Raw genomic sequence first — 57,671 nt, 5'->3', positions numbered from 1 at the left:
GAGGCCCTGCAGGCTATTTCGCTGTATGAACATTATTCCAAGTCTGCGGTGCTGGGCATGTGGCTGTCACTGGCTCCTGAGGGTGGCAACATTCAGGGTATCGAGGCGGCTGCGCATGCCTGGTTCAATCAGTCTCCACGTACCTTGGGTCCGGCACAAGCGGCTTTTCTGGTCATGATGGTGCGCAATCCCAATCGGCTGAATCCATTGACCCACCCTCGCGCGGCTCTTGCCACCCGCAATCAGATTCTGCGCGAAGCACAACGCCGGGGCATTATTTCGAAGGCAGCACTGGAGCGTGCTCTGGCAACTGCGCTGCCGCAACGGCTCTATCCCATGCCTCTGCTTTCTCCCCAGGTAGCCTCGACACTACCCAGCGGGACGCATAGCACAATTGATGCGCCCATGGATCGCGCGGTGGCCGACATCGCCCAACATGCCCTGCAGCAGATGGCCCCCTCGGAGAGCATCGCTATAGTGGTTGTCAGCCTCAAGACAAAAGGCATCCGTGCGATTTATAGTGGTGATTGGGGTAATGTCCAGCGCGATGGTTTTGTCGATATGACCCGCGCTATTCGGTCTCCGGGCTCCGCCCTCAAGCCTTTTTTATATGGCCTCGGCTTTGCAGCCGGAATCATCCGCCCAAGCACCAATGTAGCTGATTTTCCCAGCAATTTCGGCGCTTATGAACCTAATGATTATAATGACCGCTATATGGGGGTCGTCACCGCAACTACCGCATTACGACGCTCCCTGAATGTGCCGGCCGTAGATCTTATCGAAGCCTACGGCCCCCTGCGCTTTGCGGCACATCTGCGGGCTGCCGGTACGCCGTTGTTGCTCCCCTATGGCGCGGATCCCGCCCTGCCTCTGGCCCTGGGTGGTGCCGGGATTTCCATGCGCCGCTTACTGGCACTATACACAGGACTGGCTAACGATGGTGTCGTCGAACGCTTGCACCTGATTGCCGGTCAACATCGCCGCGCACGCCGTCTGTTATCTCCTTATGCAGCGGAAGATGTTACCGCCATCCTCAATCGTCCCTTCCCTTTTGGTGGTCCTGGTGGCATTGCCTGGAAAACCGGTACCAGCGCCGGAAATCGCGACGACTGGGCCATTGGATATAATCACCGCTACGCCGCAGCAGTCTGGATTGGCCAACCCAATGGCGCCGCCCTGCCCGGTGAAACAGCGCTCGCCGCCATCCCCATCCTCGCCAAGGTTTTCAGCATTCTGCCGGGGCAGCCGATTGATATCCATCCGACGACCCGTTCCCTGACCTTGCAACGCCAGCCCATGGGTACGCTTTTGGAAATTGCCTCCCCCGCACCGGGAAGCCATCTGACAGTTGGTGAACCGGTCAGCATTCGCATCATTGGCGGAAATCGGCCCTTTCATTTTCTGCTGGACGGACGTCCGCTCGCATCCAACCCGGCGTTACGCAGCGTGGACTGGACACCAGCGGTGGCCGGTTTTTATCAGCTCAGCGTTCTCGATGCCAGTGGTCAACTGGTCAAACGCGCCTTACGCGCAGTGCCACCCATAAGCGCGGCAAATGTGGAATGGGGTAATAACGTCCACTGAACGGATGTAGGTGAGTATGAGATGTTGCCTTACCCGCGTGCCGGCGGCTGGATTTACCCGTTTCTGGAAGGGGTATCAAAACCGGCAGGAGGTATCCAGTATCCCGCTGGCGGAACGGTCTGGTGCGGTAATTCACCCGCTTCTGGTTCGCACTGCAAAAGCAAGGCACCTCTCGACTCCCATAGCCCAATTCGTCGAGGATGACGGGGACTAGCAGCCTGTCGGACTTTCGGTTTTGAAGTAGCGTAACACATTGATTAATATGCGTTTAAAAAATTCCCAGAAAATGGCAGGTGCAATAGAATCAGTGGGTTACGTGAATAATCCGACAGGCTGCTAGGCTCTGCCCCGGCGGTCAGGCGGTGGCGAGCGTCAGATGTCCGACTGGCTCAGCCGCCGGCCGCACCTTGATTTCGATGTCGTAGCCAAGGCGATTCAGGTAGTCCATTGTGCCATTGCCTCGGCCACCTTCAACCGAGTGCGGATGATGTCCATGTCCACCTTTGGCCATGCCTTATAGCAAATTCATGCCGCCATCGACCATCATCACTTCACCCGTTAGATAAGTCGATTCGGTCAGCATCAACGCCACATCGGCAATATCTTTCGGACTCGCGCTGCGGCGCATAGGCGCTTCACGTATCCACCGCGCACGAATATCGCCCCAATTCTCGGTCAGCGGCGTATCCACCAATCCTGGAGCAATAGCGTTCACCCGAATATCGGGTCCCAGGGTTTTAGCCAGTAAACGGGTAACATGATTCAGTGCGGCTTTGCTGGCAGCGTAAGGAATAGAAGCACCCTTGGGCCGCACTCCGGCATGCGAGCTGATGTTTAACACGGATGCCGGTTGTTCATCTGTCGATGCGGCGCGCAGGTAAGGCTCGCCAAGGGCAATAAGCTGCCAGGGTGCGACCACATGGAGCTCGTAGAGGCGATGCCAGATGTCCGGGGTTGCGGCCAATAAATTACCATGCGGAATCACGCTGGACGCACCCGCATTATTGACCAACACATCCAGCCGACCATAGTGCGCAATCACTTGATGGATCAGTTCACGGCGTGCGGCCTCGTCCAGAAGATCCGCCTGAAAATAATGGGCGCCCGCCAGTGTCGCTGCTGCTTGAAGGCCTGCAGCTGAGGAAGCGCGGGAATGTAGGGCCACCCGATATCCGGCCTGAGTCAAACGCTGTGCAATGGCGAGACCAATGCCGGAACTCGCACCGGTGACCAGTGCGACACGCGCCCGATCAGTCATTATCGTTTAATTCCCGAGTCATAAATGGACACCTCCAGCAGATTCCCATCGGGATCCCGAAAATAGACCGAAGTAATCGGACCTGCGGCCCCAGTGCGGGGCACGGGACCCGCTTCAAGGGCAACACCACAGTTCTGGAGATGGGCGAGCAACTCGAGAACTTCCCCCTGAGCGATGAAGCACAAATCAGCGGATCCAGGAACAGGATGGGCCGCATGCGGGGCAATGGGACATTCTGCCGGATGCAGATTAATTTTCTGCTGCCCAAAAACCAGGGCGTTGCGCCCCTCGCCAAAAGTGACAGACTGCATGCCTAACACTCGCGAGTAAAAGGCAATGGTTGCAGACATATCCTGCACAGTCAGGACCAGATGATCCAGTCGATCGATTTGCATGGGGGAGTCTCGGGCAACAAAAAGGAGGGCCCAATTTAACACAAAAGAGCTACGTGAGAACCCTGGCGATAACAAGGCTATGCAGGCAACCGCTGACGGTAATTAGGCAAGTGGCCTGACCGTCATTATCCAGTCTGTCGTGTAGGATAAAAATAAAGTTGGTAACTGGTACACACCCAGCAGAGTCTTCCTCGATCTCGCGGATAACCCCTTCGCAATCCTTCTGACCACAGCATGCCGATCCAGAGGCGTTTTGGGTTCTGCGGCTTTCGCGGTGCAATATCGAATCTTGAATATAGCAAATGCGGCAATAATAATGCGCTAACCGGCGCAATACAGTCATAATGCGCAAGAATCTGCCGGGAATTGTCGCGTATAGTTCTCCCATCGTCTCGAACAGACAGGAGAATCCTCATGGGCAGCTTAAATCATCGTCGTTATCAGGTCTTCTCGGCAGGATATCATCGCTTACCTGGACTAGCGTGGTATTTGTGCGATGGCAAACAGCCCTCTGGATGAGCACCTCTCGCAAAATCATTACAATAACTTACTGAATTTTTTTTATTATATATCCAGATGGTTGTGAGATTAAAGTACTATGCAAGCCCATTCTTTGCTTATCGGCCTCTTTCATATTCCGCTATGGATTCCTGTCACGATCTTCGCTGCGCTCATGCAGACATGGCGAACAGGGTTGCAGGCCAAATTAAAAGGTCAACTGAGTGTCGATGCTGCCAGTTTTGCTCGCTTCCTGTATGCCATACCCCTGGAGTTTCTAGCCTTCCTGGTCCTCCTTGGTCAATTGGGTCCGGCACTTTTCCGGTACAGTCATCCAGAATTTTGGCTGTTCTGTCTAGCTGGAGGGTTGGCTCAGATATGGGGAACACTGTTCCTTGTCCGTTCGTTTCATAGTCATGGACTGGTGACCGGCACAGCCTATGCCAAAACCGAGTCTGCCCAGTTGGTTATTCTGACGACCATATTCCTGGGTGCGCAACTACAACCGCTGGCTCTTGTTGGTATTTTTCTGGCTCTAGCTGGTGTTCTAGCGCTCGGGACCAAGGGTTGGGGCATCATTAGCTCTGGTTTCTGGCGAGGGCTGGGACAACCGGCAGCGCGATATGGCTTGGCAGCCGCCTTAGGGTTTGCCTTGAGTGCCATCGCTCTGCGTGCAGCAAGCCGCGAACTGGACCCCGGACTTTCCCCGCTAATCATGGGTTTGTGGATTCTCTTAGTGACCAATTTCATGCAAACCATACTGCAAGGGGGCTATCTTTTCTGGCGAAAACAGGACCAGTTGTGGGAATGTCTGGGCGGGTGGCGCGTAGCTTGGTCCGTTGGCATATTGTCGGCCCTGGGTTCCTGGGCTTGGTTCAGCGCTTTTGCTCTAACCCAAGTGGCCCTGGTTCGGGGGCTGGGACAGATTGACACGCTGTTGGTGTTTCTCTTCGGTCATCATGTCCTCAAGGAGCGCTTGGGTCGTGTCGAAATCATTGCAACATTGCTCATTGTCATCGGTGCTCTCTGCATTATCGCTCCAGATATTCACTGGGTGTCATAGGGGTCAAGTTTCGCCCCTTTTTGCCAGACTGCCTTGCGTCTGAAGTTCCGAAAATTTTGCCAGGAGAGTATATGTCCTCAATGCACTTCATCACATTGCTTCCTACTGTTGAATATTTTTCTGCCGGGTTTCTGGGGGGCTTGATCGGCTCTATGGTTGGATTGGGTGGCGGCTTTGTTATTGTTCCCTTCTTGCTGCTCGGCATGGCTTTTCTCCCTGCAAAGGTGGCTGGAACCTCCATAGTCGTGGTTTTTGTGACAGCCATCATCAGTGCCAGCCAATATGCGCGGCATCATTTAATCGACTGGAAACTGGGTGGCGTTCTCGCGGGCTTTTCTGTTCCTGGGGCGATAATCGGGGCGATGCTGGCAGGAGATATTTCCACCGGACTGTTTATGGAAATCTTTGCCGTTGATCTTTTATTGGTCGCAAGCTATATGTTTTTCAGGCCCAACCGGCCTTTGCGAATAACTTTTTCAAAACATTACAAAGGGAAAATCAGAGTCAAAGAATCTATCGACAATCCGGGAGGGATAGTCGCTTATGCGATTAATCTGCCACTGGCAGCGATGGTTTTTTTCCCTGCGGGTATCCTTGCCGGTTTGGTTGGGGTTGGCGGTGGATCCATCATGGTACCCGGTATGTTGCTCATTCTGGGAATGCCTGCGGCTATGGTGGCCGCGACCTCCATGATGGTGATGATTTTTAACGCGGGCGTTGCAGGCGTTGTGCAGGCCATTATTGGTCATGTAGATTGGATTGCTGCCGCCCTATTAAGTGTAGGGGCGATTGCTGGATCACGAATAGGCCCACATCTGTCTGTCCGCTTGAGGAAGGAGCATCTGACGCGATTGATGAGTGTAGTCCTGTTGGTTACGGCACTCACGGTGCTTTTTTTAGCTTAAAGATTGATGCCACAGTTAACAGAATAGTGAATTATTTTTATACTGGGAAAGCACAATATTGGGTGTAATTTTCCAATATTGCGACCAGATGGCTGCTGGCAGAGAGCGTTCTTGTAGAAAACTGTGGCGAAATAAATGGTGGCCGTGGTTGGTTAAGCCAGAGTCATAGAAGACTCAGCATAGAGGCTTGGATGTCAAACTGTACCTGGGATTGGTTAGCTTTCAGCGGAAGTCGGCGTCAAGAGGACTCGCCCAAGACCCGATTCATATTCCCGGTAATGCTTTCAATCTCTCGGTGAACTGAGGATCCCTTTCCAAGAAAGGGTGTGGCGCCGTGTGTTTGACAGTTGTCATTGGCTAAAATAACGCAGAATAACCGGCTAGGGTGTGGCCGTATCTTCCCCCATTTTTTGTTCCCCACCAATCCTGCTTCGGTCGCCTCTAAAATACGTCTGACCCCATTGTTGCATTGCCAGAATGATGGGTTTCAGTGTGCATCCGTATTCACTGAGGGTATATTCAACTTTAGGCGGGATCTGCGCATAGACTTTACGAATGATCAATCCATCTGCCTCCAGTCCCCTTAGCTGCTGAGTCAGCATCCGCTGTGTGATACTGGGCAGCAAGCGCCTGATTTCGTTAAAACGCATGGTGCGCTCCAAGAGATGGAAAAGAATCACTCCCTTCCATTTACCATCGAGAACGCTGAGCGTGGCCTCCACGGAACAACCGGGAGCACAACGAAAGTTGTCATTCAGCTTACGTGCCATTCCAGTACCTATAATCACACTAAGTATCTATTTAGTCACTATATATCAATAAGGTGCGTACTTGTCAATATAAATCATAGGGATAAACTCTAAAAACATTCACAATGCAGGAGAATCCATATGAAAGCGTTAGCCTATGATGCCAACCTGTCACAATCCTCTTCCACTTTGCTGCACACAGTGGAATTGCCAACACCTGAACCAACCGGCCACGATTTACTGGTAGAAGTGCGAGCCGTTTCTGTTAATCCCGCTGATCTGAAAATACGCGCAGGAGTTTGTCCATCTCCAGGAGAACAACGGGTTCTCGGCTTTGACGCTGCCGGTGTCGTCGTTGCCATAGGTGAAGCCTGTACCCTGTTCCAGCCCGGCGATGCCGTTTATTACGCAGGTGCAATTCATCGCCCAGGGAGTAATGCTGAGTTTCAGTTGGTGGATGAGCGTATTGTTGCACTCAAGCCCCAAAGTCTGGATTTTGCGGAAGCTGCTGCAATACCACTCACAGCATTGACCGCCTATGAAATGCTTTTCGATCGACTGCAGGTTAAACACCTTCCAGAAAGCACCCATCACCTTCTCATCATCGGTGGCGCGGGTGGCGTGGGGTCCATGGCGATTCAGTTGGCAGCCCAACTAACGACTTTGCAGATAGTGGCCACTGCTTCCCGACCAGAAAGCCGTCAGTGGTGCCTGGATATGGGGGCACATGTCGTTATCGATCACCATCAGCCCTTGGCCGAAACGTGGCAAGCGCAATCATTGCCTGCACCAGATTTGGTGTTTTGTACGACCCATGCAGAGACATATGGCCCGCAACTCCCTGATTTGATGGCACCGCAAGGGCATCTGGGACTCATTGATGATCCTCAGCAATTCGATATCGTACCTTTTAAACGCAAAAGCATCGGGGTGCATTGGGAATTTATGTTCACCCGATCATTATTTACCACACCAGACCTGCAGCAACAGCACAATATATTAAAAAAAGTGGCCACCCTCGTGGATACAGGAAAGATCCGTCAAACATCCACAATGGTATTTGATGGGTTAAATGAAACCTCATTTTCTAAGGCATATTCTCTGCTCGCGAACGGGAATCATACCGGGAAAGTGGTTATTTTCTACTGAGGATAAAATAACCCGTTTTAAATATCAGAGAATATAATGGCTATAATTTTTAGCCTCTTCATCATATTGAGTGGGCAAGGCTGACCGAAAAGTGTCTAGGGAAACACCCACTCAATGGAAGCCAGTGATACTGACTCAACACGATGATTTACTGAACACGCACAAAAACATCTTTAGTAAATACAATTTTCAAAGTCGGGTACATCAACTGGAATTCGCAAAAAACAAGAAAATTTCATAGAGCTCATGGAATGAGATGACATCGTAATTCTAAAATGGGACCAGTGTTTTTAGATATTCATCGCAACTAAGACATTTGTTTATCATTTTGTATGCAAAATAATTTCTCAAAAAGGTTGCACAGAGACGAATATGCTACATATACATATCGACATACAAAAAAATGTTACTTTATTAGGGGTTGCCCTAGCGCTATCGTCGGCATCATTTGTTAGCGTTTCTGTCCAAAGTGTGTTTCCATACATAGCCGGTTCATTAGCAATCAGCCAAAGTAATGCAGTGTGGACACTCACTTTTTTGGTGGTCCACTGGGCTTTGGGGATATTGGTTATGCCCCATATTGCGGACCGTATTGGGTTGTCGAAAACATTCAAAACTGCCATTGCTATTTTGGTTGTCGGTTCGTTAGTTAGCGGAGCGACGAACTCCCTCTTTATTATGCTGATATCCCGTGGTCTGGAGGGCTTTGGGGCCGGGCTTCTTGTACCACTTTCTCAGATCTACTTCATGAGCAACAGTTCTAATCATCATAGAACTATTTTGCTCTGGAGTTTGGCAATGCTCATACCATTTTTTTTTGGTCCTGTGATTGCCGGTTATTTCGCTGAAACCCTGAATTATCGCATGATATTTTACGTTTCCACTCTAGTATTCGCCTTGAGTTATTTCATGGTCGGTGACCGACTACCATCCACTCAGAAAATATTTAATGCTCAATTTGATTGGTCTGGACTAGGTGCTATATACATTTTTTTATTATCATCAACTATCTTCATGAGTCAGGGTGAACGTAATGGCTGGCTCTCTTCACGGTTTATATTAATCTGTTTATTGGTTTCATTAGTTTCTTTGATCTTGTTTATATTCATTGAAAAGAAATCAAAAAATCCTTTAATTCCTCTCGACCTGTTCACACTCCAATCATTTACTGTTGGGTTGATGAGCCTTTCTGTCCTTTGGTCCTTGTATATGGCATGGTCTACATTGGTTCCTTTATTTTCCGCCACCGTTTTGGGTTACAACGGGTTTTATAGTGGTTTAATTCTTGTTCCTTGTGGTGTTGGCTATATTTTTGGTGTGGTGATTTACCATAACACATCAAAATATTTTCATCATACCTACTTGGCTTTTGGCAGCCTTCTATTTATGTTTCTTTTTCTTCTCATTATCCACGCTTCCCCCATGGATAGTGTGGGCGCGTTCCTGTCTCCTATGTTTTTCTTGGGATTATCCGTGTCTTTTATGTTTGTCCCTTTCAATTTGCTAATTTTTTCTGATGTTCATGTTGAAAATCGCTCAATCGCGTCCGCTGCTAGCAACTTCATTCGAGTTTATCTATCGAGCGTGGGGGTAGAGTTGCTTCATATCACATGGCAGAGATATTCGTCGGTGTTCTACGCAAGTCAGAACGAGGTCAACTACCATGCGTTATCCCGCTCAGAACTACTGAGTCAGTTTTCAATCAATAGGCTTACCTCTATGTCTTGGTCTGTCAATGTTTGCGCTGCGATTTCCTTATTCGTCTGTTTTTTGGTTCTGGTTTTACTTTTAATAAACCATCTTATCAAAATTCCTAAGAACATCAATTGATGGCGCGCTCTTGAATGAAGTGCAACGCCTCGTCTGTTAATCAGCTTCATTCGTTAGCCATCTATCGTCTCAGATTTTCACCACCTCATATCGCTGAATATGAATTATTAAACAATTTAAATAATTTGTGTATTAGCAAAATTCTGATGTTTTCAAGGGTGAACCATCCAGACGCTGATTCCTGATGAAAACTGCCCAATCACCAGCGCTGGCTGCTATTGAGGCAACGCATCGGACTGCGGAGAGCTTTCATTTTGGACATCAATTCCCAGTTGTCGTCTGACGATACACCAGATAAAGTTACATGTAACATTTGCCATTTAAATCCTGGTTTGTCGATAAGAGACAGATCAAAAATTTTTTCCCAGCTAATGCGGCATTCGCTTTCTGTGTAGCCACTTGTACAGTTATTTTTACCCTTGACATAATTCTGATCATCGTTGTGTGCCACGACGTATGGCGTACCCAAGAATGAAGTGGGCCATTTCCCACCATTTCTCTCGATCATTGCAAAGCATTGCAGGATGGTTTCCCACGGATCATAGAAATGAACTAATAAACGATTACGTGGAATTTCGGCTTTTATAAGAATGTCATCAGGAGCAGTGGGCGTCAACCGTTCGATCGAAGCCCACAAAGGAAGTTCATTGTTATAGCCTTCAAGTCGCTTAGTCATTTGACCTTGCATCCAACGATAAGCGCTTTTCTTGCCGACACTGCAGCCTTGGGGGAAGGAACATTCCGACTTTGCATGCAGCTTACCATTGTCTTGCAATCCTTTGGCCGCATTTCGATGCTGCAAGGTCCAGATGGTTATCTTTTCATCGCGGGCGCAATTTTCAAGAAACTTTACCGCGCAGATTAAATCCATTCTATCTCCTCAGACTCCATATTTCTGCCAACAAAACATAACCGTCTTGATCTTCCCGCTCACTCGAAACGCCATCACTCTTAGCAGGGGGCAGCCCGCTGTGTCGCAATCTGGATCTTTGAAGCCTTATCCTGTTCCGTCATTCACCCCATGCTTCAAGTTTTTATCGTCCTAGCAGCCCGTCGGTTTTAACCTCAGGCTACTGCCAGATTTCGCCCCGATTTTTTTGAAATCGCTCATTTTGCGCTGATTTCGGTCATTATTACCTTGTTTTTGGTGGTTTATCTGCATTTTCCTGCCCTACAGGCGCAATACGGCCATGCGTTTTATGTTCCACGCCAGGCAGACCAGACTCCATTCTCCCTGAACCTGACGCAGGCCGCGCAAGGAGAACTGCCGGAATCCCATCACCGATTTGATAATCCCGAAGACCGGTTCTACCGTTTGTTTGCGCAGACGGTAAACGCTTCGGCCTGCATGCGGGTTGCATTTTCCGGGAGGGCTTCCGGTTCTGTATGCCGTTGCCGCCAGTCGGGATGGTGTTCTTCTCTGACCACGGCAATGAATGGGGTAATCCCCAGCGCTTCGCAGGCCTCCACATTCTTTTCGCTTTTCGCTGCAGTAACCCGTATCGGCCACCAGCGCTTCTATCGGCCCCGTTTGCGCCTGGAGAATTTCCAGCATGGGAATGACCTGTTCGCCGAACCGCCGCCCACTATCCGACAGATTCGGTGCCGACCCTCGTCCGTAACTCCCCGCCAATGATGGGCCAAAATACGCAGATTTATACAGGATTGTCACAAGTATTATCCAATCATGAACCTTTTTAAGATAGCGCACAAAGCGCATTCTGTCGGCAAAATTAGCGCGCCGCCTGATCTCAAAAGCCTTGCAGCTATCTGATCATTTGAACAAAGGATGGTCCATGCCACCTATCATCTATATCTTCTCTCTTTGTGCCTTTGCTTTCGGCTTCAGTGAGTTCATCCCCATGGGTCTCAGCTCCGTCATGGCGGTATATTTCAAGGTCAATATCAGCGAAATTGGCCTAGTAGTTACCACCTATGCCGCCGGTGTTGTCATCGGTGCACCAATCTTGACAGCTTTCGCCTCAAAATGGTCACGCAAGCACCTGATCCTTGTCGCCATGTTGGCATTCAGTGCCGGTAATCTACTTGCTGGTTTTTCCGAAAGTTTGACTTTGCTGCTGTGCGCCCGCTTTCTATCGGGGCTAGCCCACGGTGTATTCTTCGCGGTGGCTTCGAGGGTCGCCACCCATCTTGTTGCACCTCCGCGCGCCGGTATGGCACTGGCGTTGGTCTTCGGCGGCTTAACAGTCGCGATGTCACTTGGGGTGCCAGTTGGAACTTGGCTGGGCAGCACCCTACATTGGCAAATAATCTTCATCGTTATTGCTGCCTGCGGACTGATCGGCAGTTTAGGCATCGCTACACTGATGCCCGCCGGTTCAGGCGAGACCACCACGAGGGGGGCAGGTTGGCGTGATCTCGGTGTTTTGTTTGACCGTAAGCTTCTGGCAGGTGCAAGCATCCCAATGCTTTCCTATACAGGCTCCTTTGCTCTCTACGTCTTCATCTCACCGATCTTGCTTCAGATAACTGGCGTGAGCGTAGAGATCGTCAGTTTGACTTTACTTGCCTACGGTTTTGGCGCAGCGCTCGGTAACGTGATGGGTGGACGGCTTACCGACAGTCAGGGGATGGATCGCGCATCGGCCATTCTACTTTTTGGCATAATGCTATCGCTCGGGTTAATCGCCTTTTCGCTGCATCAGTATGTCGCTATGATCTGGCTGGTGGCGTTGCTCGGTTTCACTACCTATGGAGCCATTCCGCCGCTTCAGTCTCGTCTACTCATGTTGGCCGAGCGCCACCGGCCGCAGACTATGGATGTCGCTTCAGGCATGAACATCGCGGCCTTCAATGTCGGCGTCTTGGCGGGCTCTAGTATCGGCGGCGTGGCAATTTATGCCTGGGGACTGCAATCACTGGCACCGATCGGGGCGGGCATCGCTGCGATCTCGGTCCTTACGCTTATTTGGCAGGTCACCATACCCTCCATGAAGGCACCGGCACGAATCACAAAAGCAGCGCATGCAGATGAGAAGAACTGAAAACAGCCCATTGTATCTGCAGCACTATGGATTTTCTTAGTATTCCCATGGGGGAATACGCCATAAATCAGCAAGGAATTCACTGAATGCACTTATGCGCTTGGGTGTTGGATGCCGCCTCGGACGAATGAAGTTGATTGGCTTTGCTTGCTCCTCCCAGTCCGGAAGGACATGGATCAATCTACCCGTCCGAATCTCGTCTGCGATATCCCACCTTTCTCTCAGCGATATACCCAACCCTTCAACACACCACGTTCGGAGTGTGTCTCCGCTATCGGTCACGAGATTGCTGTTCACAGAGATCACTTCTTCTGCGGCAACGATGGTCGAGTGCAAGTTCCAATTATTTTGTAACAAACCCGGATAAGAGAAGAGAAGGCAGGTATGCTTAGTCAAGTCCTTCGGATGCCCGGGCATGCCACTACGTTTCAGATACTCGGGTGATGCAGCCAAAATGCGTCGGTTATTGCCGAAACGGCGAACGATTAGTTGTGAGTCGTTGAGATGAGCAACCCGGAACGCCACATCAACATCGCCTGCGTATAAATTGATGATTCGGTCCGTCAAATACAACTCGAAGCCGACCTTGGGATGAAGCTTTCGAAATGCAGCCGTTGCGGCTGCTACGTAGCGGCTACCGAATGGAATCGGAGCGGTAATGCGAATGATACCGCTGAGCTCGGCCGACCCCACTCGGGCGATTTCAGCAGCCTCATCCAAAAGAGCCAATGCTGGCCGTACGCGCTCAGCGATAGCTCGCCCTTCATCCGTTATTTTTATTTGGCGGGTACTTCTCTCAAACAAACCGATATTAAGCTGTTTTTCTAGTCGCGCTATCTGTTTGCTGACCGTCGTTGGCGTTAAATTGAGGGATCGTGCGGCGGCTGAAAAGCTAGCGCAATCTACAACACGGATAAAAACGATAAGATCATCGAGGTTACGCAAGGCTTGTCACCATGGTTTGTTGAAGATAGTGATTCCCAAAGCCGCCCGCAGAAGGATCTTGGGATCTATGGTTTCGCTCAAACGATCCAATAAGCTCTGCCATCTCAGCCGACGTATGGCAAACAAATGACGCTGATAAACACAGGGAACGAGGATCAAGGGGTAAGTAGGTCAATATCCGTCTCCAGCATTGGACATAAGTATAAGGAACCAAGTTACCGACTTTATTTGTATCCTACATCTGTCCAGATTTTTTTCTTCAACTTTTCTGCCCAAACAAAATTTTTATATTGTTCATCGCTTCCCGAATCAGGCCTCATTACCTTCCTTAGTCGCTCATAGGTGGCCACCTGATTCCCATCATCTTCTGTGCCATGCCAATGCCCGCCGTGGAAATCCAACTGACAAAGGACATTTTGAATATGATTTTCAATATCTTGAAGACAAAAATTTCGTTTGAATCGCACAAGGAGAGTAGACAGGGCCATTTGCTGAGTATGCTCTACATCTAACAAAACAATCGGGAAATACTTTTCCTGAAAAAAAACAGATACCAGACATAATCTCTGGCGATTCCCGACCTTAGAAAAGGCCCTACCAGGTTCAAATCGGCATATCGCCGTTAAAATATGAACGTCTATTAGCCCATTTGCCATGGTTCGGATCACTTGTGTCAATCGCAATAAGTCTTCCGTAGCCCTCCCTTTGTCAACCGTAAGCACCTGAAATTCGACAGGCAGGAGATCATCGTGCAATGATTCTGGAGAAACGCTTACCATCCCCGGTGGCACTTTCCCGCAGCCTCGAATCCTTCGGGTTTTTCCATCTGCCTCAACGGAACCAACAATTCTCGGGCTTCTCCCTTTTATAATCCGCGTCCGCTCTTTTGTATTCAGTTGATAAACTTCGATTTCTCGATCAAAAATACTGGTTCTAGTCAAAATCGGCACGGTGGGTTGGTGAACATTTGTCCTGCTGCCCGAACTTCCTGTATCAATTACTGGCTCGCCTCCCGTTGCCGAACCCTCAACTGAATTCCGACCTTTGCTCTTTATTTTTGGCATCCGTACCGTAATTATTTTTTTCAAGGATGGGTGAGAAAAGTACAAAACATCACAGGGTATCCGCTTCCCAGTCAACGCGGAGATTTCCATGACAAGCCATTGATTTCCCCTTCGTACCCCACGGAACTGAATTTTACAGTCCTGCAAATTGGGTGGATTAAAAGTCATGTACTTTTGCCCAACTGAGCGTTCGTAAACGCTATCCCAGGCGCGTTGCCCTTCAGGGTTCACCGCCAGCCAGGCAAACTCCAGGACAAACAATCTATTGAGGGATCTCACCGGCATTTGCTGGGTATAATCAAGTTGCAGACGGGGATGAAACCCCGGTTCGACTGGCCTGAAGAGTGTCATAATCCCTCCAGGCTGCATAAGATGATTGGCAAGGGTTTTATTATGCAGGAACAGGCTACGAATAAGTTCCATAGCCGGTATCAAATACTCCATCTGATCGACCCGATAACGAAAGAGTCTTTGTACCCCCGGTGATTTGCCGCCAAACGAGTATAATTTGGGGGGAATTTCAGACGAGTCGATTTCTTCTCCAGCCCCGAGGCTGGGAATAATCACTTCCGAATATTCTCCGTAGGTTATTGGAAGTAATTTCCCATCGCTAAAGCGATAACCGAGTGCAAGGACTGGAAGTAGCCCAATAGGTACACGCCACACGTCAAATTCCTTTGACGACGCGCCACGTGTGACCATGCGGACCAGCCATTCCCTCTTATTATTCTGCTCAACTCCGGCCAACCAGTGCAGATTCAGTTCTTCAGATTTTCTGCGCAACGCGTTTATTTTGATCAATAGCTCCCTCCCTTCAATGATCTGTCGGCGATTTCTAGAGCAGCCAATGCAGCCTCTACTCTCGGGGAAGCTTTTGGAGGTAACCCCGCTAAACGGCGCACACGCCATGACCGCGTCGGTAATGTCTGGCGATCCAATTCCGAAACTGCCCAGGCAATTCGGCGTAGGCGAAACCCATCAATGGTCTCTGCTACATCAACCAGCACGTTGATGCTTTTAGGCAATTTTGCTCTACGTTTCGATAACCATCGCGGCAGACCCAACTTACGCTCTAAGGCTGCCTGGGTAACACGTTGTGGCAGAATCTCCCGAACAATTTCCTGAGCAGCCTTACGCAGTTGCGTCGCAATGCTACAATCCAGACTCTCCCAATCCACGCGTTGATCAGACCATTTCTTGCGGAGGGCTGTTGGGGAGTGCTGATCCAACCACTCCCTGTCATGGCGGTACAACCACGCTCGTTCTTTAGGTAATCGTTGCGCCAGTTGCGAGCGTGACAGACCTCTATGAATTTGTTGAATCTCTAACCACCGTGCCCTTATGCTATTTTGATCACGAGCGATCGTTTTGACAGTCCGCTCGGACAACTTCTTCCAGGGTACTTTCAACCCCACCCGGTATGCATGCAGCCTCACCGTCCCAGGATCAATGACAAGGCACCTGGCGATCGCCCTGAGTCCCAGGCCCTCCGCCACTTTCTGACGGATTTGATCATCCAGTAGGGGGCCAAAGTCCAAAATACGTGGCGAATCTTTTGATCCCATTTCTCGACTGTACACAAATCCGCAATCACAGGAAAATCGACCAACCACTCGATTCTGTTCACGGCGAACGGCGATTTCGCGGACCACATCCTGACCGTAGTGGTCTGCCATCCGATTGAAACAAGGCCACGGCCCCTTACCGAATGGAGGCGCTACACGCCGAAGTGGCGCATGGCTTTCCAGAAAAAGCTGGAATAGAACATGCCGCAACGGATGAAATGCCTTTCTGTGTTTCCGGACCATGGCTATAGGCCACGTGTCTCCTATCCCACCGGGGATAAGGTCGCTTAAAGGTTCAAATAGGTTTGATACGGCTTCTTTGAGCCCGCTCTGATCTAGACTTTCCTTGCCTTTACCGAATCCGCGATCTATTACAGCACTTCGATAATAGGCACTCCACTCACCAAAACTGGAAGGTAACTGTGAATGCTCAAGCAACGCTACACTACGTTTGGCAATTTCATTCAACAGCGTCACATGGCGCAGACTGCTCGCCCAGAATGGGAGCATGGTCACTGGCGGACAGTTCTTTTGATCTGCGGCGATGAAAAGGTGCTGGTTACTGGAACGCTGAGAAATTGCACTGTCCGCGAGGGCCGTACCATGTTCTGGACAAACCAACACGCCAGGAAGTTGATGGCTGCGTCTCCAATATACCTCCCCATAGCGGAGCAACATGTCGTTTAAACAGGTGGGGCAATACCGTAAATGTGTTGGGGCCGAAATCGCGCTCGCAGAAATACCCAGACGCGCATGCACTGCATCCGCCGGGCCGTCCATCAAAGATGTCAGTACGCATTCACCCACTGACTTGGGCTCAAAAGCTGTGTAATAAAAATAAAGGGTAAAATCATGAGCCAGTTTTTTCGGGCTGAGCCCGCGATCAGCTGGTATCTTTTGGCTCAATGCCGCCAAATGACTTTGCAAGCTCACCGATGCTCGTACCCCGATTTCACCAAAGAGATCGTACAGCGTGTGTTTCGGGCTTCTAGAACAAACGTGGAGATGATAACGCGCAAGCACACTGTACAAAAGTTCATCGGGATAAATTTCCGGAAAATAGGCCAGCACAAGAGGATCTTTTCAGCCCGCAAGGTCGGCTAACGGTGGCTTGACAGTACCCGCCGCACGCAATGCATCATACGCGGATACCCCCTCTTCTTTGGACGAAATGATCGCCCGGAGATCCTGCGCATCCGCAGGAATGGGCGTTTTCACGGTTTTAGTGGCACTTACAGTAGATTTGCGCGGTTTCTTAGGGGGGGTGGCGGGTGCGCGATCATGTAATTTAGCCCTAATAATGCCCACGAGATCCAAAGCCGACAGCCCCGGATGCTCTGCTTCGGCTTCCGCCACCAGAATTTTCGCGATGTCCGCAGCTACCCCAAGCTGCACCAGGACAGAAAGAAGGGTGTCCCGCAAATCCAGATTCGCGCTATCCGTCTTTTCATTCGTGGCCGAAGCCACTGGGGCGTAGGTGGCAGAGACAGGTTTTTCCGGCATACGACGCAGCGCATCGCTGAACACCTGTATAACTTGGTCCTGCATGGGGCGGATATCATCATATTGCGCGATCGCCTCGCGATCCCCTCGTTTCAACGCATTGATCATGGGTGCAATAAGCCGCATGTGCTCATTAGCCACCTGCCGTAGCAGACCAGCGTCGATACGTTCAGGACGACGGTTCAGAACCCCGAGCTGAATGGCACGCAGTTGTGCCATCATGAAGAGATTGATTAGCACGTCCACAATCCCCTGACTCTCTTCATATAACACCTGACGGACCTCGGTGGTAAGCGGAGAGGTCTCCCGCGTCCATTGGTAACACCACATGCGGTCAACAAAGTAATTCCAGGTCGGGCCATTTTCCATGCGCTCCCAAACCAGACTCCCCAGCCCGCTCGCACGACGTGCCTGCCGGAAGTCACCCTGCAACAGGGGCAGGGCCCCCATCGTACCGATGAGGATCACCGGGATACCAATGGTATTCACCAGTGTCACGAGAAAGTTCAACAACGCTTCGGCCCCGGTCCCTGGCGCTTCGCGAATGTGCTGGATTTCATCAACAATCAGCACACCTAATGCGTGCAGGTTCGCGACATGCGCCATATGCACCATCATCTCATCGACAGATCGCCGGCTACTTCCAAATTGCGCGCTATAATGCGTGCCCAACAAAACATCCATATTACGAAAAAAGCTGATACAAAGCTGCTTGGGCGACCCTTTATGGGGACTATCCAGCTTGAGCCAAACCACTTGGTCGAGACTGCGAGGCTCGGCATGATGAATTTTTTGCGGATACAACTCCAGTATTCTGGCCATACCGTAACTTTTGCCAATGCCGGAACAGCCAATCAGCGCAAAGCTGCTCGCGGTTGACCGGACTGAACGTCCGCCTGCCATGAGATCCTTTTCAAAAACCCGGGTAGCGCCTTCCCGGACGCGGCGGGTATAGTCCGCCGTGTTGGGGTTACGACACAGATAACCTTGACGGATCAAGAGACTGAATTTTGCTTCCAGGCTGAGATGGGTTTCCAGTGGCTCAAAATACCCTTTAAGTCGCGAGATGCAATGGGTGCGCATACTCGCGGAATAATCCCGCTCCGCCTCGTTGAAGGCGGGTGGATCCGCCATAGCCAGCAAGGCATCACGCGTGGACATGGGTGGTGGTAATTTCGCGATAAAGGGGTTATCCCGATATTCGGGCAACATGAAATACTCATCCGCCATGGTCGTCATCACCCTGATCCTCCCGCTGTCCACGCATAATATCCGCTATCCCGGGCAGTCGATAATCGTCAACCTCATTGGTTTTGGGAAAAGGCAGCACTGCCGCAGTTCCCGGGGCTGCCTCACCAGAAGGCAGCATTCTGAAAGCCTCCCGTTTTCTGTTTTCATGACTCTCCTTGCTCCGATTTTCGCGAATGTTTCCTGTCCGCTGACGAGCGCTTCCAGAGGGTGGAGAAACTTCTGACTGCATGGCTTCCGCTTCGTTGACGATACTCTTGATTTTTTCATTCAAATTTATACGACTCCGAAGTGCCTGCGGCTCATGGTTCCTTTGCCTCCGCCTCTCATCGCTATTTACCTGAAGGATTTCCCATAGCATTCGACCCTTATGATGGCGGCTTTTCTCAGTAAGCGTACAGGGGATAAATTTTCCGCCTTTAGCATCCTCATGCAAATAAATCTCATCCATATGGCGTGGATCATAGGAAATCCTGACTTTCCAGCGCCCCTTTTGACGTGCGCGTTCGAACCAGTGTTCTTCCATTGCTTTTTCACAAGTGTAGAAGCAGGTTGCATAGCGGATTCCTGAAGCGGTAACAGTCGCATCATCGCTCGGCATCAAGCTCAACTGGACCTTTTCCGGCGCGTAACTGCGTAATCTACCACTACGATGAGCAACACCCCATTCCCACAAATCACAAGGGATTGCTGGCACTTGGTCGGCGATCATATCCGGCGACTTTTCATACTCATTGAGCAGGTGCTGATTGTTGTAATACAGGATGCTGTAGAGAATGATGCGGGTAAATTGGTCTATATTAAGAATCGCGTCGAGCCGGTAATCCCTGGCTCCACGTTCTTGGTAGTCCGGGGCAATAAAACCCGGTGTAAAGGCCTTAAACCGTGCAGGAATCAAACGAAACCGCTGTTCTACGATGCCCTTCCAATCTGCACGATATGGCGCAGCATTCTCGACGTGCACATGATAATTCTTGACAAGGGTCTCTATGGTCTTGCCTGCAATTTCTCCTTTATCACCCAGTAACACATCCGGCATAGCCTGGCACGGCCAATCCGCTTCCTGGATTTCTACTCCAAACTTTCGGCAATAGGCCACTTTCGACATTACCGCATTCGACAGCGCCATCATCGCGCTGACCCAGGATGGGCCTTCCAAACCCACATAAACGCCTGTAATTATTCTACTGAAAACGTCTATTACGATGTAAAGTACGGGTCGCCCTACAATCATCGTGGGGTCATATCTGGAAACCAGATATACGTCCGCGATGGTAGCATCGATCTGGTAACGCGACGCCGGGCCAATAGTTTCGGCCGTGGAGGATCCCAATATTGCCCGCATATCCTTGTCATAAACTCTGGGAGTGCGGCGTATGCGATCCAGATGGAAAACATCGTTATCCTTCTGATACCAGTAGCGGAATTGCCGCAGGCTGGGGATATCTTTTTGTGGAACCAGTTCCTGCTGGCCGGTGTGCTCGTTGAGGACCCGCTCACAAAAATTATCGGCAATCAGTTCATCGTATGCCGCCCGAAAATCCAACTGACTATTGGTAATGAACTTCTTTGTGGCGATAGTACGAAATAGTTGCCGCATCTCTGACGTCACATTGACGCCCAAATCGTCTCGATCAGGAATCCGACCGCGTTTTTTCTCAGAAGCGGATTTGTCCTTGCCTCGTCCACCACACCTTGCATAATCAGGCAGTAAAGCATTGGGTGTCATACCGCGTTGCCAATACCGGCGCAGAAATCGGTAAATCGTTTGCTTGGTTACTCCGGATTCTTCCATGCTCCTTTTAATCGCTTCGCTACGAGCGATGGCATCAAAAATAGCTGGTTGATCAAAAATCAACGGACGAATCATCTCCCAAGCAGCATCACGTTTTTGCCGGTAAAACTCCGCTATATTTTCTTCCGACAACGCAATCTGCCATGGGTCAGTCTCCAGCACATGCCATTCGCCAGCATCACGCATCTTTTCCAACTCTTCCGCCGGATAAAACTCTGGCAGGGCTTTGGGATCGTGAATATCCATGAGATATAGACCCTGCATTCCAGGATCAATCCAGAGGACACGTTCAACTCGGTGCTCATCAGAAAACTCCAGCAATAGATTTACAGATAAATCTTTCATCCAATTGCGCTCCTGGATTCACCCGAAGGCACCTGAAAAAGATGTAATGGCCAGGTTTCTGTAATAACGGTATCCATGGGACAGGAAATCACCTTCTGTACCAAAAGGTGGCGGATAAGCAGGAGACTGTCACCTACATGCATAGCAAGTTGCTCGTCCATAGCCAGGCAGAATTGCCTCAAAGTCGTTGCGGGATGAGACGGAAGTGCCCGCAACAGCAGGCGTGCCTTTTCTTGGTAGTAACCGTCGTAAGGCGCGGTCAATTGGTCAAGGGTAATATAGGGATGCAGCCATGCAATGTTGGTGACCATAGCTTCGGGGATATCTCGCTCCGTAATGATTCCCCAGTCCACACCCTGCTGTACCCAATAGCGCCGTTCTATTTCGAGCTTTTCTATGACACGCGGTTTTTCAAGTTCACTGACGGGCTTGACGGCACGGGCCAACTGTCTCAGCTTGCCTTCCAAGCTGATATCGACCAAAAAATCCGTGGTCATAACTATTTCTGTAGCAGCGTCTCGCGGATGCTTTATATCGAGATCTGCAGAAATATGACGGGAGCGTTCACGGTCAAGAGGATACTGTTCGCGAATATCCGTAACAGCGTCCGCCCAATCAAACAAATAAAAAACATCCCGCTCAATGTCGGAGAGGAAATGATGTACGCGGCTGGTTTTAATCCCAGCTATTCGATGTGAGCGACCATGGGAAGCCACGTCCCGTATGGTCAGCCAAGGTTTGTAGCTTGCACCTCTGCCTTGCCCTCTGCCTTCTTTCTGGAATCGCGTGATTTTGTCTTCATCAAATCCGTAACGCCGACTGGCCATAGCGGGTATCCCCAACCTGCTGATCTATGGATCAGCATACACCCCCACTCCAGAGCTGAAAACCCAGGATGATACTTTTTTGTCGGGGATGATACTTTTTTGTTCAGGATGAAACTATTTTGTCTGGGATGATACTTTTTTGTCCGTTAACAAACATCCGTAACAGCACCTACCCGATCATTCCACCGTAACCGCCTTGGCCAGATTGCGGGGACGGTCCACATCGGTGCCTTTTACCAGCGCGGCATGATAGGCCAGGAGCTGTACCGGAATGACGTGTACCACCGGTGAAAGCAGACCGGTGTGGCGGGGCAGACGCATGACGTGAATACCCGCGCTGGCGCTGAAGTGACTGTCTGCATCAGCGAACACATACAACTCTCCGCCTCGGGCATGCACTTCCTGCATGTTTGCGGCCACTTTTTCCAGCAAACGGTCATTGGGGGCAATGACCACGACGGGCATATTGCTGTCCACCAAAGCCAGTGGGCCATGTTTGAGCTCCCCTGCGGGATAGGCTTCGGCGTGAATGTAGGAGATTTCCTTGAGCTTGAGGGCGCCTTCCAGGGCGATGGGATAATGCAGTCCACGTCCCAGAAAAAGCGCATGTTCCTTGCCCGCAAAACGTGCTGCCCAACCCTGGATTTGTGGTTCCAGATTCAGGGCATGCTGGACGCTGCCGGGAAGCTGGCGGAGAGCCTCCATATGGATGGCCTGGGCATCCGCATCCAGTTTGCCCTGCGCCTTGGCCAGAGAAATCGCCAGCAAATACAAAGCGACCAGTTGGGTCGTAAAGGCTTTGGTGGAAGCCACCCCGATTTCCGGGCCGGCACGGGTCAGAAAACGCAGCGCCGAGGCTCTGGGGATGGCACTTTCCGCGACATTGCAAATGGACAGGGTATAGTCGTGTCCCAGCTCCTTGGCCCGTTTCAGGGCCTCAAACGTATCCAGCGTTTCGCCCGACTGGGAGAGGGTCACAATGAGCTGGCGTGGGTTGGGAATGGAGTCGCGGTAGCGGTATTCATGACCGAGCTCTGCCTGAGCGGGAATCCCGGCAATGCTCTCCAGCCATTGCCGTCCCACCAGGGTCGCGTAATGACTGGTGCCGGAAGCCAGAAACAGCACGCTGTTCACATCCTTGAAAATGGCTTCCGCCTGCGCTCCCCACAAATCGCCCAGATTCAACTGGCTGTTCAACGCCCCTTCCAGGGTATCCGCCAAGGCCCGGGGCTGCTCGTGGATTTCCTTTTGCATAAAGTGCCGGTACGGTCCCAAATCGACAGCGGCAGCACTGAGTTCACTCCAATGTTCTTCACGTTTCTGGGGCTGCCCCGCCTGATCGGTAATGGACAGCTTGTCCCGCTCCAACAAGGCTACGTCGCCATCCTCCAGATACAGCACCCGGCGGGTTACGGGCAACAGGGCGGCCACGTCCGAGGCGAAATAATGGCCTTCATCCGCAATCCCCAGCAACAGAGGGCAACCCATCCGCGCCACACAAAGCCGTTCCGGGTCTGCAAGCGACAAAACGGCAATGGCATAAGCGCCGCGCAATTCCGCCACGGTTTGCCGTACCGCTGTAAACAAATCAGGCGCTGTCTGTCGATAAAAATGGACCAGATGGGCAATGACTTCCGTATCTGTTTCGGAAGTGAATACATAACCTGCCTGTTCCAGACGGGCACGCAGGGCATGAAAATTTTCGATAATACCGTTGTGCACCACCGCAATTTGTTCATGAGACAACATGGGATGAGCATTACATTCTGCCACCCCCCCATGCGTCGCCCAACGGGTGTGACCAATGCCCAGCATGCCTTGCAAAGCCCGCTTGCTGCTTGCCGCCGTCAATTCTGCCACCCGGCCCACGCTCCGCACGCGCTCCAGGCTTGGCTGCTGTCCTGGAACCTGCTGGAGCATCGCCAAACCCGCCGAATCGTAGCCGCGATATTCCAGGCGCCGCAAACCTTCCAGAATCATGGGCACCAAATCCGTCTTACTGACACCACCGACAATACCGCACATAAGCTCTGTCTCCCGAAGACGAGGGGCATCCTGCCCGCACTGAATTTATCCTGACATCAGCCCACCGGCTGGATGGTTTCCTCTTGGACCCGTAGTGCTGCCTTAGGCTACGCGCCGACTTAGCCCTTTCGTCAGGAACAGGCACACCTGCTGCCGTCAGGTTTCCTTGATTTTCCGTTGCGGGCGCTGCCAATCCGGAATGGAACGCTGGGGGCTGCGGCTGAGGGTCAAGCCACCGGCGGGCACATCCTTGGTAATAGTGCTTCCGGCACCAATAGTCGCGCCGTCACCCACACGGATTGGCGCAATCAACTGCGTCGCAGAACCGACAAACACATCATTACCGATCACGGTCTTGTGCTTGTTCACCCCATCATAATTGCAGGTGATGCTGCCTGCGCCCACATTTACCCCGGAACCGATTTCCGAATCACCAATATAGGTCAGATGATTAGCCTTGGAACCATTGCCAATGGTCGAGGCTTTCACTTCCACATAATTACCGATATGTGCCGCCACGCCAATATCACTACCCGGACGAACTCTGGCGAATGGGCCGATCCGTGCACTAGCGCCTATACGGGCGCCTTCGAGCACACTGTAGGGCAGAATTTCTGCATCATCGCCAATTTCCACATCCTGCAGAACCACGCCCATACCGATGCGCACCCGATCTCCCAGACGCACCTTGCCGATACACAGAACATTGGGGTCCATCCAGCAATCCTGACCGCATTCAAGAATTCCGCGAATATCCACACGTTCCGGATCCGCCAGGCGCAGCCCCTGAACCTGCAAATGACGCACCTGCCGGCGCTGGTAAATTCTCTCCAGCGTCGCAAGCTGAACCGGGTCATTGACGCCCAGGGCTTCGCTGGCATCGCTAAAAGTAAAAGGCCAGACCTCTTGATGACTGCTCCGGGCGATGGCGACCACATCCGTCAGATATAACTCACCCTGGGCATTATTGGCTGACAAGTCCGATAACCAGCCCTGCAGTGAAGCGACTGGCAATATCATCATGCCCAGATTCACTTCCCGGATAGCATGCTCTGTGCTGCTGCAGTCTTTCTGTTCACGAATGGCCTGTACCTGGCCTTTGGCGTCGCGGACAATACGACCGTAACCCTGGGCCTGTTCAAGAATGGCGGTACTCAGTCCCAGAGCGTTTTGCGGAGTTTTTGCCAGAAATGCGCGCAAGGTGTCAGCGGTGAGCAAGGGAACATCCCCATACAGCACCAGTACCCGGTCAGCACCCCGCAGACCGGGTAAAGCCGCTTTCAGGGCATCGCCGGTGCCACGTTGCTCCTGCTGATGCCACCACTGCAGCGGCCAGTTGCTGAAATGCTTTTGCACCAGCTCAGATCCATTGCCAATCACCACATGCAAGTGTCGCGGCTGCAAGCTCTGCGCCGTCTCCAGAACATGCTCCAGTAAAGGCTTGCCTCCCAAAGCCTGCAACACTTTGGGCCGGGCAGAACGCATGCGGGTACCCTGACCGGCCGCCAACACGACAATATCGGTAATCACCTGATCCATGATCTCTTCCTCAAAACGCACAAACCCCGGTCACAATGAGCGACCGGGGTTTATGAAACCTGCCCAAAGACAGGAGCATCGCTGCTTTTGAAACTAGCGCAGCAGGCCTTGCTCGCGCAAGCGCTGAACCGCTTTCAAACGGGCAATCTGAGCCAGCAGTTCACCCTGTGCCGCAGCATAATCCATCTGATCCAGATTACTGGTCAGACGTGCCTCTGCAGCCTGTTTGGCAGCAAGCGCCTTGGCTTCGTCAATATCCGTAGCCCGTTCCGCTGAATCTGCCAGGACCGTGACCACGTCCGGCTGGATTTCGAGCATGCCGCCGTTTACGAACAAATATTCGGTGTTTTCACCGTTGATAATCCGTAACTCGCCGGGACGTAATCCGGTCAGCAAGGGAGCGTGGCGAGGCAAAATACCCAACTCACCCATTTCACCGGGGGCTACCACCATGGTGGCAACGCCTTCGTAAATACTCCCTTCAGCACTGACGACCCGCACATCAATGGTCATGGCCATACCTTATCCCTGCTGCAGCTTTTGCGCCTTGGCAATCGCTTCATCAATAGTACCTACCATGTAAAAAGCCTGTTCCGGCAGATGATCATATTCACCGGCAACAATGGCCTTGAACCCGCGAATGGTATCTTTCAGCGAAGCATAGGTACCGGGGCTACCCGTGAATACTTCCGCCACGAAGAAGGGCTGGGACAGGAAGCGCTGAATTTTACGGGCTCGCGAGACCAGCAACTTGTCATCTTCGGAAAGTTCATCCATACCCAGAATGGCGATGATGTCCTGCAATTCCTTGTAGCGCTGCAGGGTCTTCTGACAGGCACGTGCCACGTCATAGTGTTCCTGACCGACAATAGCCGGATCCAGCTGACGACTGAAGGAATCCAAAGGATCCAGAGCGGGATAAATACCCAGCTCGGCAATCTGACGGGACAACACGACCGTTGCGTCCAGATGGGCAAAGGTCGTGGCCGGTGACGGATCGGTGAGATCGTCGGCAGGCACATAAACCGCCTGTACCGAGGTGATGGAACCCACCTTGGTAGAGGTAATGCGTTCCTGCAACTTGCCCATTTCTTCAGCCAGTGTCGGCTGATAACCCACTGCCGAGGGCATACGTCCGAGCAGTGCCGACACTTCGGTACCCGCCAGGGTGTAACGGAAGATGTTATCAATGAACATCAGAATATCGCGTCCTTCATCACGGAAATGTTCCGCCATGGTCAAACCGGTCAGACCGACGCGCAGACGGTTGCCGGGTGGCTCATTCATCTGTCCATAGCACAGCGCCACCTTGTCGAGCACGCCAGAGTCGGTCATTTCGTGATAGAAGTCATTACCTTCGCGGGTTCTTTCACCCACACCGGCAAACACGGAGTAACCGGTATGCTCAATGGCGATATTCCGGATCAGTTCCATCATGAGCACGGTTTTACCGACGCCGGCACCACCGAAGAGACCGACCTTGCCGCCCTTGGCGAAAGGACAGACCAGATCGATAACCTTAATGCCGGTTTCCAGCACTTCGGTGCTGGCCGCCAGTTCATCAAAGCTGGGGGCGGGGCGGTGAATGGCCTTGCGCTCTTCCGTCTGTACCGGACCCTTGCCATCGACAGGATCACCCAGGACGTCCATGATCCGTCCCAAAGTACCGTGACCAACGGGGACGCTGATGGGGGCACCCGTACGGGCAACCGCCAGACCACGCTTCAGACCTTCGCTGGGGCCCATGGCAATACCGCGCGCCACGCCGTCACCCAACTGCGCCTGAATTTCAATGGTGAGATTTTTTTCCGTGATGACCACGGCTTCCATGATCTCCGGGACCTGCCCGCGAGGAAAGGCGACATCGATCACCGGTCCGATCACCTGGACAATGTGGCCGACGGCATTATCTTTAGCTACCGCTTCGCTCATGATTTAACCCTCAAAAAATCCAAAAATGCTGTGCTTAATCGTCAAACCGCCGCCGCACCGGCGCTGATTTCGGCGATTTCCTGTGTAATGGCTGCCTGACGGGCCTTGTTGTAAGCCAACTGCAGATCGCCCACCATCCGTTTGGCGTTGTCCGAGGCATTTTTCATGGCCACCATGCGCGCACTTTGCTCGCAGGCCAGATGCTCAATGACCGCCTGATAAACGACAGACTCCACATAGCGATGCATCAGCTTGTCGAGAACCGGGCGAGCCTCCGGCTCATAAATGTAATCCCACATCTCCGCCGGTTTTTCGGCAGGCACTTCCGGCTTGGCCACGGGCAATAACTGCTCCAGAGTGGCGCGTTGCAGCATGGTATTGACGAAACGGGAAGAGACCATATAAACCACATCGACCTCACCCTTGGCGTAAGCATCGGCCATGGCCTTGATCGGTCCGATCATGTCCGCCAGATTGGGCTTGTCGCCCAGTCCATTCAGTTCAGCGACCAGATGCGCGCCATGCCGACGCAAAAAAACCAGCCCCTTGTTTCCCATGACCGCGAGGTCCGAACTGACGCCCTGTTCGTGCAGATCGTGCATTTTATGGACAACCTGCCGAAGCACATTGACATTCAAAGCGCCACAGAGCCCACGATCCGTGGTAATAACCAGAAATCCGGCCCTCTTGATAGGCCGAACCTGCATCAAAGGATGTTCATACTCCGGGTGTGCCAGCGCCAGATGACCCAGTACTTCGCGAATTTTCTCCGCATAGGGCCGGGCAGCGCGCATCCGTTCCTGCGCGCGCCGCATCTTGCTTGCAGCCACCATTTCCATGGCGCGGGTGATCTTGCGCGTATTTTTTACGCTCTTGATCTGACCGCGAATTTCCTTGGCATTGGCCATGCTGCTCTCCTAGTACGTCGAACTGGACTTGAACTGCTTGACTGCTGCGTCGAGCTGCTTTTTGAAGTCATCGGTGAGCTCTTTTTTGTCTTCGAGCCCAGTCATCAGGTCCTTGTTATTGCTGTGCAGATAAGCCAGCAAGGCCTTCTCAAAAGGCCGCACCTTGGCCACTTCCACGTCATCCAGGGCACCGCTGCTGGCGGCGAACAGGGCAACAGCCTGTTCTGCGACCGACATGGGTGAGAACTGATCCTGTTTCAGCAGTTCAGTAACCCGTTTGCCCCGTTCAATTTGTTTGCGGGTTATTTCATCCAGATCAGAAGCAAACTGGGCGAAAGCCGCCAGTTCACGATATTGCGCCAGATCCAGACGAATACCCCCACCCAACTTCTTGATGATCTTGGTCTGGGCAGCGCCACCGACGCGCGATACGGACAAGCCGGCGTTAATGGCGGGGCGGATACCGGAGTTGAACAAATCGGTTTCGAGATATATCTGGCCGTCGGTAATGGAAATCACGTTGGTAGGCACGAAGGCGGAAACGTCGCCGGCCTGAGTTTCAATGATGGGCAGCGCGGTCAATGAACCGGTCTTACCCTTCACTTCGCCATGGGTGAATTTTTCTACAAAATCAGCGTTGACGCGCGCAGCGCGCTCCAGCAAACGGGAGTGCAGGTAGAACACATCGCCCGGATAAGCTTCGCGACCCGGAGGACGCCGCAGCAACAGGGAAATCTGTCGGTAGGCCCAGGCCTGCTTGGTCAGATCGTCATACACAATCAATGCGTCCATGCCGCGATCGCGGAAGAATTCACCCATTGTGCAGCCGGAATAAGGCGCCAGATACTGCATGGCCGCTGATTCGGAAGCGTTGGCGGCGATGACCGTGGTGTATTCCATGGCGCCGTATTCTTCCAGCTTGCGGACCACTCCAGCCACGGTTGAAGCCTTCTGGCCCACCGCAACGTAAATGCAGTAAACACCCTTGCCTTTCTGGTTGATGATGGCATCCACTGCCACAGCAGTCTTGCCGGTCTGGCGGTCACCAATGATCAGTTCGCGCTGTCCGCGTCCCACCGGTACCATGGCATCAATCGATTTGACGCCGGTCTGCATGGGCTCGTCCACACTTTGACGATCCACCACGCCGGGCGCGATTTTTTCGAGAACGTCAAATTCCTTGGCATCTACCGGGCCTTTGCCATCAATGGGCTGTCCCAGGGCATTGACCACACGACCCAGCAATTCCTTGCCGATAGGAACCTGCATGACCTTGCCGGTGCATTTAACAATGCCACCTTCTTCAAGACCAGAGAATTCTCCCAGCACCACCGCGCCGACATTGTCCTGCTCCAGATTCATGGCCAGCGCAAAGCGCCCGCCGGGAAGTTCAAGCATCTCGCCATACATGACGTCTTCCAGACCGTGAATACGCAGGATACCGTCGCTCAGGCTGATGATAGTGCCCTGGGAGCGCGTCTCGACACGGCCTTCAAAGCCAGCGATGCGTGCGCGGATCAGGTCACTGATTTCCGATGGATTCAGTTGTTGCATACTTTGTTCCTCAAGACTTTAGCTGCGAAGGGTTCGGGCAAGTTGCTGCACTTGTCCACGCACGGAAGCATCTATGGTGAGATCACCCGTATGAATTACGAGACCGCCAATCAGCGAGGCATCTACCGACTCACGAAAAGCGACTTTGCGACCGCTGAAACGCTGTTCCAGCGCAGCCTGAACCGAGCTTTTCTGCTGCGCGTCCATAGCCACCGCACTGGTCACCAGAACGTCGACAATGCCTTCGTCATGGCGCAGAGCCTCAGCGAAGAGAACGGTAATTTCTGCTGCCGCTGCCCAGCGATCGTTGTGCACCAGAAGAGTCAGAAAGGCTTGCCAGCCCGACTGCTCCAGCGTGACAGGAGCGGCCGCGAGTAAAGCCACCTTGTCCGCTTCCGGGCGTTCGGGGTCACTCAAAAATGCCTGGGCCTGATCGTCTGCAACCATGGCGGTGAGCACCTGCAAAGCGTCTCCCCAAGCCTGTTGCTGACCAGACTCTTTGGCCAGCCCGTAAAGCGCCTCGGCGTAGGGTCGCGCCACCGTGATCTGATCTGCCATTTCAGACCCTCACAGTTGGCCGACCATACGGTCGATGATGTCGCGATGGGCGTTCTGATCAATTTCACGATGCAGAATACGCTGGGTGCCGTCGACCACCAGCTCCACCACCTGACCACGCAGAACTTCACGGGCCCGGTTGGTTTCCACATCAATTTCCGCACGGGCTCCGGCAATAATCCGGTCGGCTTCCTCACGGGCCTTGACCTGAGCTTCTTCACGCAGTTCCACACCACGACGCTCGGCGTTGGCAATAATCTCTGCCGCCTTGTCCTTGGCCTCCCGCAGCATTTCTGCAGCGCGTTTCTGGGCCAGGGCCATTTCTTCCTTACCACGTTCAGCAGCGGCTAAACCATCAGCGATTTTCGCGCGGCGGGCGTCCATTACTTTACGCAGGGGACCATACATATACTTGTACAACAACGCCACCAAAATGACGAAGGTGATCAGCTGTATGATCAGTGTTCCATTGATACCTACTGGATTCATGACTACCTCACTTGCAAGAGGGCCGGATCAACCGGGCCCGCATCAGCCCAGGAACGGGTTGGCGAAGAGGAACCAGAAACCGAAGGCCAGAATGATGAAGGGGAAAGATTCCATCAAGCCGGCAAAAATGAAGGTATTCACCAACAACTGGGGACGCATTTCGGGTTGACGGGTAATGCCTTCAATGGTCTTGGAGGTAATCAGACCCCAGCCAATGGCGGAACCCAGACCAGCGGCGCCAAAAATAATACCCACAGCAATGGCTGTAGCAGCTACGATAATGGTGTGTGCGTCCATGATGACTCCTTACAAGTGTCGCAAAAGTGAAATATAAAAACTGTATTAATGATCCTGCATATTCGCCATGCCGAGGTAAACCACGGTCAACACGGTGAAAATAAACGCCTGCAGGACAATGATCAAACTTTCAAACAGAGACCAGACCGTACCCATTACCAGCTCGCCCCACCAGGGCAACATGGCCAGCAGCAAAAATACCAGCTCGCCTGCAAACATGTTGCCGAAAAGTCGCAGGCCCAGGCTTAACGGCTTGGTGATTTCTTCGATCAGGGACATGATGATGTTCATCGGAAACAGCCAGATACCGAAGGGATGGGTCAGGTAGGTCTTGAAGTAGCCGAAACCCTTCACCCGCAAATTGGTGGCTATCATCACCAGAAACACTGTGATGGAAACGCCGAGGGTAGTGTTGAGATTGACGGTCGGGGTTATCCGAAATTCTGGAATACCAAACCAGTGCGCAATAATGCCGGGCAAATAGGCAGGGATGACGTCCAGGCTGTTCATCAGCAGTATCCACAAAAATACCGTGATGGCCATGGGTGCAATCAAGGGATCCTTGACCGGGAAACTGCCTTGGACCAGATCATCAATAAAATCGACGACGCCTTCCAGCCAGTTTTGCATGCCGCTGGGGGTACTGGTCTGCAATTTTGCGCCGACTACCATGCCGGTAATGACCAGAATGGCCGCCATGATCCAGCCCATGACAATGGTGTCCAGATCAAACGTCCAGAAACCGGAACCGATAGTCCAGTTGACGAGATGATGGGCGATATCGCCTGAAGCCACACTTAACTCCTTTGCCTGATACGTTCCCGCATCAGAAATGCCAAAAATACGAAATGGGCCAGCAAAAACCCGGCAACCAGCCCGATAACAGGCAGATGCAGCCAGAAAATTGCCAAGATGAGACCCAGAATGGTGATGATCCAGCGCTGCAACACCGCCCCACCCAGCCGCCGTGCGGCAAGATGCGTAGAAGCGGGGAGCGCGATCAGGCGACCACCCAGGATGAGCATGTTGATTACGCTCAAAAATGCCGCAAAAAGCAGTGCGTAGGCTTCTTGTCGTCCCCAGCGCCATGCCAGCAAGGCAGCCAGAAACAGGGCCAACGTCAACACCGTCGCAGTGACTCGCCCTACATAGGACGAGAAGTTCACCATGCCCATCTGTTTTTCTTGCTCTTTCAATGGGCAAAACTCAAATACAGGCGGAGTCTAAACACGCAGGTGCCCAGCGTCAAGAGTGATCCATCAGCTTTCGTCATCATTGAGCGATACGCCCAGACGTTTCAGGAGCATGGCCTCCTGCTCCGGACTTTCCCAGCGAATACGCAGTTCCCCCCCCTGGCCACGGGCGCGCAAATCCACACCAAGTCCCAGGCTCGATTGAATCAGTGCTATCAGAGCGGCCGCGTTGGGGTCCGGTTCCGGCAGGGGGGCTGGCGGATTCAGGTCTTTTTGAGCCAGCTTTTCGGTAGCGCGGACACTCAGGTTTTCATGGACCACCTTTTCTGCCAGAACCTGTTGCCGCTCGTCACTGAGGGTCAACAGGGCGCGGGCATGTCCGGCACTGAGGGCACCACTTTCCACGTGCGGATGCAACGCGGGACAAAGGCGCAAGAGCCGGAGCTGGTTACTGATTGCCGCTCGCGAACGGCCCAGCGTTCCGGCAAGGGCTTCGTGGCTGAGGCCAAACTCATCCAGCAAGCGCTGCAAGGCCTGGGCTTCTTCCAGCGGATTCAGATCCTGACGTTGTATATTTTCGATGATGCCGATGGCCAGGGCCTGCTCATCACCACAATCGCGGACTACCGCAGGTATTTGGGTCAAACCCGCCAGTTGTGCGGCACGCCAGCGGCGCTCGCCGGCAATGATTTCATAGCGACCGCCGCCCACGGCGCGCACCACGATGGGTTGCACCACCCCCTGATGGCGTATGGACTCCGCCAATTCCTGCAGGGAAGATTCCGCAATGATTCCGCGCGGTTGATAACGACCGCGCTGGAGCAGATCGACCGGGATTTCCCGCATGGATCCGTTACCCGAATCTTCATTGGCAAACAGTGCATCAAGCCCCCGACCCAAACCCACTCGCTTCATTTTATCCCCTCCCGTTGCAGGAATTCTTTGGCCAAACCCTGATAGGCCAGGGAACCCGCACAGGAAGGATCGTATTCCAGGGCAGCACGGCCAAAGCTGGGGGCTTCGGCAAGGCGAATATTGCGGGGGATAACCGTTTGATAGAGCTTATCCGGAAAATGCCGTTCCAACTCCTGACCGACCTCCGAGGAAAGACGGTTGCGGTTATCGAACATGGTGCGCAACAGGCCATCCACTTCCAGACGAGGATTCAGTTGGGCACGCACCCGCCGGACGGTATTCAGCAACTGCGTGAGGCCTTCCAGGGCATAATATTCACATTGCATGGGAATCAGCACACGGTTTGCCGCGACCAGGGCATTGATGGTCAGCATATTCAGAGCTGGCGGGCAATCAATGAGGATATAATCGAAGTCCGCCGCTTCGGCCAAAGCTCGTTTCAGATGCTGTTCTCGATCAGCACGCGGGTAGATTTCCACTTCGGCCCCGGCCAGATCGGGGCTGGAGGGGGCGAGAAAAAGTCCAGCAGGGGAGACTGCATGCAGCACCGCGCCGAGGGGCAATTCCCCCAGCAACACGTGATAAATGCTGCTAGCCGTATTACCCACCTTGCCCAACCCGGTGCTGGCATTGGCTTGCGGATCCAGATCAACCAGCAGCACCCGTTTGCCCGTCTGGACAAGTCCGGCAGCCAGATTGACGGCAGTCGTGGTTTTTCCCACACCACCTTTCTGATTGGCAACAGCAACAATGCGCATGTTTTGAGGTGATCTTCCGATGAAGTCTACAATCGCGCAAGAATACCCTGTCAGCTCGCGGGGGGCTAGGGCATCTGCAGCGGATTCGTCCAAATCAAGAGCTTGCGCAGCGGCGAACCCGGCACCTGCAAGTCGTGACAACGCAGCTCCAGCGCAGCCGCGCGGGGCCATTCGGCCAGTTCTTCTTCGACACCGGGCCCCTTCATAGCCAGCACCCTGCTCTGCGGACCCTGCAGATGGATGGTCATTGCATCCAGACGCGCGAGGGGAGCCGTGGCGCGACTGATGAGAATATCTGGCAAGTTTTCGGGCTGGTATTTTTCGCTGGTCGTGGGGACCACCTGCACATGGCTCAGGCCGAGCTCGGCCAGCACACTGCGTAAAAAAGCCACGCGCTTGCTGGAGGGCTCCACCAGCGTAAAGGCCTGATCCGGTCGGCAAATGGCCAAAGGAATTCCCGGCAAACCCGCACCACTGCCGATATCCGCCACCCGCCCGGCATCCAGAAAAGGCAGCACAGCAAGACTGTCCAGCAGATGCCGGGAGATCATTTCGAGCGGGTCGCGCACGGCGGTCAGATTGTGGGTACTGTTCCAACGCTGAAGGAGTAGCACATACTGAATCAGCAACTGGCGCTGATCGGGATGAACGGAATCCAGTTGCATGACCGCAAGCCCGCTGTCCAGGGCCTGGGCCAGTTGTTCTGGCAGGGCAGAAGCGGACGGCATCAGCCTGCCTGCGGCAAGCTGCGGCGTTTCACGTGAATCAACAACAGCGACACGGCTGCCGGAGTGACGCCCGGAATGCGGCTGGCCAGACCAATGGTTTGCGGACGCTGGCGACTCAGGCGTTGCCTGACTTCCGTGGACAACCCGCGCACCGAGGCATAATCCATGTCCTCAGGAATGGCCATGCCCTCCCAGCGGACGGCGCGCTCAATTTCATCCTGCTGTCTGGCAATGTAACCCGAATATTTGCACTCAATTTCCAACTGTTCGCTGACGCGTGGGTCCTTACAAACCGGGATGTCCAGAGCCGTCGTCAGGCTGGCGTAATCCCAATCCGGACGACGCAACAACTCCAGCGCGGTCACGTCCCGGTTCAGGGCCTGGCCCACATGCGCGGCAACCCGCTGCGCTGCTGCGTCTTCGGGGCGAATGCGCACACTCTGGAAACGCGCGCGCTCGGCTTCCAGATCATCCTGTTTGCAGCTGAAGGCCGCCCAGCGCGCATCATCCACCAAGCCCAGTTCGCGACCCTGCGGAGTCAGGCGCATATCGGCATTATCTTCACGCAATTGCAGGCGATATTCGGCCCGGCTGGTAAACATCCGATAGGGTTCATCCAGCCCCCGGGTGACCAGATCGTCCACCATTACGCCCAGATACGCCTCATGACGCCCCGGCACCCAGGCAGACTGTGACCGCGCCCGCCGTGCCGCATTGAGACCCGCCAGCAGGCCCTGTGCGGCGGCTTCTTCATAGCCGGTGGTGCCGTTGATCTGGCCGGCACAAAAAAGTCCGGGCAGGCGCTGGCTTTCCAGACTGGCGTGCAAATCACGCGGATCGAGAAAATCGTATTCAATGGCGTAACCGGGACGCAGCAAAACGGCATGTTCCAGACCGCGCATGCTCCGCACCAAATCCACCTGCACGGGAAAAGGCAGACTGGTGGAAATGCCGTTGGGATAGACTTCGTGGGTATCCAGTCCTTCAGGTTCGAGAAATATCTGGTGCGAGGTTTTTTCGGCAAAGCGCACCACCTTGTCCTCAATGGAAGGACAATAGCGCGGCCCTACGGACTGAATATACCCGCCATACATGGCCGACTGGTGCAAGTTGGCGGCAATGATTTCATGGGTGCGCGCATTGGTGTGGGTGATATGGCAAGCGCGCTGGGGGATATCCACCTGCCGGGTCATGAACGAAAAGGCGGGGAGTGGATCATCACCGGGCTGGGCTTCGAGCACGCTATAGTCGATGCTGCGTCCATCAATGCGGGGCGGCGTGCCGGTTTTCAGACGGGCAACCGGAAAACCCATTTCCCGCAGGCGCAGGGACAGGGCATTGGATGGCGGATCGCCTGCCCGTCCGGCCGCATAATTCTGGTCTCCCATGTGCACGCGCCCGCCGAGAAAAGTCCCGGTGGTCAAAATCACCTGACCCGCACGCAGCTCCAGGCCGGTTTCCGTGCGCACACCCGCCAGCCGATCATTTTCCATTAACAAATCGCCGGCCATGCCCTGAAACAATTGCAAATTGGGAAGGTTTTCGAGAAGACGACGCACTGCGCGTTTATACAAACTCCGGTCGGCTTGAGCGCGGGTCGCCCGCACCGCCGGCCCTTTGCTGGCGTTCAGGGTCCGAAACTGGATGCCCGCCTGATCAATGGCCAGGGCCATGATGCCCCCCAAAGCGTCGATTTCCTTGACCAGATGCCCTTTGCCAATACCGCCAATGGCCGGATTACAGGACATCTGCCCAATGGTATCGAGATTCTGGGTCAGGAGCAGGGTGCGCACACCCAAACGGGCTGCGGCAGCGGCAGCCTCGGTGCCAGCATGACCTCCACCGACAACAATGACATCAAATTCGTTTTGCATCCGCTGATTATCCGCGCCCGGGGGTGGTTTTTGCAATATCCAAAAAAGTGTTAAACCTGTCCGCCCACGCCTTTGAACTTCTCGACAAAGGCTGCGATTTTCTGGAACACACTCTGCTTTTTACTCAGGTACTGAGGATTCAGTGGGCTCATTTTGGGGAGCAGGGCATTGAGCTCGGTGCCATTATCGCTGGCAAACTCCCGTTTCAGGGAAACGCTGATATAGCGGCGCGCGGCTTCGACATTCAGGTTTTCGTCAGCGATAAGCGCATCGGCTTCGCGCCGCTGTTCGCCCTGGGCAAAGGTAAAAAAGGCCTCAATCAGGCTGGTTTTGTCACCAAGCTGATCCAGATCGGTTTGATTGATGAAATCCACCAGGAGCGTTTCTTTGGCACGATTCCCGAGGCTGGCACGGATCACCCGGCGCACATCTTCCACCAGGGCCACCTTGTCTTTGATTTTTTTGTTGTTCTCAAAAATCAGCTCGAGAATGTAATCCAGATTGATTTCCTGAGATTTGAGCAAATCTACCTCAAACACCACGTCATCCCAATCGATGCTGGACTCTGCTTTTTCCGAAGCGGATTTTTCCCGCCGCAACCAATCGCGCACATCATTGTAGGTAGAACGGTAGTCCTGGGTTTTGCGTTCGGATGGGATTTGAACAGCCTGCAACGCAGGCAACTCCTCATCCGTCACATAATACTTGGCCTTGAAGGCTTCTAAGGCTGCGGGGTCATCCATATCGACATTTTGCAAAGCTTTCAGGCTGGCGAATTCATCAAAGTTTTGCAGCACATTTTCCACGCGCAAAAATTCGCCAAACAACTTCACAAAGGCTTTTTTATCCGATTCTTTTTCAATGGCAGCAGGATCAGGAAAACGCTGCTCCAGTTCTTTCACCACATCCACAAAGCCGCGCCGCGCTTCGCCAGTGACCACATCGGTAAAGCCTTCCATGTACTCCCTGAAGCTTTTTTCGAGCACGACATTTTTGGTGTTTTTGTCCCCAAACAGGGTGATGGCGTCGATAGTCGCCTGTTCGAGATTGCGGAACGTGATGATATTGCCAAAGGTTTTGGTCGCATCATAAATGCGGTTGGTGCGTGAGTAAGCCTGAATCAAGCCGTGATAACGCAGGTTTTTGTCGACAAACAAGGTGTTGAGCGTCGGCGCATCAAAACCGGTCAGAAACATGCCCACCACAATCAGCAGATCAACTTCCCCGGCCTTCATTTGCTTGGCCAAATCGCGGTAGTAGTTCTGAAAACCGTCGCTATCCAATCTGAAGCTGGTTTTGAACAGTGCGTTATAGTCGGCAATTGCTGCCGCCAAAAACTCCTTGGCACTGCTGTTCATGGCCGAAACATCAAAGCTTTCATCAATAATATCGCCCACGGCATCTTGTTCTTCGTTGGCTGCAAAGGAGAAAATGGTGGCGACCTTCAAGGGCTTTTCGCGGTCTTTTTGCACGGTTTTGAAGGACTCATAATACCACTTGGCGGCTTCTACGCTGCTGACGGCCAGCATGGCATTAAAGCCTTTACCACCGGCCTGCAAACGATGGGTTTTTTGCCGGAAGTTATTCAAAATGTACTGGGTAATTTCGCGGATACGGTCGGGATGCAACAAGGCCTGGCGATTTTCGGCGGCACTGAGTTTTTTCGCATCCTGCTCGGCTTCCAGCGCCTTGAACTGAGGACGGACATCGTTGTAGTCCACCTTGAACTTCAGCACTTTTTCGTCGCGGATAGCATCGGTAATCACATAGGCATGCAGTTCGCGGCCAAATACGCTGGCCGTGGTATCGGCTCCCAGGGCGTTTTGCGGAAAAATGGGGGTGCCGGTAAAACCGAACTGATAGAACTTTCTGAAGCGTTTTTTCAGGTTTTTCTGGGCTTCGCCAAACTGGCTGCGATGGCATTCATCAAAAATAAACACCACCTGCTGGTTATACACCGGCAGGTCATTTTCGCTTTTGATCAGCCGGTTGAGCTTCTGGATGGTGGTGACGATGATTTTGTTATCATTTTTATCCAGATTGCGTTTGAGTCCGGCGGTGCTATCCGAGCCATTGACGCTATCGGGCGAAAAACGCTGATATTCCTTCATGGTCTGATAATCCAGATCCTTGCGGTCCACCACAAAAAATACCTTGTCGATAAAATCCAGCCCGGTGGCCAGACGCGCCGCCTTGAAACTGGTCAGGGTTTTGCCGGAACCGGTGGTATGCCAGACATAACCGCCACTTTCCGTGCTGCGCCAGTTTTTCGCCTGATACGCGCTGTTGATTTTCCACATGATGCGTTCGGTGGCGGCAATCTGGTAAGGGCGCATCACCAGCAGGGTATTGTTTACATCAAATACCGAATAATACAGGAGCACATGCAGCAGGGTGTTTTTCTGAAAGAAGGTAGCCGTAAAGTCCTTCAGATCTTTGATCAGACTGTTATCCGCCTTGGCCCAGTTCATGGTGAAATCGAAGCTGTTTTTATTGCGCTGGGTGGTGTTGGCAAAGTAGCGGGTGTCCGTACCATTGGAAATCACAAAGAGTTGCAGATACTTGAACAGGGAATGTTCACTGTTGAAACTCTCCTTGCTGTAGCGATGCACCTGATTAAAGGCCTCGCGGATGGCCACTCCGCGCTTTTTCAGCTCTACCTGTACCAACGGCAGGCCGTTGACCAGAATGGTCACATCGTAGCGGTTAGCGTGGCTGCCGGATTGCTCAAACTGATTGATGACCTGCACCTTGTTGCGGGCGATATTCTTTTTATCCAACAGGTAAATATTCTGAATATGGCCATCATCAAACACAAAATCGTGAATATAGTCATCGTGAATTTTGCGGGTTTTGTCCACGATGCTGTCGCTGGGTTTATCCAGCCAGATTTCCACAAAACGCAACCATTCACCTTCCAGAAACTCCAGGTTATTCAGTGCCTGCAACTGCACACGCAGGTTGGCGAGCATTGCCTCGGGATGATTCAGGCCGGGCAGGTATTCATAGCCCTGATTCGTCAAATCCTGAATCAGTTCGCGTTCCAGGTCCCCTTCGCTCTGGTAGCTATCGGCCACCTTCCAGTCCCGGTTGTATTGATCCAGAACAATGAAGTTGTTGGATTCGGCAATAGTTTTGTAGTCTGTCACGGCTGTACCTCCCAATGGCCGGTTTTATCGTAACCGACGCGTTTAATTTTTCCCGCCTGCTGCAATTTGGCTAAAGCCCGGCCAATGGTGCGTAGGTCTTTGCCCATCAGTTCGGCGAGCTGCTGGCGTGTCCGCTGCAGGTTATACTCCAGTAACACCAGAATCGCTTCGGGGGTTTTGAGTCCACGTACATCACGCTCCGGATTTACAGGGGCGTTTGCAGGGGCACTTATAGAGGCGTTTTGGGTTAGCGTCCGGGCAATTATCAACAACATGAAGCGAATAAACGGCGTACTATCGGCTTGCTCGTCACCCTGTTCAAGTGCCTGGTAATACGTCTGTTGATGATCTTTAATCACGCTTTCCAAGGGTAACAACAAAAACAGCGGGTGCCACCGAGACAAAATTAAGGTTTGCCACAAGCGCCCCATACGACCATTGGCATTTAACGCGCTGGCGTCCAGCCGCCCTACCTGCTGGCTGATCTCTGCTACCAGATTCAGGATTTCGCTGGTAATGGTAAAGGGCGGTTTATAAGGCATTGCCGTCCTCTTTCAGCAAAATAAAATGCTCGATCAGGCGAATCATCAGCGATTTATGCGCTGGCTCGCTTTCCGCGACCAGCAAGGCCAGGGCGACCAGCGTGTTGTCGTTAATCAATCGCTCCACGGGCCTGGCCAATAAATGCTGATTGCGGCGCAAGTACCATAAAAACAAAAATGAACCGCTGCGCTTATTACCATCAGCCAACGGGTGATTTTTAATCACAAAATACAGCAGGTGCGCGGCGCGACTTGCGACATTCGGATAAAAAAGTTCGTCACCATAACCCTGCTCGATGGTGGCAATCGCCGATTCGAGGCCATTGCCGCGCAACTGACCAAATAATTCCGTGGCTTCACCCTTGGTGATCAGTGCTTGTTTTAATTCATGGATGGCGTTTAGCGCCTCGTCCAGATTCAGCGCCAGCATGGCCGACTGTTTACTGTTCAGCTCCCCCAGACTTTGTTCATCATAGCCCTGCAACAGACTCCAGCTCCGGGCATAGTCGCTGATCACCGAAAGCACCGCTGCGCCTTCAGCGTTCACCAACTGCTGGTTGCTGAGGGTCTGGGATAAAAGCGCCATCGCTTGCTCAAATTCGATGCCGCGCTCTTGCAAGCGGCGTTGATTAAGGGTGTACCCCTGCACCAAATGTTGTTTGAGGGTGCGAGTGGCCCAGATACGAAATTGAGTGGCGCGACTGGAGTTAACGCGATATCCCACCGAAATAATGGCATCAAGATTGTACTGTTTGGTTTTGTAGCTTTGGCCATGGTCAGCCATATGTTCCAAAATGGAACAGGTGCTATCTTCGGACAACTCACCCGATTTATAAATATTGCTCAAATGTTTGGTAATGGCTGGTCGCTTGGTGCCGAACAAATCAGCCATTTGTGATTGCGACAACCAAACGGTGTCTTGGTCAAAGGCCACCTTCAGCTCAAGCTGACCATCGTCGGACTGATAGATTTGAATCTGCGTGTTTTCATGATTCATGGGCATTCTCCTGCTTGAGTTGGCTTGGGAAAGCGGAGCAGCAGATCGCGGTAATAATCGTATTGCTTTTGGCGCAGTTCGATTTCGCAGGGTAGGCCTTCGGTGAGGGAGGTGGTCAGTGCGTCGAACTTGTCGAGGATGGCGACGATGCGGGCTTGTTCGGCCAATGAGGGGAAAGGTAATTTTAGATTTTCAAATGTGCCTAGATTTATATTGCTTTGGGCACTGCCCTGGCCTTTTTCTTCTAGCTTTGTTTTTAATGAAGACAGTAGGTATTCAACATAACCTGAACTGGTCTTTTCAGGATTAGCTATAAAACCGATGACGCTATCAGGAAAACATGCATCAAATCCTAAAATGGATGTTTCAGCAATATTAGCAGCAATAGTTACGCACAATGTCCCTTTAGGCCACAATTTGCTTTGTATTAGCCCAAGCTCGCTATAGGTCTGGCTATATTGTGTAATGACATGCGCCGCATTTCTAATATCTCCGGTCTGGATGAAAGGTATATCACCGCCATACAATTTTTCATCATTTCTAGGACGATGTTTAGATTTGCCTCTACCAAAATCTAAGGCCACTTCTCCCAACGTCTTCCACTCCACTTCGCCGTTTTCAAAACTCAACAATTGGTCGCGGTAGTGGTTGTATTGTTTTTTGCGTAGATTAAGCTCGGTGGTCAGCTCGGTGGTCAGCTCGGTGAAGGTGTCTAGTATGCGCACGATTTCGGCCTGGATTTCTAACGATTTTTTGGGGTTTTCTGGGCAGGGGATGGGGATTTTGAATTCTTTTACCTTTGCGTCTGAAATTGCGGGATATGCTGAACCGCTTTGATTTTCCTCAACATATGTCTTGAAGTCAGTTGAAGCAATCCAGTACAGAATCCATTTTGGCAATACCTCATCGCTTTTTGCGCGCAAAACACAATAACCAGTACTTGCAACTTCACCTGCATATTCATCATCAATTAAGCAATAGCGCTGTTGGGTCGGACGGGTTGTTGCGAAAATTACATCATTCTTTTCAACGAGCTTTTGCGCGCGGCTTGGTGCATTGCTGAAAGTGATCTCGGGGGTATCGGCAATTTTTTTTGTTTCAATGCTTACAGATGTGAGATCAATGTAGCGATAGGCGCGGTCCGCATCGCGCCATCTGATATTGGTCGTGGGCAAAGTAACTTCCCCAAGCGCCTTCCACTCCACCGCCTCGCCATCCAGCAGCTTGTCCAAAAAATTCCCGCTGCTCATGCCTCATCTCCCTGCAATTCCCGCTCTATCTGTTCAATGCTGGGCAGGTTGGTTTTAAGGTTTTCGGGGAGGGCTTCCACGAGTTTATATTCAGCTATGCCCATGGGCTGGGTTTTATCGCCCAAGGCATATTCAGCCACCACTTTGTTTTTGCTTTTGCACAGCAGCAGGCCGATGGTGGCGTTATCGAGTTCATGCTTGATTTGCTTGTCCACCGCCGTCATGTAAAAACCCAATTGCCCTAGATGCTCGGGCTTGAATTTACCGGTCTTGAGTTCAATCACGACATAGCAGCGCAATTTGAGGTGATAAAACAGCAGGTCAATAAAGAATTCGTCACCGCCTACATCCAGCAACACCTGCCGCCCCACAAAGGCAAAGCCTGCGCCTAATTCCAGCAAAAAGTGGGTAATGTGCTCGACTAGCGCCGATTCAATTTCGCGTTCGTCGGCTTCTTTGCCCACATCGAGAAAATCGAACAGATAGGGGTCTTTGAGCGATTCCCGCGCTAAATCACTACCCGGCGGGGGCAGGCGTTCGGCAAAGTTGGTAACCGCTTTGCCGGTACGTTCAAGAAGTCGGGTTTCAATGTGGATATTCAGCACATTGCGCGACCAACCCTGTTCGATGGCGGCCTGGGCATAGGCCAGACGCTGTTCCGGTTGCTTCAGTCGGGTCAGCAAGACCAGATTGTGTCCCCAAGGCAATTGTCCAACAGCCTGTTGGACAATTTGCTCGTCTGGCCAGGCCTCGGCAAAGGCACGCATATACATGAGGTTGGCGCGGGAGAAGCCCTTCATCTCGGGAAAAGCGTTGCGCAAATCATGCGCCAGCCGCTCGATCACTTTCGCGCCCCAGCCTTGTGCGGCCTGCCGTGTCAGGATGTCTTGGCCAATTTGCCAGTACAGCAAAACCAGTTCGCGGTTGACGGCGAGCGTGGCGCGTTGTTGGGCGCGGTGAATGCGCGCTTTTAATTCGGCCAGCCAGTCGGCATAGCCTGCGGGCGGTTGTGTGAGTGCGATGGGGTGATCGTTCATGCCTCAATCTCGGCCACAATGGCATCTATCTCTTTGCGTAGCTGGTCGATTCTTGCCACGGTGGTTTTCAAATCGCTATTGAGCTCTGCAATATCCACCACCTCGCGGGTGTCGCGGGCTTCGACATAGCTGCTCACCGAGAGGTTGTAATCATTGGCGGCAACCTGCTCAAACGGTACGGAACGGGCAAAGTGCTCGACATTCGCCTTGCTGTCGAACACGGCCATGATCTCGTCGATGTGGGTATCCAGCAGCAGGTTGTTGTTGGTTTCTTTTTTGAACAGGCCACTGGCATCAATGAACTGGGTGGTGGTGTCTGTCTTGTGTTTGGAGAGCACCAAAATGGTCACGGCGATGGTGGTGCCATAAAACAGGTTGGGCGCGAGTGAGATGACGGTTTCGACGAAATTGTTATCCACCAGATATTGACGGATTTTCTGCTCGGCACCGCCCCGGTAAAAAATACCAGGAAAACAGACGATGGCAGCGCGGCCACGGCTTGAAAGGTAACTGAGGGCGTGCAGTACAAAGGCAAAGTCGGCTTTGGATTTGGGGGCCAGTACGCCCGCCGGGGCAAAGCGGTCGTCGTTGATGAGGATGGGGTCGTCACTGCCGATCCATTTTACGGAATAGGGCGGATTGGAGACGATGGCATCAAAAGGCTTGTCGCCGTCAAAATGGGGGGCTATGAGAGTGTCCCCCAACTGGATGTTGAATTTGTCGTAATTGATGTTGTGCAGGAACATATTCATCCGCGCCAGGTTGTAGGTGGTGTGGTTGAGTTCCTGCCCGTAAAACCCGTCTTCAATAATGTGCGCGTCAAAATGCTTTTTGGCTTGCAGTAGTAGGGAGCCGGAGCCGCAGGCGGGGTCGTAAATCTTGTTGACGCGGGTTTGCTTGTGCATGGCCAGTTGGGCGATGAGTTTGGAAACATGTTGTGGTGTAAAAAACTCACCGCCCGATTTACCGGCATTGGCGGCGTAGTTGGAAATGAGAAATTCGTAGGCATCGCCAAACAAGTCAATGTGATTACTTTCAAAGTCACCGCTATGCGCATCACCAAAATCCAGACCGGCAACACCTTTGAGCACGGCAGCGAGGCGGGTGTTTTTATCTTTGACGGTGTTGCCCAGACGATTGCTGGTGGTGTCGAAGTCGGCAAACAGACCTTTGATGTCGCGCTCGGAGGGATAACCGCTGGCAGAATTTTCGATAGCGGCAAAAATATCGGCCAAATCCGTATTCAGGCTTTCGTTGCTGTTGGCGCGGGTGGCCACATTGGCAAACAACTGGCTGGGGTAAATAAAATAGCCCTTGGTTTTAATGGCATCGTCTTTGATGTCCGGGGTGATGATGTTGTCCGGCAACTCGGCGTAGTGGATGCTGTCGTCATCGGCTTCGATATAAATAGCGAAGTTTTCGCTGATGAAGCGGTAAAACAGGGTGCCTAGCACGTATTGCTTGAAGTCCCAGCCATCGACTGCGCCGCGTACATCATTGGCAATCGCCCATATTTGCCGTTGCAGGGCGGCGCGTTGCTGGATGCTGGTCATTGGGTTTTTCCTGTTTGCGTTTTCTTCAACACCATTTTTGCCGCCATTGGTCCGGTAATGGGCTGGCCATCCATTCCCAACTGAATAAGCTGGTTTTCTCCTACCCGAAAGTACATGGGTTGTTGCATGCCTTCCAGCCGGATAGTTTGACCATTGATCCAGGTGAAGCTGTTACTGCGCGAAAAGGCCGAACCCGGACGGTCCATATAGTGGGTGCTCAGGGCATAGGTTTGGTCTTTGTGCAGCACCAGGGTTTCGCGCACTCCGGGACAATCGGCGCAGGGCAGGGTACCCACGTAGGTCCCGGCCCAGTCGAGGGCCGTCTGGCTGCTGTGCATGTCCGGCGCGGCGGCCTTGGTATCTGTTTTGGCTGCTGGCGCAGCGGGTTCAGCCACCTTGACGGGCAGCTTGGCGCAGGCACTCAGGGAAATGATGGCGAAGACAATAATGCTCAAACGGCCATTCCGGGTCATTGCTGGTCTTCCTCTTTGTAGATCAGTAAATTACGTCAGTGTAACAGGGCCGGCAGGCGCTCTCCAGACGCCAGCGCTGCGGTCGGCGTCTTCCTCCAGCATCAGCAACTGCAACGCGGGGAAGGCATGCTTCAATTCACCCGGACGCAGACGAAAATCCGGATTTCGTGGTCCGCGCCCGGCATAAAGCCCGGCCCAGGTTTCGTAGAACAGCAAACCGTGGGCTTTTAAGGCCTGCGCCAATATCGGGAAAAGCGGGCGGTGTAAAAAATGGGCAACCACGATCACGTCGAAGCTGTCCGGCTCCGGTGGCTGCGCCAGCACATCCCGGCATTGGGCATGGAGGGGCAGCCCCGCCGCTGCCTGCTGGACGACGGCAATGGCCGGGTCGGCGTAATCCCAGGCCCAGGTTTCCAAACCCCGTCTGGCGAGGAACAAGGCATTAGCCCCCCGACCACAGGCAAGATCCAGCGCCTTGCCCTGTGCGGGTAGCAAAGCTGCCTGCGCCTTGAGCAGGGGCAGAGGCGTTGCCGCCTGGGCGTCGCTCCCGGCGTAGCAGTTATTCCAGCGCGCCTGCCGATCTGCTGCGTCTTCAGACATGAAAAAGATCAGTGTTCATGACGAATACGCGGTAACAACTCACTGAGATTGCAGGGGCGATGCCGGTTATCCAGTTGCGGAATGATGATGGCTTCCATACCCAACCGGACGCCTCCAGTAGAACCGGGCAGCAAAAAAACGATGGTGCCCGTACAAATGGCGGCTTCGGCCCGGGACTGAATGGTGCTGGTGCCAATTTCTTCATAGGACAACATGCGGAATAATTCACCAAAGCCCGGAATGGGTTTGCTGATCAGGGGTGCGAGGGCCTCCGGGGTTACGTCCCGCCCGGTGACCCCGGTGCCGCCGGTGGCGATGATGACGTCAATGGTCGGATCGCTTATCCAGCTTTGCATCTGCTGGCGAAGGGTTTCCGCCGTATCGGGCAGGATGCAGCGCGCCGCTATCTGGTGCCCAGCGGCCAGGGCCAGCTCCGCAATTTTGTCGCCGGATTTGTCGGTTTCCGGGGTGCGGGTATCGGAAACAGTGAGGATGGCAATGGCGAGAGGATTAAAGACTTTACTATCAGTTGCAGAATGCACATTACTCACAGCTGAATTTCCTTTACAGGCGACACGGAAGTCCAGTATAAAAGGCCTCGTCCCGTGCTCCAAATGTGCCGGCTGAGTACCCCTGACCGGGAACAGGCCAGACACTGGTGCCCTAACGCCCGCCTCTGATCTGGAGAACATCCATGGATGTATTTCCCCCAGCAGATCATCCCGTAACCGCCCATTCGGAAGAGCAAATTATTCCGGATCAGGTGAAGGGCTGGCAACATCTGACGGCGCCGAAACCCGCCGACTGGGTACAGGCCGGGCAGCTTGCTGATGACTGGGATTTTGCCCAGGACATTCTCGACCCCGATGAACGCTCCTGGTTGCGGCGAGAAGAAAATCGGGTGTTTCTCACTTTGCAGTTTCCGGTGCGGGGCAGCGTCGACGATGCCTGGACTTTGCGGCCATTGGGAATGGTTCTGCACCAGCAAAGTCTGACCACGCTGCTGGCCGAAGACCTGCCCTCGCTCTCGCCTTTTTTTGAGCAGTTGGAGCATCTTTCCAGCCCTCCGGAAAGCATCGAGATACTTGCGGCGATTCTTAAAATACTGGCCCAGAGTTATGAAGATGCCCTGCATCAACTGAACATGGCCATCCATGAAAATGAACGGCAACTGGATTGGACGCAAAGTAATGGTGACTTTTTCACCTTGCTGGAAATCAGTAAAAGTCTGACCCGTTTTGAAGTGGCTCTGGTCGGCAACATTGCCACGGCCTTCAAGATTTCGCGTCTGGCAGAAATTCGCGATGATCTGCCAGCAACCCGACAGGTCGATACGGCCTTACTGGAGTTGCAGGTGGCCCATGAACGCGCCCGGGTGTATGCCGGAACCAGCACGTCGATGATGGATGCCTATGCCGGTATGGTCCAAAACAATATCAACCACGGGCTTAAGGTTGTGACCGTTCTGGCCATGATATTTTATGTACCGAGTATGCTGGCCACCCTGTATGGGGTAAACACGACCCTGCCCTTTCAGAAAACCCACTGGATTTTCTGGGTGATAGTGTGTTCGGGGCTGGGTATTTCCGGGGGATTGGCCGCATTTTTCAAGCGCAAGGGCTGGATATGATCGGGCAGGAGTCTATAAAGGAGAGGCAGGATGCTGCACTGGTTTGACGATAAAACGGATGCCCAGCTGGAAATCACCAGTGATTTTCAGTGGCCCCCCCGTGCCACCTGGATTCAGGTGGTGGCACCCAGCCAGGCCGAACTGGAATTTGTCGCCAAACATCTGCAGGTACCCGACTATCTGTTTCAGGACGTTTCCGATGAAGACGAACGTCCGCGTCTGGAGCGCGACGGGGATGTGGCCCTGATCATTTTGAAAGTACCGGCCCCCATGCAGGACGATGCGGAACTCCGCTTCCGGACCCTGCCGGTAGGACTCTGGCTGCTGCCCCAGCAGATGGTCACCGCCAGCGCGCATCCCCTGGCATTATGGGACGAACTCCGCAGCCAGCGTCAGCGCGGCAAAATCCTCCATGTCCGGGGACTGCTCGCCGAAATTTTCCAGGCTATTGCCCGGGATTTTCTGCGGGCATTGCGCCTCATCAACGCCGAAATTGCCGCCACCGAAAAAATCCTCCGCGACTCGCAGAACAATAATGAATTTTTCCGGCTGCTGGCGCTGAACAAAAGTCTGATTCTGTTTTCTGCCGCGCTCAAGGGCAACATTTCCGTGGCCCAGCAAACCCTGCGCCTGCCCATGCTCCTTCAGGATGAAGGCGATCTGGAAGACATTGCCGATGCCCTGATTGACTTGCAGCAGGCCCGGGATATGACGGAAATTTATGCATCCACCATTACCAACATGATGGATGCTTATGTGGGCGTACTCCAGAACAACATCAGCAACACCCTGAAAATCATTACCGCCTGGACCGTGGTGGTGGCATCGCCCGCTACGGTGGCCAGTATTTACGGGATGAACGTTCCTTTACCCCTGCAGGACTGGACTTATGCCTGGCCGGTACTGATGGGCGGGGGTTTTCTCATTTCCGGGCTGCTCTTTGTATTTTTCCGCAAAAAAGACTGGATCTGAGGCAACGATGACGGCCCGTTATTTCGACATGGCGGTTGGTGACTGGAATTCCAGTACATCTTGCACGGGTCCGGGATTATTTCTGCTCAACCCGGAACAGGCCCCCTCCTGCAGCGGACTGGGAAATCTGCTGCGCCATAGTGAAGACCAGCGCCTGTATTGTGAAGGCGAAGAAATCATCCTGCGGCTGCCCGTTGCCCTGCTGGAAGAAGATGCCCGATTTGGGACTGTCGCACGGGTAAGCCACCTGATTGTGCAGCACGACAGCCCCGGGCGCCTGGTCATCATCGCTGAAGACGCCCTGCTGGCAACCCTGCAGCAGGATTGGCTCGGCAGCCTGCAGCAAAATGCCCGTGGCGATCTTCTGCAAAGAATTCTGCTCAACATCATCTACAGTCATGAACGGGTCGCCCGGGTGTTGGTGGATCGTCTCCAGGAACTGCGTATGGCCCTGAAAACCGCCATGGGTAACCGTGAGCTGCGCGAAATCGTGGTCCTGAACCGGGATCTGGGAGAACTGGTCATCGCCTTGCGCGAAACCGGACTGATTTTGCGCGACGCCTTGCGGGCCACGCCCGGCGATGCTTCGACTTATCCCTTGCTGGATGCTGCCCTGCGCGAACAACGGCGCATGGAAGATGTCGTCAATCTGGTCTATGAGCGTTATTTGACCGTCACCAATGCCTACAACGGCATCATTCAGAATAATGCGCATACCGTCATGAAGGTCATGACGGTATGGCTGGCGCTGCTGATGATGCCCATTGCCTTTATCATGCCTTTTCACATGATGACCATTCTCCCGCTGGAACACTGGCATTATCTGTGGTTCGGCCTGCTTGCCTATGTTTTCGGAGCCACCCTGATGTTTGCCATCTGGGCCAGAAAACACGGCTTTTTTGCAATGTAGGGAGAAGCGGGACATGCTGCGAATTACGCGAGACTGCCTGCTTTCGGGCAACGCCAACCGGCGCAGCTGGATGGCCCTGGTCAATCCTTCGGCCCTGGAACTGAGTCAGGCCGCCATGACGCTGGATATTCCCGAAAGCTTTCTGCGCAAACGCCTGGAAGGCGAGGCATCGCGGCCGCTGATCAAGGAAGAACGACTGATTTCCCTGCAATTTCAGGTGCCGATACCGGAAGATGGGCGCATCGGCCAGTTTTCTCTGGTGCCTCTCAGCGTTTATTTTGTACCGGGTTATTTCGTGACCCTGGCGGATCAGGAAATCCCCTTTCTCAACCAGCTGATTGATCCAGATAAACCACGTAAACGCTGGGAACTTGTCCTGCGCATCATCGCCGAGGTGACCCGCCTGTACCTGCCCACTGCGCGCGCTGTGGCCCGGGAAATGGCCATGGTCGAACGGGATTTACGGCAGGCCCAGCGCCATGATGTGGTGTACCGGGGACTGGATATTCACGACCGCCTCCTGGCCCTGGATCTGGGCTTGCTGCAACTGGAGTATGTGGTCAGTGAAATCGGTCTGTTCCTGCCCAAGGAAGATCACGATCTCGTGGAAATTCATGAAGATACGCGAATTGAACTGTCACAGGTTCGTGATCAGGTGGATAGCGACCAGGAAACCATCAATGAATTGCTGGAATCTTACGCTTATGTGGTGCACAACAACGTGAACCATCTGTTCAAATTCATGGCGGCGCTGATTATTCTGGTCACCATTCCGTTGTTCATACCGGGCGCGGCGGCCATGAACGTCCCCCTGGGACCCCTACCCCACTGGCGTTATGGATTTGTCGCCGTTACCGGCGGCCTGGTACTGGTGGAAGCACTTACTGCCTGGATATTTTACCGCAAGGGCTGGTTACGGCTGGATTAGGGTTTTTTAGACAGCAACGACTCCGCCAGCAACTCCAGCCAATGGCGGACCGGCAGCTCCGTACCCCCCTGTAAATGCAACTGGCAACCGACATTGGCGGTAGCAATAGCGCAGGGTTCGCCCTGTTGCAGGGCGTCCAGCTTTTGCTCACGGAGTTGCCGGGATAAATCCGGCTGCAAAATGGAGTAGGTACCGGCAGAACCGCAGCAAAGATGCGCATCGGCAACCGCCGTCAACTGGTAGCCTGCGCGTTCCAGCAGGGCTTCGACCTTACCCAGCAGCCGTTGTGCATGTTGCAGTGAACACGGCGCGTGAAAGGCCAACGGGCCACGATTTTTGTGCTCCAGCGGCAGGGCTTCCAGGTGTTCGAGCAGCCATTCACTGGGGTCCCGTGCCAACGCCGCTACTTGCCGGGCTTTTTCGGCATAATCGGGGTCGTTTTGTAGAGCCTCGGCATACTCCTTGACCATGCTGCCACAACCACTGGCGCTCACCAGAATAGCCTCCGCACCGGCTATGATATGCGGCCACCAGGCATCAATATTCCGACGCATGTAATCCTGCGCTTCGGCGCGGGCGTTGAGATGCAAACTCAGGGCACCACAACACCCCGCCTCGGGGGGAACTTCCACGTGATAACCGAGCCGGTCAGCAATCTGCTCCAGAGCCGCTTCGGTTTGCGGCGTCATGACGCTTTGCACACAACCCGCAAGGGCAAGCACCGTGGGCCGGTGGTCGGACGTCGCAGCTTGCAGCAGATGCGGCACCGGAAGCGCTGTGCCAGGCCATTCGGGTATGTTCCGGGCGAGGGCTTCCGGCAAAAAGGGTTTGAACAGGGTCCCCAGTTGCAGCGCCAGACGAAAACGCGCGGGATGAGGAACCACCGCACGCAGCATATTGCGCTTCAGGCGCTCGAGGGCCTGACGCGGAATTTCGTTTTCCAGATGTTCACGACCAATTTCCGCCAGGCGGGCATAGCGTACCCCGGACGGACAAGTCGTTTCACAAGCGCGGCAAGTCAGGCAACGATCCAGATGTTTGAGGGTTTCAGCGCTGGCGGGCGTGCCGGCCAGGAACTCTTTGATGAGATAAATACGGCCACGGGGACCGTCCAGTTCGTCACCCAGTAGCTGATAGGTGGGACAGGTTGCCGTGCAAAAACCGCAATGGACGCAACTCCGCAAAATACTGTCCGCTTCGACAATGTCGGCGTCATTCTCAAAACGGGGAGCAATCCGGGTTTGCATAGGCTTCTCTATAGGGCCGCGTACAGGCGACCAGGATTCAAAATACCGTGCGGATCAAACGCATTTTTCAGGCGTTGATGCAGGGCGAACAGGGCTGGCGGCAAAGGCTGGAACACCTCTTTGGCATGGTCACCGCCGCGAAACAGGGTGGCGTGTCCGCCATGCTCAGCCGCCAGCGTCTGCAGGGCGCTGGCATCCCGTTGACCGCGCAGCCAGCGCTGTCCACCACCCCATTCAATAAGCGTCTGTCCGGGCAGAGCCAGGGGGGGCGTGGCGGGCGCTACTGCCAGCCGCCAGAGTGCTGCGCTTCCCTGAAAAAATACATGGCGATGTTCACGCAGATTTTTCCAGAAAAGGATGCCGTCGTTTTCGTCCAGCACCGCTCCACCGATTTTGCTCTGCGCCGCTGCGACGGCTTTCTCCGTCCCCGACAGACGCAGGTACAAGTGGGCCCCATCCCAGGCACTGGCTGACAAGGGCAGGGGCTGGCCCGCCCATTGATTCATCCGGACAATGGCTGTAGCCATGTCGGTGTCGTGTACCAGGGTGAGCTCCCGCTCGGGACGCGGCAACACTTTGAGCGTCACCTCCAGCAAAATGCCGAGGGTACCCAAAGACCCTACCAGTAGACGGGATACATCATAGCCCGCCACATTTTTCATGACCTGTCCGCCAAAGCGCAAAGATTCTCCCAGACCATTGAGCATGTGCACACCCAGCACGTAATCCCGGGCAGAACCCGCATAAGGCCGCCGTGGACCGGAAAAACCACAGGCCAGGGTGCCACCGATGGTAGCTTCCGCCCCGAAAAAAGGCGGCTCGAAGGGCAGCATCTGGCCAGCTTCGGCCAACTGTTCCTGCAAGGTCTGCAGGCTTGTCCCGGCCCGCAGGGTCACAAACAGTTCACTGGGTTCGTAATCCACAATCCCTTGATGCTCCCGCAATAGCAACGGTTCCGCATCAGCAGTTTTTCTGCCGTAAAAGCGCTTGGTCCCGGCCCCCTGAATCTGCAGGGGACGCGACTGCTGAAAGGCTTCGCGGACCTGTTCCTGCAAACGCTCGCGCTGATCCATCTTAAAAGCGCTCCAGTTCCGGGAAAGGTAATTGACCATGATGCACATGCATGGCTCCCAGTTCTGCGCAGCGATGCAGACTGGGGACGGCCTTGCCCGGATTCAGCCGCCCTTCGGGATCAAAGGCCGCCTTGATGCGGTGCAACTGGGCCAGCTCGGCAGGCGTAAACTGGGCGCACATGCTGTCCAGTTTTTCTACGCCGACACCGTGCTCTCCAGTGATACTGCCACCGACCGCCACACACAGTTCGAGAATGCGTTGACCGAGGGCTTCTGCAGCATGCAACTGCTCTTCCACATTGGCGTCATAGAGGATGAGCGGGTGCAGGTTGCCATCGCCAGCGTGAAACACATTGGCGACCCGCAAACCATATTCGGCCGACCAGATCGCGATTTGTTCGAGCACTTCCGCCAAACGCTTGCGCGGGATGGTCCCATCCATACAGTAATAATCCGGGGCCAGACGACCCACCGCCGGAAACGCGGCCTTGCGGCCTTTCCAGAGTAACAGCCGGGTTTCGGCATCAGCGGCAATACGGATGCTGGTAGCCCCTTGCCGCTGTAACAACTTTTCCACGGCGCGCAGGCGTTCCTGAAGTTCTGCCTCGGTCCCATCCAGTTCGCAGAGCAAAATGGCAGCGGCATCGCGGGGGTAACCGGCATGCACAAAATCTTCGGCGGCTTCTATGGCGAGTTGGTCCATCATTTCCAGCCCGGCCGGAATGATTCCTGCCGCAATGATGGCACTCACCGCGTCTGCCGCCGCCACCACCGAGGCAAAGGCCGCCAGCAATACCAGGGTATTTTCGGGAACCGGCAGCAAGCGCAACGTACATTCGGTCACGATACCCAGCAATCCTTCCGAACCCATCATCAGCGCCAGCAGATCATAGCCGGGACTGTCCGGCGCCTGACTGCCGATCTCCAGACGTTCGCCCGATGCATCCAGCACTTCCAGAGCCAGCACATTGTGGACCGTCAAGCCGTATTTCAGACAATGTACCCCGCCGGAATTTTCTGCCACATTGCCGCCAATGGTACAGGCGATCTGGGAGGAAGGATCCGGCGCATAGTACAGGCCCATGGGCCGCGCTGCTTCACTGATGGCCAGATTGCGCACTCCCGGCTGCACCCGGGCCGTACGGTTGCTGGTGTCCAGCGCCCGAATCTGCTTGAGTCGCGCCAGGGAAAGCACAATGGCCCCGGCGCAGGGACGAGCGCCACCGGATAAGCCGGTGCCCGCCCCTCTGGGAACCACCGCCACAGCATACTGCTGACAGATTTTCAGAACAGCCTGTACCTCTGCTCGATGACGGGGGAGGACCACCGCCAGAGGCAGCTCCCTGAGCACCGACAAACCATCACATTCGTAAGGATGCAGGTCCTCGCTCTGCGTCAGCAGGCCATCGTCCGGCAATAGGGCGCGGAGGGCGCTGAGAAATGCGGCATGCTCGGAATCAGGACTGCCCGCCATGATTTGCGCCCTTCACCGACCGCGCAGGCGACGCCGTGCCAAGGCAAGACTTTCGGCATCCCCGACGTTACCGGGAAATATCACCACCGGCAGATCCGGATAGCGTGGATGATCATGCGGGCACTGAACCACCGAGCAGCCGGGCAAAATCTGCCCCATGACCCGCGCCTTGCGCAGCGCCAGCCCGCTACTCAGAACATCATTGGACGTGATACCACCCTTGCTGATGAGGAAACCCAGATCTTCGGGCAGACCACGCAACAGATCCATGAGAAAAGCCGATACGGTTTCACCGAAAGCCAGACGTGTCGCCTGATCGGCAAACTGGCGTTCACTGCGGCTGGTGTAAATCACCAGGTCCAGGCCCTGAGCGTGAAGCCTGGCGGCCTGATCGAGAAGATGGGTTAACTGCTTTTTGCCCGCCTCACCGCTGCAGGCATCCACCTCTACCTCCAGTCCTTGCAGACCCGATTCCTCCAGCAAGCGGCTGAGCTGCTCGGTGGTTTTACGCACATGAGAACCGACCAGAATGGCTCCGGCTTTACCCCCGCGTACCAGTTGTGCCATGTTTTCCGCAGGCACCAGCTGGGGCGGCAGATCGGCCAGTGCGGTCAGCAAGCTGGCCGCACTTCGGAACAGAAAACGCTTGCCCTGCCCGGCAGCAGCCCGCAAATCCCGGGCAAAGGTGTGCAGATCTGCCGCTTCCACGGCGTCCACGACCACACAGGTATTATTTTTGAGTGCCAAAAGCTGCGCCAGGCAACCGGCGCGCAAATCCGCCAGACGCAAGCGTTGCACCTGCTCCGCAGGAATGCGTCCGTGGGTTTTTTCGGCCACATAATCGGGCAGATAACTATGCTGAAAGGCAAACACCGAATCCCGGGCAAATTCGGTTTCATGGGCGGGAACTTCTACCCCGTTCTGGATGACATAATGGGTGCTGTCACGGGTAATGCGCCCCCCTTCAAAAAATGCCGGAACCAGAAAATGCGCATCAAAAGGTCCCAACTCCTCAGCCATCACATCAGTTTCGACCGGATAATGGCCGCGCAAGGTCGAATCCGAGCGACTCACCAGCAATGGTTGCACCGGCTGTCCGTTATTGGCCAACGGCTCCAGAGCCACATGCAGGTTGCGGCAGATTTCCCGGGTGACCTGTTCGGCACGGACGGCGCTCATGCCCCGGGTATTACTCAAAACAAAAAAGAGCGGGGAATCATCCTGCAAGGCTTCCCGCAGGGTCTCAGGATCCCATCGGGTCAGCAGCAGGCAGGAATGGACCGTCTGCGAGCCGGTGGGATCATCATCAATGACGATGATTTTGGTACGGGTTTCCCGGGGATTACTGCCCACCAAAACTCCGCACCTTGCTGAGAATGGCATCCGCCGTAATCCCATTGAAAGCCATCAGTTCACCCGCGCTGGCGGTGGTTTCACCGCGCTGCCAGGCCAGGGTATCGCGATACGCCGCGCGACTGCGTAAGAGCACCGGCTCCAGCGCTCCGGAACCGCCACCGCCGATGGTCAGTAACATGTCGCCGGCAAACAACTGGTGGAATTCCGCATCAGCCATGAAATCCGTATCCGGCTCGGATACGGTATGCGCAGCCACATCCGAGGGGCGATACAACTGACGGGGATTGATGACGGAAACAATACGCACCCCGTACCCTTCTTTTTCCAGGATCTCGCGGGCGGCGAACACCGGCATCAACACCATGTCTCCGGTAACGGCAAAAGTTACCGTGCCGCGCGTGCCGCCAGCCCCTTCATAAAGAACTGCAGCGCCCTTGCGGACTGCCGCACGCGCTTCGGCCATGCTCAGATGCACGGGCAGCGGGCTTTTCGAGGCAATGATAATCATCGACTTGTTGACGCTATTCACGGCGTATTCATAGGCGGCCTGGATGACGTTGGCATCCGTGGGATAGAGCAGAAACAAATTGCCATTGCGCATTTGCGCGGCGAAATAGTTTTCGATTTCCGGACGTTGGTGGGTCCAGCCGTTGCGGCCCTGCTCCAGGGCTCCCGCCGTGAACATGCATACCGTCGAGGGAGTCTTGCGGCGCAGCTCGGCCATCGCCTGACCCACCGTCTGCATAATCGGCCAGCCGTTGATGGCAAAGGACTCATAGGACAACCACAGAGAACGACTGCCAAACAGGGCCAGACCCGCTGCCAGACCCGCGCAGGCATCTTCGTTGAGGGGCTCGTAAACCTGCCCTCCGGGCTGCTGGTTGTAGAGCGGATCTTCCGTGGGATGGCGGATTTTCAGGGCATCATTAATGTTCTTCATGGCTGAAGCTTCATTACCATCGGCATTGCTCACCACAAAGCGCGGGTCCTGCTGTCCCAGCCAGGCGACCAGTGCGCCCATGGCGGTGGCCGGCACGGCCTGTTCTCCGACGGCAAAATCCTGCAGGGGAAACTCTCCCAATTGGGCGATTTCCAGCACATGCTCGGTCACCACGGTTTTGGCAGCAGGACCACCTCCGGCACGGGAGAAATTGTCGCGGACCAGCGCCCAGGCCTCCGGACTCAGCGCGCGCTTTTGCAAAGCAGCTTTGATTTCCGGTGACTCAAAAGTGTCCTTGGGATACAAATTGTGGGATTTGGCACCGGAGACATGCACCCCGGCACCCTTCAACTGTTTGAGGATGAAGGCGGTGTGACGACCATTCAAGGCATTTTGCGCGGCCTTGGCGGCAGCACGCAGGACCGCTTCCATGAAAGCCATGCGTTGCCCGAAGGAGAAACGCGTGGAATCCACATAGGCGCCTTCCTGTCCGGCATCATCATAATCCTTGGCATCAACCAGAATGACCTCATCAAAGTCATGCGCCCGCCAGTAGGCCATCATTTCCGCGTTGCTCATCAGCGAGACCATGGAATGATGTTCCTGGCTGAAACCATTCCAGACCAGAATCGGCAGATAGTTGGTCACCCGGGGATAGGCAAAGTGAAAATGTTTCATGGAGCTCAGTACATACGGTTCGCCAAAGCCGCCATCGCCGATGGTGACCGGGAACAGCGTGCCGGGATGCAGCAGCGCCCCGGCCATGGCGAAATGTTGCCCCTGTCCCAGCGGACCGGCAGGCGCCAACAGACCCGGAATAGCGCCGGAGAGATGACCCAGCAGACCATGCTGTTCGCGGAAGCGCGCCATCATGTCATTCATGTTCTGAATACCCATGGCTTCCAGGGAGCGGTCGAGAAACATGGCACTGTAAAAGCCGGGCGCGTGGTGCCCCACTTCCGTGACAATGTTGGTATGACCAAGCATGACCATGGCCGCATAGGCCTCCGCGCTGGAGGCAAAACCCCCGGGATGGCCGGAC

At 53.8% G+C, this 57,671-nt stretch carries 50 protein-coding genes and 1 pseudogene (2 of these 51 cut by a window edge); 10 read left to right on the top strand and 41 right to left on the bottom strand.

The genetic code is table 11. The features are described from left to right. Positions 1-1,584 carry the 3' portion of a transglycosylase domain-containing protein gene (locus H7F11_RS07205; RefSeq protein WP_193650937.1) on the top strand. The gene continues 477 nt to the left of window position 1, outside the view, so only the last 1,584 of its 2,061 coding nucleotides appear in the window; its start codon lies off the left edge, out of view; it ends in the stop codon at positions 1,582-1,584. A gap of 514 nt (positions 1,585-2,098) precedes the next feature. On the opposite strand, the gene H7F11_RS07195 is transcribed toward H7F11_RS07205, so the two are convergent. Together H7F11_RS07195 and H7F11_RS07190 are read right to left on the bottom strand one after the other, a co-directional pair. Then, entirely contained in the window at positions 2,099-2,842 is a 744-nt protein-coding gene (locus tag H7F11_RS07195) for an SDR family NAD(P)-dependent oxidoreductase (protein ID WP_193650312.1), read from the bottom strand. Next, positions 2,842-3,237, bottom strand: a complete 396-nt coding sequence (locus tag H7F11_RS07190; RefSeq protein WP_193650311.1) for a VOC family protein — start codon at positions 3,235-3,237, stop codon at positions 2,842-2,844. The genes H7F11_RS07195 and H7F11_RS07190 overlap by 1 nt, the downstream gene beginning before the upstream one ends. A 598-nt stretch (positions 3,238-3,835) precedes the next feature. Between H7F11_RS07190 and H7F11_RS07185 the strand changes: the two genes are divergently transcribed. After that, positions 3,836-4,798, top strand: a complete 963-nt coding sequence (locus H7F11_RS07185; protein ID WP_193650310.1) for an EamA family transporter — start codon at positions 3,836-3,838, stop codon at positions 4,796-4,798. A gap of 80 nt (positions 4,799-4,878) precedes the next feature. Continuing rightward, a complete protein-coding gene (locus H7F11_RS07180; RefSeq protein ID WP_193650309.1) occupies positions 4,879-5,703 on the top strand; it encodes a sulfite exporter TauE/SafE family protein in 825 nt (274 codons plus the stop codon). A gap of 380 nt (positions 5,704-6,083) precedes the next feature. Here H7F11_RS07180 and H7F11_RS07175 read toward each other — a convergent pair whose 3' ends face one another. Further along, positions 6,084-6,473 carry a winged helix-turn-helix transcriptional regulator gene (locus H7F11_RS07175; protein ID WP_075324089.1) on the bottom strand — a complete coding sequence of 130 codons (390 nt, stop codon included), beginning with the start codon at positions 6,471-6,473 and terminating at the stop codon, positions 6,084-6,086. A 120-nt stretch (positions 6,474-6,593) separates the two neighbouring features. Here H7F11_RS07175 and H7F11_RS07170 point away from each other — a divergent pair, with 120 nt between their 5' ends. After that, the gene (locus tag H7F11_RS07170) at positions 6,594-7,601 is read left to right on the top strand and encodes a zinc-binding alcohol dehydrogenase family protein (RefSeq protein ID WP_193650308.1); all 1,008 of its coding nucleotides are present in this window, start codon (positions 6,594-6,596) and stop codon (positions 7,599-7,601) included. Between the two features lie 372 nt (positions 7,602-7,973). Then, positions 7,974-9,431 carry an MFS transporter gene (locus H7F11_RS07165; protein ID WP_193650307.1) on the top strand — a complete coding sequence of 486 codons (1,458 nt, stop codon included), beginning with the start codon at positions 7,974-7,976 and terminating at the stop codon, positions 9,429-9,431. A gap of 199 nt (positions 9,432-9,630) precedes the next feature. On the opposite strand, the gene H7F11_RS07160 is transcribed toward H7F11_RS07165, so the two are convergent. Both H7F11_RS07160 and H7F11_RS07155 read right to left on the bottom strand, forming a co-directional pair. Further along, entirely contained in the window at positions 9,631-10,302 is a 672-nt protein-coding gene (locus H7F11_RS07160; RefSeq protein WP_193650306.1) for a DUF3841 domain-containing protein, read from the bottom strand. Positions 10,303-10,602: 300 nt separating this feature from the next. Continuing rightward, positions 10,603-10,986 (bottom strand): transposase, encoded by a 384-nt coding sequence (locus tag H7F11_RS07155; protein ID WP_227485339.1) that lies wholly within the window; start codon positions 10,984-10,986, stop codon positions 10,603-10,605. Positions 10,987-11,227: 241 nt separating this feature from the next. On the opposite strand from H7F11_RS07155, the gene H7F11_RS07150 reads away from it, so the two are divergent. Continuing rightward, positions 11,228-12,436: an MFS transporter gene (locus tag H7F11_RS07150; RefSeq protein WP_193650305.1), complete on the top strand. Its 1,209-nt coding sequence runs from the start codon at positions 11,228-11,230 to the stop codon at positions 12,434-12,436. 36 nt (positions 12,437-12,472) lie between these two features. Here the strand turns inward: H7F11_RS07150 and H7F11_RS07145 are convergent, their stop codons facing one another. The 31 genes and pseudogenes from H7F11_RS07145 to moaB all read right to left on the bottom strand — a co-directional run bounded on the left by H7F11_RS07145 (position 12,473) and on the right by moaB (position 46,650). After that, positions 12,473-13,381 carry a LysR family transcriptional regulator gene (locus H7F11_RS07145; protein WP_193650304.1) on the bottom strand — a complete coding sequence of 303 codons (909 nt, stop codon included), beginning with the start codon at positions 13,379-13,381 and terminating at the stop codon, positions 12,473-12,475. After that, positions 13,374-13,489: pseudogene (locus tag H7F11_RS17230) on the bottom strand (IS1595 family transposase); the annotation flags it as partial. The pseudogene H7F11_RS17230 and the gene H7F11_RS07145, both read right to left, overlap by 8 nt. Positions 13,490-13,605: 116 nt before the next feature. Next, positions 13,606-15,246: a hypothetical protein gene (locus tag H7F11_RS07140; RefSeq protein WP_227485331.1), complete on the bottom strand. Its 1,641-nt coding sequence runs from the start codon at positions 15,244-15,246 to the stop codon at positions 13,606-13,608. Beyond that, entirely contained in the window at positions 15,243-17,081 is a 1,839-nt protein-coding gene (locus H7F11_RS07135) for a TnsD family Tn7-like transposition protein (protein WP_193650303.1), read from the bottom strand. Before H7F11_RS07135 ends, H7F11_RS07140 begins: the two co-directional genes overlap by 4 nt. A 12-nt stretch (positions 17,082-17,093) precedes the next feature. Beyond that, a complete protein-coding gene (locus H7F11_RS07130; protein ID WP_193650302.1) occupies positions 17,094-18,752 on the bottom strand; it encodes an ATP-binding protein in 1,659 nt (552 codons plus the stop codon). Next, complete coding sequence (locus H7F11_RS07125; protein ID WP_193650301.1) at positions 18,733-20,901, bottom strand: Mu transposase C-terminal domain-containing protein; 2,169 nt, start codon at positions 20,899-20,901, stop codon at positions 18,733-18,735. The genes H7F11_RS07130 and H7F11_RS07125 overlap by 20 nt, the downstream gene beginning before the upstream one ends. Further along, a complete protein-coding gene (locus H7F11_RS07120; protein WP_193650300.1) occupies positions 20,898-21,728 on the bottom strand; it encodes a TnsA endonuclease C-terminal domain-containing protein in 831 nt (276 codons plus the stop codon). Before H7F11_RS07120 ends, H7F11_RS07125 begins: the two co-directional genes overlap by 4 nt. A 177-nt stretch (positions 21,729-21,905) precedes the next feature. Beyond that, on the bottom strand, positions 21,906-23,753 hold the full coding sequence (gene glmS / locus H7F11_RS07115) for a glutamine--fructose-6-phosphate transaminase (isomerizing) (protein WP_193650299.1): 1,848 nt from the start codon (positions 23,751-23,753) through the stop codon (positions 21,906-21,908). 156 nt (positions 23,754-23,909) lie between these two features. Further along, entirely contained in the window at positions 23,910-25,283 is a 1,374-nt protein-coding gene (glmU, locus tag H7F11_RS07110) for a bifunctional UDP-N-acetylglucosamine diphosphorylase/glucosamine-1-phosphate N-acetyltransferase GlmU (protein WP_319803349.1), read from the bottom strand. A gap of 102 nt (positions 25,284-25,385) precedes the next feature. Further along, complete coding sequence (locus H7F11_RS07105) at positions 25,386-25,811, bottom strand: F0F1 ATP synthase subunit epsilon (RefSeq protein WP_193650297.1); 426 nt, start codon at positions 25,809-25,811, stop codon at positions 25,386-25,388. 3 nt (positions 25,812-25,814) lie between these two features. After that, the gene (atpD, locus tag H7F11_RS07100) at positions 25,815-27,224 is read right to left on the bottom strand and encodes a F0F1 ATP synthase subunit beta (protein WP_193650296.1); all 1,410 of its coding nucleotides are present in this window, start codon (positions 27,222-27,224) and stop codon (positions 25,815-25,817) included. A gap of 41 nt (positions 27,225-27,265) precedes the next feature. Beyond that, positions 27,266-28,132, bottom strand: a complete 867-nt coding sequence (gene atpG, locus H7F11_RS07095; protein WP_193650295.1) for a F0F1 ATP synthase subunit gamma — start codon at positions 28,130-28,132, stop codon at positions 27,266-27,268. Between the two features lie 9 nt (positions 28,133-28,141). Then, positions 28,142-29,686: a F0F1 ATP synthase subunit alpha gene (atpA, locus tag H7F11_RS07090; RefSeq protein WP_193650294.1), complete on the bottom strand. Its 1,545-nt coding sequence runs from the start codon at positions 29,684-29,686 to the stop codon at positions 28,142-28,144. Between the two features lie 18 nt (positions 29,687-29,704). After that, complete coding sequence (locus H7F11_RS07085) at positions 29,705-30,244, bottom strand: F0F1 ATP synthase subunit delta (RefSeq protein ID WP_193650293.1); 540 nt, start codon at positions 30,242-30,244, stop codon at positions 29,705-29,707. 9 nt (positions 30,245-30,253) lie between these two features. Beyond that, positions 30,254-30,733, bottom strand: a complete 480-nt coding sequence (gene atpF, locus H7F11_RS07080) for a F0F1 ATP synthase subunit B (protein WP_193650292.1) — start codon at positions 30,731-30,733, stop codon at positions 30,254-30,256. 42 nt (positions 30,734-30,775) lie between these two features. Next, positions 30,776-31,030, bottom strand: a complete 255-nt coding sequence (gene atpE / locus H7F11_RS07075; protein ID WP_009561114.1) for a F0F1 ATP synthase subunit C — start codon at positions 31,028-31,030, stop codon at positions 30,776-30,778. Between the two features lie 45 nt (positions 31,031-31,075). Continuing rightward, positions 31,076-31,825: a F0F1 ATP synthase subunit A gene (atpB, locus tag H7F11_RS07070; protein WP_024894404.1), complete on the bottom strand. Its 750-nt coding sequence runs from the start codon at positions 31,823-31,825 to the stop codon at positions 31,076-31,078. Positions 31,826-31,827: 2 nt separating this feature from the next. Then, positions 31,828-32,226 (bottom strand): hypothetical protein, encoded by a 399-nt coding sequence (locus H7F11_RS07065; protein WP_226860383.1) that lies wholly within the window; start codon positions 32,224-32,226, stop codon positions 31,828-31,830. Between the two features lie 63 nt (positions 32,227-32,289). Further along, the gene (locus H7F11_RS07060) at positions 32,290-33,138 is read right to left on the bottom strand and encodes a ParB/RepB/Spo0J family partition protein (protein ID WP_193650291.1); all 849 of its coding nucleotides are present in this window, start codon (positions 33,136-33,138) and stop codon (positions 32,290-32,292) included. Next, complete coding sequence (locus tag H7F11_RS07055; protein WP_193650290.1) at positions 33,135-33,896, bottom strand: ParA family protein; 762 nt, start codon at positions 33,894-33,896, stop codon at positions 33,135-33,137. Before H7F11_RS07055 ends, H7F11_RS07060 begins: the two co-directional genes overlap by 4 nt. Before the next feature lie 65 nt (positions 33,897-33,961). Then, a complete protein-coding gene (rsmG, locus tag H7F11_RS07050) occupies positions 33,962-34,624 on the bottom strand; it encodes a 16S rRNA (guanine(527)-N(7))-methyltransferase RsmG (protein ID WP_193650289.1) in 663 nt (220 codons plus the stop codon). Beyond that, positions 34,624-36,498 (bottom strand): tRNA uridine-5-carboxymethylaminomethyl(34) synthesis enzyme MnmG, encoded by a 1,875-nt coding sequence (mnmG, locus tag H7F11_RS07045; RefSeq protein WP_193650288.1) that lies wholly within the window; start codon positions 36,496-36,498, stop codon positions 34,624-34,626. Before mnmG ends, rsmG begins: the two co-directional genes overlap by 1 nt. 50 nt (positions 36,499-36,548) lie before the next feature. After that, positions 36,549-39,647, bottom strand: a complete 3,099-nt coding sequence (locus H7F11_RS07040; RefSeq protein WP_193650287.1) for an HsdR family type I site-specific deoxyribonuclease — start codon at positions 39,645-39,647, stop codon at positions 36,549-36,551. Next, entirely contained in the window at positions 39,644-40,189 is a 546-nt protein-coding gene (locus H7F11_RS07035; RefSeq protein ID WP_193650286.1) for a Fic family protein, read from the bottom strand. Before H7F11_RS07035 ends, H7F11_RS07040 begins: the two co-directional genes overlap by 4 nt. Continuing rightward, positions 40,179-41,186: a virulence protein RhuM/Fic/DOC family protein gene (gene rhuM, locus H7F11_RS07030; RefSeq protein WP_193650285.1), complete on the bottom strand. Its 1,008-nt coding sequence runs from the start codon at positions 41,184-41,186 to the stop codon at positions 40,179-40,181. The genes H7F11_RS07035 and rhuM overlap by 11 nt, the downstream gene beginning before the upstream one ends. Continuing rightward, on the bottom strand, positions 41,183-42,436 hold the full coding sequence (locus tag H7F11_RS07025; RefSeq protein ID WP_193650284.1) for a restriction endonuclease subunit S: 1,254 nt from the start codon (positions 42,434-42,436) through the stop codon (positions 41,183-41,185). Before H7F11_RS07025 ends, rhuM begins: the two co-directional genes overlap by 4 nt. Beyond that, positions 42,433-43,473, bottom strand: a complete 1,041-nt coding sequence (locus H7F11_RS07020; RefSeq protein ID WP_031572753.1) for a PDDEXK nuclease domain-containing protein — start codon at positions 43,471-43,473, stop codon at positions 42,433-42,435. The genes H7F11_RS07025 and H7F11_RS07020 overlap by 4 nt, the downstream gene beginning before the upstream one ends. Then, the gene (locus H7F11_RS07015) at positions 43,470-45,026 is read right to left on the bottom strand and encodes a type I restriction-modification system subunit M (protein WP_193650283.1); all 1,557 of its coding nucleotides are present in this window, start codon (positions 45,024-45,026) and stop codon (positions 43,470-43,472) included. The genes H7F11_RS07020 and H7F11_RS07015 overlap by 4 nt, the downstream gene beginning before the upstream one ends. After that, positions 45,023-45,499: a copper resistance protein NlpE gene (locus H7F11_RS07010; RefSeq protein WP_193650282.1), complete on the bottom strand. Its 477-nt coding sequence runs from the start codon at positions 45,497-45,499 to the stop codon at positions 45,023-45,025. Before H7F11_RS07010 ends, H7F11_RS07015 begins: the two co-directional genes overlap by 4 nt. Before the next feature lie 30 nt (positions 45,500-45,529). Then, positions 45,530-46,099 (bottom strand): class I SAM-dependent methyltransferase, encoded by a 570-nt coding sequence (locus H7F11_RS07005; RefSeq protein WP_193650281.1) that lies wholly within the window; start codon positions 46,097-46,099, stop codon positions 45,530-45,532. 8 nt (positions 46,100-46,107) lie between these two features. Then, positions 46,108-46,650: a molybdenum cofactor biosynthesis protein B gene (gene moaB / locus H7F11_RS07000; protein WP_193650280.1), complete on the bottom strand. Its 543-nt coding sequence runs from the start codon at positions 46,648-46,650 to the stop codon at positions 46,108-46,110. Between the two features lie 143 nt (positions 46,651-46,793). Here moaB and H7F11_RS06995 point away from each other — a divergent pair, with 143 nt between their 5' ends. Genes H7F11_RS06995 through H7F11_RS06980 form a run of 4 tightly spaced genes read left to right on the top strand, consistent with a single transcriptional unit; the run spans position 46,794 to position 50,539 of the window. Further along, a complete protein-coding gene (locus H7F11_RS06995; RefSeq protein ID WP_193650279.1) occupies positions 46,794-47,729 on the top strand; it encodes a magnesium transporter CorA family protein in 936 nt (311 codons plus the stop codon). A 30-nt stretch (positions 47,730-47,759) separates the two neighbouring features. Next, positions 47,760-48,701 carry a magnesium transporter CorA family protein gene (locus H7F11_RS06990; protein WP_193650278.1) on the top strand — a complete coding sequence of 314 codons (942 nt, stop codon included), beginning with the start codon at positions 47,760-47,762 and terminating at the stop codon, positions 48,699-48,701. Positions 48,702-48,708: 7 nt separating this feature from the next. Continuing rightward, on the top strand, positions 48,709-49,611 hold the full coding sequence (locus tag H7F11_RS06985; RefSeq protein WP_065974746.1) for a CorA family divalent cation transporter: 903 nt from the start codon (positions 48,709-48,711) through the stop codon (positions 49,609-49,611). A gap of 13 nt (positions 49,612-49,624) precedes the next feature. Next, a complete protein-coding gene (locus H7F11_RS06980) occupies positions 49,625-50,539 on the top strand; it encodes a CorA family divalent cation transporter (protein ID WP_193640031.1) in 915 nt (304 codons plus the stop codon). Here H7F11_RS06980 and glcF read toward each other — a convergent pair. The 5 genes in view from glcF to H7F11_RS06955 are tightly spaced (at most 12 nt apart) and all read right to left on the bottom strand, a layout consistent with a single transcriptional unit that may run on beyond the window. After that, positions 50,536-51,786 carry a glycolate oxidase subunit GlcF gene (gene glcF, locus H7F11_RS06975; RefSeq protein WP_193650277.1) on the bottom strand — a complete coding sequence of 417 codons (1,251 nt, stop codon included), beginning with the start codon at positions 51,784-51,786 and terminating at the stop codon, positions 50,536-50,538. The two genes, H7F11_RS06980 and glcF, sit on opposite strands and share 4 nt — an antisense overlap. A gap of 8 nt (positions 51,787-51,794) precedes the next feature. After that, a complete protein-coding gene (gene glcE / locus H7F11_RS06970; RefSeq protein WP_193650276.1) occupies positions 51,795-52,859 on the bottom strand; it encodes a glycolate oxidase subunit GlcE in 1,065 nt (354 codons plus the stop codon). Position 52,860: 1 nt separating this feature from the next. Then, on the bottom strand, positions 52,861-54,333 hold the full coding sequence (locus H7F11_RS06965; protein ID WP_193650275.1) for an FAD-linked oxidase C-terminal domain-containing protein: 1,473 nt from the start codon (positions 54,331-54,333) through the stop codon (positions 52,861-52,863). Between the two features lie 12 nt (positions 54,334-54,345). After that, positions 54,346-55,716, bottom strand: a complete 1,371-nt coding sequence (locus tag H7F11_RS06960; RefSeq protein WP_193650274.1) for a four-carbon acid sugar kinase family protein — start codon at positions 55,714-55,716, stop codon at positions 54,346-54,348. Continuing rightward, positions 55,676-57,671, bottom strand: the 3' portion of a protein-coding gene (locus tag H7F11_RS06955; protein ID WP_193650273.1) for a phosphoketolase. 224 nt of this gene lie beyond the right edge of the window; only the last 1,996 of its 2,220 coding nucleotides appear in the window; its start codon lies off the right edge, out of view; its stop codon occupies positions 55,676-55,678. Before H7F11_RS06955 ends, H7F11_RS06960 begins: the two co-directional genes overlap by 41 nt.

Source organism: Acidithiobacillus sp. HP-2 (genome assembly GCF_015100155.1).
In the GTDB taxonomy this organism is placed as follows: domain Bacteria; phylum Pseudomonadota; class Gammaproteobacteria; order Acidithiobacillales; family Acidithiobacillaceae; genus Acidithiobacillus.
This window is presented reverse-complemented; position numbering and strand designations above follow the sequence as displayed.

Bases quoted from the DNA above. Each gene is read 5' to 3' on its own strand.
- H7F11_RS07180 (WP_193650309.1), top strand. From the start codon at position 4,879: ATGCACTTCATCACATTGCTTCCTACTGTTGAATATTTTTCTGCCGGG.
- glcF (WP_193650277.1), bottom strand. From the start codon at position 51,786: ATGCAAACCCGGATTGCTCCCCGTTTTGAGAATGACGCCGACATTGTC.
- atpF (WP_193650292.1), bottom strand. From the start codon at position 30,733: ATGAATCCAGTAGGTATCAATGGAACACTGATCATACAGCTGATCACC.
- H7F11_RS07105 (WP_193650297.1), bottom strand. From the start codon at position 25,811: ATGGCCATGACCATTGATGTGCGGGTCGTCAGTGCTGAAGGGAGTATT.
- atpE (WP_009561114.1), bottom strand. From the start codon at position 31,030: ATGGACGCACACACCATTATCGTAGCTGCTACAGCCATTGCTGTGGGT.
- H7F11_RS07015 (WP_193650283.1), bottom strand. From the start codon at position 45,026: ATGACCAGCATCCAGCAACGCGCCGCCCTGCAACGGCAAATATGGGCG.
- H7F11_RS07025 (WP_193650284.1), bottom strand. From the start codon at position 42,436: ATGAGCAGCGGGAATTTTTTGGACAAGCTGCTGGATGGCGAGGCGGTG.
- H7F11_RS07020 (WP_031572753.1), bottom strand. From the start codon at position 43,473: ATGAACGATCACCCCATCGCACTCACACAACCGCCCGCAGGCTATGCC.
- H7F11_RS07155 (WP_227485339.1), bottom strand. From the start codon at position 10,986: ATGCTGGAAATTCTCCAGGCGCAAACGGGGCCGATAGAAGCGCTGGTG.
- atpG (WP_193650295.1), bottom strand. From the start codon at position 28,132: ATGGCCAATGCCAAGGAAATTCGCGGTCAGATCAAGAGCGTAAAAAAT.
- H7F11_RS07150 (WP_193650305.1), top strand. From the start codon at position 11,228: ATGCCACCTATCATCTATATCTTCTCTCTTTGTGCCTTTGCTTTCGGC.
- H7F11_RS07010 (WP_193650282.1), bottom strand. From the start codon at position 45,499: ATGACCCGGAATGGCCGTTTGAGCATTATTGTCTTCGCCATCATTTCC.
- H7F11_RS07160 (WP_193650306.1), bottom strand. From the start codon at position 10,302: ATGGATTTAATCTGCGCGGTAAAGTTTCTTGAAAATTGCGCCCGCGAT.
- glmS (WP_193650299.1), bottom strand. From the start codon at position 23,753: ATGTGCGGTATTGTCGGTGGTGTCAGTAAGACGGATTTGGTGCCCATG.
- H7F11_RS07190 (WP_193650311.1), bottom strand. From the start codon at position 3,237: ATGCAAATCGATCGACTGGATCATCTGGTCCTGACTGTGCAGGATATG.
- rsmG (WP_193650289.1), bottom strand. From the start codon at position 34,624: ATGCCGTCCGCTTCTGCCCTGCCAGAACAACTGGCCCAGGCCCTGGAC.
- H7F11_RS06995 (WP_193650279.1), top strand. From the start codon at position 46,794: ATGGATGTATTTCCCCCAGCAGATCATCCCGTAACCGCCCATTCGGAA.
- H7F11_RS06990 (WP_193650278.1), top strand. From the start codon at position 47,760: ATGCTGCACTGGTTTGACGATAAAACGGATGCCCAGCTGGAAATCACC.
- H7F11_RS07185 (WP_193650310.1), top strand. From the start codon at position 3,836: ATGCAAGCCCATTCTTTGCTTATCGGCCTCTTTCATATTCCGCTATGG.
- mnmG (WP_193650288.1), bottom strand. From the start codon at position 36,498: ATGCAAAACGAATTTGATGTCATTGTTGTCGGTGGAGGTCATGCTGGC.
- H7F11_RS06965 (WP_193650275.1), bottom strand. From the start codon at position 54,333: ATGGCGGGCAGTCCTGATTCCGAGCATGCCGCATTTCTCAGCGCCCTC.
- H7F11_RS07055 (WP_193650290.1), bottom strand. From the start codon at position 33,896: ATGCGCATTGTTGCTGTTGCCAATCAGAAAGGTGGTGTGGGAAAAACC.
- H7F11_RS06985 (WP_065974746.1), top strand. From the start codon at position 48,709: ATGACGGCCCGTTATTTCGACATGGCGGTTGGTGACTGGAATTCCAGT.
- H7F11_RS07170 (WP_193650308.1), top strand. From the start codon at position 6,594: ATGAAAGCGTTAGCCTATGATGCCAACCTGTCACAATCCTCTTCCACT.
- H7F11_RS07125 (WP_193650301.1), bottom strand. From the start codon at position 20,901: ATGAAAGATTTATCTGTAAATCTATTGCTGGAGTTTTCTGATGAGCAC.
- H7F11_RS07195 (WP_193650312.1), bottom strand. From the start codon at position 2,842: ATGACTGATCGGGCGCGTGTCGCACTGGTCACCGGTGCGAGTTCCGGC.
- H7F11_RS06980 (WP_193640031.1), top strand. From the start codon at position 49,625: ATGCTGCGAATTACGCGAGACTGCCTGCTTTCGGGCAACGCCAACCGG.
- H7F11_RS07035 (WP_193650286.1), bottom strand. From the start codon at position 40,189: ATGCCTTATAAACCGCCCTTTACCATTACCAGCGAAATCCTGAATCTG.
- rhuM (WP_193650285.1), bottom strand. From the start codon at position 41,186: ATGAATCATGAAAACACGCAGATTCAAATCTATCAGTCCGACGATGGT.
- H7F11_RS07130 (WP_193650302.1), bottom strand. From the start codon at position 18,752: ATGACGACCATGGCGGATGAGTATTTCATGTTGCCCGAATATCGGGAT.
- glcE (WP_193650276.1), bottom strand. From the start codon at position 52,859: ATGGATCAGCGCGAGCGTTTGCAGGAACAGGTCCGCGAAGCCTTTCAG.
- H7F11_RS07060 (WP_193650291.1), bottom strand. From the start codon at position 33,138: ATGAAGCGAGTGGGTTTGGGTCGGGGGCTTGATGCACTGTTTGCCAAT.
- H7F11_RS07120 (WP_193650300.1), bottom strand. From the start codon at position 21,728: ATGGCCAGTCGGCGTTACGGATTTGATGAAGACAAAATCACGCGATTC.
- H7F11_RS06960 (WP_193650274.1), bottom strand. From the start codon at position 55,716: ATGCCATTCTCAGCAAGGTGCGGAGTTTTGGTGGGCAGTAATCCCCGG.
- H7F11_RS07085 (WP_193650293.1), bottom strand. From the start codon at position 30,244: ATGGCAGATCAGATCACGGTGGCGCGACCCTACGCCGAGGCGCTTTAC.
- H7F11_RS07175 (WP_075324089.1), bottom strand. From the start codon at position 6,473: ATGGCACGTAAGCTGAATGACAACTTTCGTTGTGCTCCCGGTTGTTCC.
- H7F11_RS07005 (WP_193650281.1), bottom strand. From the start codon at position 46,099: ATGTCTGAAGACGCAGCAGATCGGCAGGCGCGCTGGAATAACTGCTAC.
- H7F11_RS07165 (WP_193650307.1), top strand. From the start codon at position 7,974: ATGCTACATATACATATCGACATACAAAAAAATGTTACTTTATTAGGG.
- atpA (WP_193650294.1), bottom strand. From the start codon at position 29,686: ATGCAACAACTGAATCCATCGGAAATCAGTGACCTGATCCGCGCACGC.
- atpD (WP_193650296.1), bottom strand. From the start codon at position 27,224: ATGAGCGAAGCGGTAGCTAAAGATAATGCCGTCGGCCACATTGTCCAG.